The organism is Gammaproteobacteria bacterium (assembly GCA_028819075.1).
Lineage (GTDB): Bacteria > Gemmatimonadota > Gemmatimonadetes > Longimicrobiales > Gaopeijiaceae > BD2-11.
On sequence record JAPPMM010000014.1, the window covers coordinates 173,015 to 215,485 of the forward strand.

Genomic DNA, 42,471 nt, shown 5'->3' on the forward strand with positions numbered 1-42,471 from the left:
TCCTCCACGGGCGTCGTGGTCTGCATGAATCACGCGCTTTCCTGCCTTGGGCTTCCCCCTGCCCCGGAGGATGCTATCCGCCGGACCATCGGCCTCGACCTCATCACGGTGCTCGGTATCCTCGCGGGCGAGGAATGGAAACCCCGGGGACCGGAGTTCCTCCGGCACTTCACGAGGAAGGCCGACGAGGTCATGGTCGCCAGCACCGTCTTTCTGCCCGGCGCGGGACGCGTGCTCAGGACGCTTCACGGCGCGGGATACCGCCTCGGCGTGGTATCGACCAAGTACCGGCACCGGGTGGAGGAGGCTCTGGAGCGGGACGAGCTGCTCGGGTTTGTGGATGTGGTCGTGGGCAGCGACGACGTGCCCCGGCCCAAGCCGGCCCCGGATGGGCTGTTGCGAGCGGCGGGCGCGTTGGGCCTCGCGACCGGTGACTGCGTCTTCGTGGGCGATTCGGAGGTGGACGCGAAGGCAGCGCGGGACGCGGACATGGGGTTCGTCGCGGTTCTGACCGGGACGACGGCCGCGGAGACGTTTGCCGGGTATGCGCCGCGAGCCGTGTTCGCAGGGGTCGGGGAGATCGTTCCGGGATAACCGTCAGGCCGGCGTCGTCGGTATGGCTCGCGGCCGGCTCCGTCTGGCGGTCGCGCGGCCGGCTCCCGTGCAAAGCGTTGGCACAGTCTGGCTCTTCGCGTCCCACGCGGGCTATCGTGTCCTTCAACGCCGACCCGCCGCCCCGGAGGACGCCATGACCCGTCTGCTGAGCCGCCACGCCCGCATTTGCGCCGTCCTCTCGCCGAGAATGGCTCTCCTTACCCTCTTGTCGGCCGGCCTTCTGGCGGCGGGAGCGCTCCCGCCGGCCCTGGCCGCCCAGGAGATCCTCATCAGCGGCGGCACCGTGGTCACCTCGGAGGGGCGATTCGCCGCCGACGTGCGGGTGCGAGACGGGACCATAGTGGAGATCGGGACCGGGCTGGCCGCGGGGGCCGGCGCGCGCACCATTGACGCCACCGGGCTCCTGGTCATGCCGGGCGGAGTGGATCCGCACGTCCACCTGGGGGGCAGCCGCCGGGACGACTACCGCACCGGGTCGCAGGCGGCGCTGGCGGGGGGCATCACCACCATCTCGAACTTCGCTTTCCCGGCCGGGGGACGGACGCTCGCCCAGGCCATCGAGCGCGAGGCGGCGCTCATCCGCGAGCAGTCGATCGCGGACGTCATCCTGCACGCGGGCATCAACGACCCCGAAACCCAGGAAGGCCAGATGACCACCCTGGCCGCCGAGACCGGCCAGACCAGCACCAAGATCTTCATGGTGCGCGCCGCGTTCGACGCCGAGGTGCCGGACTACATGGCGACCATGGACGCGGCGGGGCGTGCCGGCGTCCTGACCATGGTGCACTGCGAGGACGGACCCATCCTCGCCCGCGCAGTCGCCGAGCTCACCGCCGCGGGACGCACCTCGCTCGAGTACTTCCCGGACAGCCGGCCCGTGGTCGGCGAGGTGGTCGCCACCCAGCGGGCGGTCGCCATGGCCGAAGCCACGGGGGCACCCATCTATGCGGTCCACGTCTCCTCGGAAGGGGCACTACGCGTGCTGCAGGATGCCCGGGAGCGGGGGCTCAGCGTCTTTGTCGAGACCCGCCCCATCTACCTCCACTTCACCCGGCAGCGCTTCGAGGGACCCGACCGCGGGCTGTATGTGGGGCAGCCGCCGCTTCGCGAACAGCGCGACCAGGACGCCCTGTGGGCCGGAATCGCGAGCGGATCGGTGCATGTGCTCGGCACCGACCACGTCGCCTATCGGCGCGACGAGAAGATGGACCCGTCGCAAACCATCTCCCGGCACCGGGCCGGCCTGAACAACCTCCAGGTGGTGCGGCCGATGCTCTATTCCGAGGGCGTCGTCCAGGGGCGCATCTCCGAGGAGCGCTTCGTGGCGGTGACCTCGACCAACGCCGCCAAGCTCTTCGGACTCTATCCCCGCAAGGGCACGGTCGCGGTGGGCTCGGACGCCGACATCGTCCTCTGGGATCCGGACGAGACGCGCACCATCCGCGACGAGGACATGTTCTCCGGCACCGGCTTCTCGGTCTATTCCGGGTGGGAGGTCACAGGCTGGCCCGTGATGACGCTCCGCCGAGGCGAGGTCGTCTACGAAGACGGAGAGGTTCTCGCCGGGGCGGGCAGTGGGGAACTGCTGCGCCGCGGGAGATGGCAGGCGCCGTAGGGCACGGAGATGGGAGGTGCCGTCAACCTTCCAGACCCGGCCTGCGGCACGGCGTTAGTCCAAGTCCCATGCGGGATTGGCTCCAGAACCGCGTCGGGGTGGCCAAGCAGGTATCGTGGGGAGGATCACGTCGCGGTAGTTGGTGGACGTGGGCGGACGTAACCATCGCCTACACGGCACACGTTCGGACGGCCATCTTGATGTGTCGGCGCAACTCCACCAGGATCTTCACTGTCTTTCTGAGGCTCGCGACGTCGTCCCATTTCATCGCGTAGGAACTGGCGTGGGCCAAGGGGTTTCTAAGGCCCTCGATCCTCTTGACCTTGTCCTCAAACTTCCCCTTGGACATCGGCACGGCACCGGCACTATTGGCTAGGGAATCGAACGGGAGACACTTCGTTAGGATCGTCCTCTTGTCACAGAACTCGGTGCATAGCAGCAGCTCAACGTCGCTCTCGTTGCCACCCCGCTTCTCGTACACCTTCTCCGCGCCTTCCAGCCGTTTGTTACTGATATGCTTCCGCCAACCGTCTCCCTCTGGGAAAACCGCTTTGATCGCTTCGTACATCGTTAGCTCGAACCCGGTGACCAAGGCGAACACGGCAGCACGAACAGGCAGCTTCTGAAGGTCAGACCACGCTACCAAGCCGTTGATTCTCCCGCCGGAGACCACGAGCAAGGGCTTTGGTCGAACGCGGGAAACGTAGTCGAGAATCGTCGCGTCCGCGCCGATCAGGTCCGCTTCCGAGAGCGGACGCAAGCGATCCCTGACGGGTGCTTCATCGTCCACGCCAGATGAGTTGATGGACCCTCTTGGCAGAGAACAGACCGACGATATTGCCATCGGCCGCCTCGACGGGAAGATAGTCGAAGATCGGGTTGAGGTTGGCGGCCCGGACTTCAGCAAGGGAGTCGTCCAAGCGGCACACTCGCACGCTGGGGCCAATGCCCTCACCTTCGCGACTGGTGGCGATGAGCGATACCGTCAGGCTCCTTTGCATCCGTTCAAAGCCCTCACTCTGACGGAGCAGGTCCGGTTGTTCGCGGTTCATCACGACTCCGTTGGGAGGTCCGGGCCGTTGTCGCTCCAGATCGAGGCCAAGGGGGAGCGGAGATGCTCAACCTGCATCCGATAGATCCCTGTTCATGATAGCCAGCAGGACCAGCGCAAGCGGTATCTTCCACACCGCCGCCGCTTGGGCGGCGAATCGGATGGCAGAAGCGCCCGGTGCGGGAGATGCTGGTGCGCTAAGGTGCGTGCCCGACGCGACGTTGAACATCGCGGTCTGGCCAAGGGGCGGCTGCGCCCTTTAGAACCCTCCGAGGTCTGCGCTCCCCGGAACGTGCGTGCAAGGGTCATGGTTTCCCCTATGGCTTGCCGACGCCTCTTTATCAGATGGTGCTTCCAGATTCTCCAACAGGTAGACGCCTCGTTCAACCATGGCGCGTTTGATCATCTGCAGTTTCATTCTCGAAAACTCGTCTGCGGCTTCCACCTCCAGTTCACGCACTGCCTCGTTGAGGGCTTGACCGAAGATCCTTGCCGTGTTCTCCAAACCCTCCCATCCACCTGCCGCCAAAAGGGCCGGAATCATCTCAAGGAGCTTCTCGACCTCTTGTAATTCGGTCCCGGGTTCTGCCGCCAAAGCTGCTGAGATATTCTGGCTCAATACCGGCTGAAGGATGGCAACCGCCTCTCTCCGGTTCCTGCGCCGTCGGAGGACTGTCACTACTTGGATGGCACCGATAAAGGCGATCACCGCGAGTATCGACAAGAACATATCCACGTGTTGGCTTACCCCTCTGAGAGACACGCAGGTGGGATGGAACAAGATGCGAAACCGATGCCTGCGGGGCGAGTCCCGCTGGTTCCGCTCGCCCCCGTGTAGCGTCCTGCCCTGCGCGTGGGGGTTGCGGCAAACAACTACTAGCGATCCGTCCCCGTTCGCTCCGGTATCATAGATACTCGCCCGCTTCTACTCGACCACCCGCTCGGCGGCCTCGGCGAAGGTCGGGATGCCGATCAGCCGCCGTTTCTCAGCCAAGGGAACGCCCGCTCGCGCGGGTGAGCTTGCGGTTGGCGAGCGCCCGTTGACGGGCCGCGGCGAGCGAGACCGATTCGGCGACGCCGACCCGAGTTTGCGCTTGCGTCCTCGGCAACATGTAGGGGAGACATAACATAATGTGAGGTTGATATTACAGCTAAGCGCCAAACCCGATAGCTTTCGCTGGTTGAACGCTCAGGGGATTCCGCTCACGGGCTCTCCTATGGACTGTCGCCAACGCCTGCTGCTCCAGGCTAGGCAGGCCATCCTCCCGCATCCCTTCCAAGTGGAACTCGATGGCATCTCGGATGTTGCGGGCAACTTCGTCCCTAGTTCCGCCAGTCGCCACGCATCCCGGTAGATCCGGCACGTACGCTGCGTAGTTGCTCGGTCCTTTTTCCGATCACCACTGGGAACTTCATCGGATTCCTCCCTTCCTGGGTCAAGCCTGCCCTTGGACATCCTCCCCATCCACCGCCGCCAGTACTTCCCGCCCTGCCGCAGTAGTCCGGTACCTCTGGTTCCTGCTCCTGGGCTTGTCGGGCACGGTCATCTCGATCCATCCAGCCCCCAGCAGCGGCCGGAGAACCTGGTTCCGGAACTTGGTGCGGTCCTTTCTGCCCGCCATCGCCATGAGCTCCGTGATAGGCTGCGCGGTCAACGACTTACGGAGAATCCTGACTTGGTGCCGACTTGGTGCCGACTTGGTGCCGACTTGGTACCGACCTGGTTCCTTGACGGCTGCGATCGAACCATCGCCTCCCAGCGCCGGGCGTCGGAAGGTCACCGTCACCCAGTGTTCCGACACATCGATCACCGGAGCGGGCACTCTCCACTCGCGGCAGAGATCGCGAATGCGCCGGATGCCCGATCCGATGTGCTCCACGGCATCCATGCGGTGCAGCATCCCGAAAAGCAGGGGATTGCGCGGAACGCTCTTCACGCCCAGTTCGGCCTCGGTCATCCCCGCCGGAAGGCCACCCGGGCTCACAACCTCGAGCCGATCATGATACAGGCAGACCTGAACGTTGGCCGCGGAACGGTAGTCGCGGTGCGCGACCGCGTTGACCACCGCCTCGCGGATCGCGTCCAGCGGGAGTTCGGGACGCTCTTCCCGGTTCACCGAACCCGTGATGACGTAGCGAACGTTGATCTTCGAGCGGACCCACGTCATGGCGCCGTCGATGATCGAGAACGCGTCGTCGGCGAAGTCGCGCCGATCCAGAATCTCCGTCTTCGTGGTGCCGAAGAACAGCGCGCAGGACAGGTGGGCGCTCACATGGAATCTCCGGATGTCCTTCGCGAGCAGCCACGCCCCCGCGTTGGTGACTCCACCATCGGTGGTCAGGAGATCCAGGTTGGCCAGAGCGGTCTCGGGCTCCATGTGAGCCGGAATCCTCGCCCTCCGGCGGAACGTCGTCCAGGTCTCGTCGTCGAGGTCGTCGTCCAGCGAGAATCGGCGACACGGGCTCTCATCGAAGCGGATTGCGCCGACCGCGAAAAAGAACTCCCGGATCTCGTCGCGCGACATCTGCTGCGACGACGCCCCGTGGCGCACGAAGAACTTGCCTCCGAACGAGTAGGGCTTGCCACGCTGCGCGGGCACCCTGACGGCGAGCACATCCCCCATGCTCTCCATGTCCACGCTGATCGAGGGATCGGCGGACCGCGCGACCGATTGGACCTGGGACTTCAACCGGTTGTGTCCTTCGACGCCGCGAACCGCGCCGTCGTCGTCCACGCCGAGCAGGATCACGCCGCCGGTCGCGTTGGCGAACGCGCAGATCTCGCGCCCCAGGTCGGACCTCAGCGACCGCTTGAACTCCACCTCGGACCCTTCGCCGAGCGCGACCAGGTCGGACAGGGCCTTCAACTCACCTCTCACACATCCCCCCAAAGCTCCCGCGGATTACGCGCTCATTGTCTCGTCCGCCAGGGATGCGCTCCCAGGCTGCCCGGTGACACCCAACGCTACCGCGTGCGATTAACCGGGGTCAATGGAAGAATGGGTCGCCAACCGGTGGATCTGGGATGCACGTACATGTCGCGCCGCTGGCTCGCCTGCGCTCCGCGCCGTATCATCGTGGTTCCTGCAACGACCCGATCCACAGGAGGTTCGTCCCATGCGCAAGGGAATACTCGCGTCGACCATCGCCATCCTTCTGATCGCCGCCGGCGCCTGCGCCGAGTCCGCCGAAGAGGCTCCGCAGGAAGCGGAGGGGAGCGCCCAGGAGACGGGAATGGTGCGGGTGATCATCTCCACCGACTTCGGCGACATCGAGGTGGACATCGACACCGAGAACGCGCCGGGCACCTCCGCCAACTTCCTGCGCTACGTGGACGCGGGCCACTACGACGGCGGCCAGTTCCATCGCACGGTCACGATGGACAACCAGCCCAACGACACCGTCCGCATCGAGGTGATTCAGGCGAGCGTGAACGAGGAGTTCGCCGAGCAGGGATTCGATGCCATCCCCATGGAGCGCACCTCGGTCACCGGGCTGCGCCACGTAGACGGGGCTATCTCGATGGCGCGTGGACAGCCCGACAGCGCCACCTCCAGCTTCTTCTTCTGCATCAACGACCAGCCGTCGCTGGACTTCGGCGGCAACCGCAACCCCGACCTCCAGGGATTCGCGGCCTTCGGGCAGGTGGTGAGCGGGATGGACGTGGTGCGCGCGATCCAGGGGCAGCCCTACGAGGCACAGGCTCTGACGCCGCCGGTGCGGATCACGTCCGTGCGGCGGGCCGACTGACGGGAGCTACTCCTCTACGGTCAGGCGTGTCGTGACGTCGATCGGGCTCCGGCCGGGTAGCTGCACGGTCAGGATCAGGTCGTACTCACCCGCCTCGACCTCCGGCAGCGTGAGTGCGATGGCGCGGAAGACCGTGCCCAGCTCGTCGGGTCCGGCTTCCTCCCAGCTCAGCTCCAGGGGCGCCTCCGGGGTGGTGAGGCGCAGGAACTGCGTCGCGCGCGCGAGCAAGCCGGGATTTGCGTCCTGCATGGTGATGCCGACGATGGCACTCTCCCCGGTCTGGAGCCCGTAGACCTCCCAGCCCGCCACGAAGGGCTCGCCGGAACGGACGCGGGTTGAACCCAGCACCCTGGGCAGGGCCTCGTCCAGGCTCTCGGGCAGATCGCCGGCGGGGTCCAGCAGCACGACGTCGGATATGGCCGCAAGCCCGAAGGGGAGGTTCTCCTGCCGTACTCCGCCGCGCACCCTCCAGCCCCGGTCGTCGGCGTCTTCCAGGACTTCCATGCCGAAGATGTAGTCGCCGTTGGGCACCCGCGCGGTGACGACGCCCTCGCGCGCGCTGCCGCGCTGGTCGACCAGCCGCTCGCCCTCCGGGGTCAGCACGAACACCCCCGACTCGACGGCGCCGGCCGCCGCGGGGGGCGAAGGCGGGGGGGCGGCGAAGGCCGCGAAGGGATCGGCGCCCGGGGCGGTCTCGCGCACCGTGGGGCGGGCGGGCTCCTCCGGCGGCGGCGCGGGCTGGTAGCCCGCGACGACCAGGAGCGAGTCGCCGCGCCGGAAGCGCGCCACCTGCGCGTCCATGGTGGTGATGATGGGGGCGTACCAGGCGGCGTAGCCGGTCCACGGCGCCCGGTCCTCGATCTCCCACGCGCGCACGGGGACGCCGGCCGGATCCTCCAAGAACGCCCCCGCGGGCATGAACTCGCGCCCGTGGGGCCGGTGGCGCCCGATAATGAAGCGGTTGTCCTGGAGCATGCCCGAAGCGGGCCGCGCCGGCCGGCCGCGCTCCCAGCCCACCTCGCCCCCGTAGCGGGCGACCAGCTCCTCCAGGTCCTCCTCCCAGGGAATGTCGTAGGGGTTCTCCGCCGACTCGCGGATGCGGATCAGCGTGCGGCGGGCGTACTGTTCCGCCTCGCGGTCGTTGCCTTCGACCAGGTAGAGCGGATCGGCAAGCAGCCAGAGTCGCTGGCGCAGCGCCGCCTGCTGTGCGGGATCGGCATCCTCGAAGAGCTCGCGGGCCTCCTCGTCCAGGAGGTAGTCGAGCGCCAGCCATCTCTCCCGCTCCTCCTCGGGCATTCGCGGGATGGTTTCGCGGAAGATGGCTTCCGCCTCGATGCTCTCTCCCAGCGACTGCAGCAGGTATCCCTTGAGCGCCATGCACCACCACTCGTCGTCGGGATGACAGCGGTCGGTGAGGGCTTCCGCCCGGAGCAGCTCCCCCTGCTCCCTCAGGTAGTAGACCCGCTGTCCCAGCACCCACCTGTCGCGCGGGATGCGGGAGTGGATGCGTCCCAGCGTGCGCAGCATGTCCATGCGCGCCATCTCGACCTCGAGCGGAGCGGGCTCCACGGGGGGCGCTTCCCCGTCTCCGTGCCGGAGGCACATCCGGCCCACGAGAGCATCGCACTGGCCTCCGAAACCGCTCCACTCCGGCGGAAGCCGCTGTTCCCGAAAGCGCTCGAACTCCTTCTGCACCTGCTGCGCCTCCTCGAGCAGCGCGATCGAATCGGCTTCGGGGCTCGCCGCTTCTTCCTGGGCGGCGCCGGCAGGCAGCGGCAAGGCGAGGCAGACGAGGACGGCTGCAAGACCGATGCGTCTGGCGAGACTGGTTGGGCTGTTCGGCATTGGCGATGGCTCCCCTGAGGGCGTGGCTGTCCCTTTTAGGATGCGCGGCCGGGACGAAGGGTTGACGGCGCTCCGGTGTGAGGCGCTCCGGAAAGATCCTGCTACCCGGCGTCCGGGTTGCGGGTTCGGACACAGGGAGGCGTATACTCAGGATGTCGGTTCGCCCACCGCTCCGTCCCGAGCCTCTCATGACTTCGATGGCCTCCATTCCGCTGCTTCTGTTGCTTGCTGCGGCCCAGCAGCTGCCCGAGCCTTTCGAGACCCCATGGAACCGCGCCATCCCGAGCATCGTGGAGCGGCCGGAAGGGGCGACCCTCTCGGTTCCATCCGGTTTCGCCGTGAACGTCTTCGCCGACGACCTGGCGGCTCCCCGCCGGCTTGCGCTCGCGCCGGGCGGCGACGTGTTCGTGGCAGAGAGCCGGAGCGGTGCGATCACGCTGCTGCGGGACGCCGACGGCGACGGAGTGGCGGAGCACAGGGCAACCTTCGCCGAGGGCCTGACCCGGCCGTACGGCATCGCTTTCCGCGGCGGATACGTGTACGTAGGCAACAACGACGCGGTGGTGCGCTTTCGCTATGCGCCCGGTCAGACGCGCGCGGACGGTCCGCCGGAACACGTGGTGGACCTGCCCGTCAGCAGCGATGCCCTCGATCACGATACCGCCGAACGCCTGGGCATCGACGTCAGCCGGACCCGCGGGTTCAACCACTGGACGCGCAATCTCGTCTTCGATCCCGATGGCGAACGGATGTACGTGGCAGTCGGTTCCGCCACCAATGCAATGCCGGGCACGGACCCGCGCCGCGCCGCCATCAACGAGTACCGGCCCGACGGCTCGGGACATCGGGTGTTCGCGGGCGGGCTGCGTAACCCCGTCGCGCTCGCCTTCCACCCGGTGACGGGCGCGCTCTGGACGGCGGTGCACGAGCGCGACCATCTCGGCGACGACCTGGCCCCCGACTACGTCACCTCGGTGCGGGAGGGCGGCTTCTACGGGTGGCCCTACGCGTACATCGGGCCCAACCCGGAACCGATCCTGAACGGGGCGCGGCCGGACCTGGTGGAGCGCACTCTCGTACCCGATGTCCTGCTGCCGGCCCATGCGGCTCCCATGGGCATGGCGTTCCACACGGGCGAGGGATTCCCCGCGGAATACCGCAACCACGCCTTCGTCGCACTGCACGGATCCATCAACCGGCTCGATCTGAAGGGCTATTCGGTGGTGCGCATCCCGTTCGAGGGCGGACGCCCTTCCGGCCCGCCGGAGGACTTCCTGACGGGGTTCATCGTCCGCGACGACGACGAGAAGGAGGTCTGGGGCCGCCCCGTGGACGTGCTTCAGGCGCCGGACGGCGCGCTGCTCGTCTCCGACGACGCGGGCAACCGCATCTTCCGCATCCATTTCGCGGGATAGGGGCCCCCAAGGGACCCGAGGAGCGTCAGCGACGCGCCACGAAGGGCTCTGAGGGGAGCTTGTCGCTCGCCTGTCAGGGCAGGCGCAAAGCGCGTGCCAGGGCCCGGCCGGCGCTGCCCGCCGGTTCCCGAGTCCCCGTCGTCGCCCTGGGGCCGGCCGCCGCGACGGCTTCCCGCAGGCCCGCCCCGTCGACTCCCTTTTCGAGCACCCCCCGGCTCGCCACGGAAATCCGGCCCGTCTCCTCGCTGACCACGACCACGACCGCGTCGGTCTCCTCGCTCAGCCCGATCGCGGCGCGGTGCCGGGTGCCCAGCGTGCGGTCGGGAACCGGCGCCCGGTTGAGCGGCAGAATCGCCCCCGCCGCCTTGATGGTGTCGCCCGAGACGATCACGGCGCCATCGTGGAGCGGGGAATTGGGGGTGAAGATGGCGCCCAGGAGCACGCGTGAGACGCGCGCTCGCAGACGGCTGCCGGTCTGCGCGTACTCGTCCAGTCCGACTTCCCCCTCCAGGGCGATCAGAGCGCCGATCTTCATGCTCGCAAGGCGCTCGGCCGCGCCCGCGATCTCCTCCACCACCTGGGTTTCCCCGAGCCGGTTGAACAGTTGCAGCATGCGCGCCTGGCCCAGCCGGGCGAGGGTGGACCGAATCTCGGGCTGAAAGACGACCAGCGCGGCGATGGCCCCATACTGGAAGACCGCGTCCATGATCGAGCGCATGAGGTCAAGGCCCAGCAGGCGCGCGATGGCGTAGACGCCCGCGATCAGCAGCCCGCCCAGCAGGATCTGCATGGCCCGGGTGCGCTGGATGAACAGCAGGATGCGGTAAACCAGCGCCGCGACGATGAGGATCTCGAGGATATCGAGCCAGCCGGGCGCGAAAAGCGCGAACAGATCCCCGGCGCTCATGAGTTCTCAGCCGCGTTGGAAGACCGCGGTTGCATTCGGGCGGACCGGTGTTTCCGACGGGCGGTCAAGGGTCGTCTGCGTGCGAGCCCCTCGTTCGGGCAGCGGGTCCGTCGACGGGCGCGGAAGAGACGGGAACCGCCTCCTCCGGCTCGCGGAGGGAGTCGGGCGTGCTCCCGGCTATCGGCTGCGTTGCGCCGTCGAGCGGTTCCCCGGTCTCGGGCGGCTCGCTTCCGTTTTCCTCACCGGGAATCGGCGGCTCCTCGAGCGAAATGGGCGGCAACGGTTCCCCCTGCTCGATCAGCTCGATCTCGTGGCGGCCCAGCGTCTCGCGTTCGAGCAGCGCGTCGGCGATGGTCTCGAGCAGCTCCTTGTGCTCCTCCAGCAGCACGCGCGCACGATCGTGTGCGCTGTCCAGGAGCCGCTTGACCTCGCTGTCCACCAGCTCCGCGGTGTGTTCCGAGATTTCGCGCCGCTGGACCAGCTCGCGGCCGAGAAAGATCTCCTGCTCCGAATCGCCGACCGCCATCAGGCCCACCCGCTCGGACATGCCGAAACGGGTCACCATCCGGCGCGCCATGCTGGTGGCGCGCTCGATGTCGTTCCCTGCCCCGGTGGTCACCTTGGTCGGGCCGAAGCGCATCTCCTCGGCGACGCGTCCCCCGAACAACATCACCAACTGCCCTTCCAGCCAATCCTTGGTGTAGGAGTGCCGGTCCTCCTCGGGGAGGCTCGCGGTGAGCCCCAGGGCGCGCCCGCGCGGGACGATCGTGACCTTGTGCACGGGGTCGAGGCCGGGGATGCGCAGCCCCAGCACGGCATGGCCCGCCTCGTGATACGCGGTCAGCTCGCGCTCCGATTCGGTGAGCACCAGGCTCTTGCGCTCGGCCCCCAGCATGACCTTGTCCTTCGCCTTCTCGAAGTGGGCCATGGCGACCCGGTCGGCGCCCTCGCGCGCGGCGATGAGCGCGGCCTCGTTGCAGACGTTGGCCAGATCCGCGCCCGACAGGCCGGGGGTGCCCCGGGCGATGACGGAGAGATCGACATCTTCGGCCAGCGGAAGTTTGCGCGCGTGCACGCCCAGGATGCCCTCCCGGCCCTTGATGTCCGGGGAGTCCACCACGACCTGGCGGTCGAAGCGGCCGGGACGAAGCAGCGCCGGGTCGAGCACGTCCGGCCGGTTGGTGGCCGCCAGCAGGATCACGCCGTCGTTGGACTCGAAGCCGTCCATCTCCACCAGCAGCGCGTTCAGCGTCTGCTCGCGCTCGTCGTGTCCCCCGCCCAGGCCCGCGCCCCGGTGGCGGCCCACTGCATCGATCTCGTCCACGAAGATGATGCAGGGCGCATGCGATTTCCCCTGCTCGAAGAGATCGCGCACGCGCGAGGCGCCCACGCCCACGAACATCTCGACGAAGTCGGAGCCCGACATCTGGAAGAAGGGACGCGCGGCCTCGCCCGCCACCGCCCGCGCCAGCAGGGTCTTGCCGGTGCCCGGGGGACCCACCAGGAGCACGCCCTTGGGCAGGCGGCCACCCAGGCGCACGAAGCGCTGCGGATCCTTCAGAAACTCGATGACCTCCTGGAGCTCCTCCTTGGCCTCGTCCGCGCCCGCGACATCCTCGAACGTCACCTTGGGCGTGTCGGGCGAGATGAGCTTGGCCTTGGAACGGCCGAACTGGAAGGCCCGGTTGCCCCCGCTCTGGAGGCTGCGCACGAACCAGATCCAGATCCCTGCCATGAGGATCCAGGGAAGAAACGCGAACACCCTCTCCATGACCGGGACCCTCGCGGGCCTTGCCCTGATGACGACGTTGCGCGCCTGAAGCTCGTCGAGCAGCCCGTCGGTGATCTCCCCGGGAAGCATGGAGACGAAGCGGCTCATGTCTTCGCCGTCGCGGTTCACGGGGGTGCGCAGTTCGCCCTCCACGCTGCGCGAATCGACGATCGTCACCTCGCGAATGTTGCCGGACGCCAACTGCTCGCGAAACTCGGTGTACGTGAGCTCGACGCCCGCGTTGCCGCCCGGACTGAAGATCTGGAAGAAGAGGAGCGGCACGAGCGCCAGCAGAATCCAGAATGAGGCGGTGCGCGAGAGCCGGGAGAACCTGCTGCCGGAATCGGGTCGGTTCTGTTCGGAATCAGACATTATTCAGAGTACTCCGGGACCACCGGCCCGTGCTCTCAGATGCTTGCGACGTAGGGAAGATGCCGGAAGTTCTCGCTATAATCGAGCCCGTAGCCCACCACGAACTCCGGGGGGGCGTCGAAGCCGACCCATCTGGGCTCGTGCGCGATGCCCTCCCGGCGCTTGTGAAGAAAGGTACACAATTCGAGGCTGGCCGGTCCGCGCGCCTGGATGATGGGCACCAGGGATGCCATGGTCCTGCCGCTGTCGATGATGTCGTCCACGAGGATGACGTGGCGCCCCCCGAGCGACACTTCGGGGTCGTAGAGGAGCTGCACGTTTCCCGATGATACCATACCCGACCCGTAGCTCGAAGTCACGATGAAGTCGACCTGGACCGGGTGATGGATGCAGCGCACCAGGTCGGCCAGGAACATGAACGAGCCCTTCAGCAGGCCCAGCACCAGCAGTTCCTCGCGCGCCTCGTAGCAAGCCGAGATCTCGTCGCCCAGCTCCCGTACCCTGAGGGCGATCTGTTCGCGCGTGAAGATTATGCGTCGCACGCGGCCCCTGCCGGTGCGGCGAGCAACGTCAGTCGGTGGCGTCATCGAGATCCACTCCCACGTATAGGATTGCGTCTTGAGGTGCGGGCCGCGCCTCGACCGACCGCGCCACCCCCGGCACCCAGAGGATACGCCCTCCGGCATCGGCCAGCACCGGCCGGCGCGCGCGCGCCGGCCGCGGCACGCGAGCGTCCCCGAACACCTTCTTGAGCTTGCGCGTGCCGGCGGTCAGGCGAATGCGGTCTCCGGGCCGCCAACTGCGGAAGAGGATGGGGAAGCGCAGAGCCGGGATGGAGAGCCCCTCTCCTCCCACCGGGCCGCGCGTCGACCAGCGGGCAAGGAAGGCGGCGCCTCCCGAACGGCCCTCGGCCGCGCCTTCGCCGGGAGCCGGAACGGCCACGAAGCGGGAGTCGTGAGGGGGATGCCCCCCGGCGATCCTCGCGCCGCGCGCGATGATCAGGCGCTCATAGGCGCGGGACAGAACGGCTCCGCCGGGGAGGTCGATCGACCGGCCGCTCCCGGCGGAGCAGGCGAACTCCGACGCCAGAGCGGTGCCGCGGGCATCGAGGCGGGCGCCGGACTCCGCCGCCAGCTCCCGGATGAGCCTGGCGCGCACCAGGGGATCGCACTGCAGGTAGCCGTCGCGGCTGAACGAGACGCCCTCTTCGGTGCGCCGCACCCCAAGACCCGCGAGCAGCGTCGGAACCACGGCGTGCCAGAGGCGGATCTCTTCTCCCGCCAGGCGGGCCAGACGGTGGAGGGCCCGGCGGGCGCCCGGTGCGACCCGCTCCTCGGCGAGCGGCAGCAGCTCGCGGCGGACCACGTTGCGCGGGATGTCGGCCGACCGATTGGTGGGGTCGGTCCGGTGACGGAGGCGGGAGGCAGAGGCGTAGGCGGCGAGTTCGCGCTTCCAGAAGGGCAGCAGCGGCCGGTACAGCCCCGGTTCGCGAGTGCGGGGGATCCCGGCCAGGCCGGCGAGGCCGGTGCCCCGCAACATCCGGTAGGCGACCGTTTCGGCCTGGTCGTCCGCGTGATGGGCGGTCACCACCCACCGGCAGCCGGTCCCGGTACGCGCCTCCTCCAGAAAGCGATAGCGGGCCCGGCGCGCCTCGGTTTCGTTGGCGGGGGGACGGGCGACCGCGCGCGACACCAGCGGCACCCCCCAGGCGCGCGCAATGCCCTTCACCCAGTGGGCGTCTTCGGCGCTCCCGGGACGCATGCGGTGATCGAGGTGCGCGGCGTGCACTTCGAGCGACGGGAGGCCCGGCGTGAAGCGCAGGAGGTGAAGCAGGACGGTGGAGTCGAGGCCGCCCGAGAGCGACACCAGAACCCGCCCGCCGCCGGCTACGACCCCGTCCTCGGCCAACGCCGCGCGGAAGCGGGCGGCCAGCGACCGGTCGGGCCTGCTCATGGCGCCAGCTCGCCGCTCGCCGCGCCGGCGGCGGAGAGCGCGGGCGGCGGAGGCCTCCCGGTTTCCTCCATCAGGACGCGCGCCAGCCGGTCGAGACGGTCGGACTGGATGCCGTCCACCCCCCACGAGAGCAGTCGGCGCATGTCGGCCGGCTCATCGATGGTCCAGACGTGGACCGGAATGTTGCGCCGGTGCGCCTCGCGGACGAAGCGCGGCGTGACGACCCGCGTGCCCATCCAGGCGTCCGGCACCTGGAGGGCGTCGGCACGGGGCGTATACAGGAACCCGAGCGGCCGGTGGTGCAGCAGATGGAACAGCCGGATCTGGCGGCGGGACGCACCGTGAGGGCCGGGATAGCCGTGCCGCGAGGGCCGCGCGCCCTCCAGCTCCGCGGCCATCAGCACCCGATGCCGCGCTCCGTGGCGGAGGACGGTCTCGACCAGCAGCGGCGCGACCTCGGGGGTCTTGGCCTCCACGTTGATGCGCGTGTCGGGGAAAGTCTCGAGCACCTCGTCCAGCAGCGGGATGCCCACGCCCCGGCCCCGGAAGGCCGGTTCGCCGGCCGGATCGCGGAAACGATAGCCGGCGTCGAGCATGCGCACCTCGCTCCAGGGAAGCTCGCGCACAGCGCCGCTGCCGTCGCAGGTGCGATCCACGGTGGCGTCGTGAATCACGACCACCTTGCCGTCCGCGGTCCGGTGCACGTCCATCTCCAGCACGTCGGCGTCCCATTGCTCCACCGCGGCGGTGAAGGCCGCCATGGTGTTCTCGGGCGCCAGCGCGGCTCCGCCCCGATGGGCGATGAAGAGGGGAGCGCCCGCCAGGTAGGGATGACCTGGCCGGCGGACGGGCCAGCCGGCCCATCCCCACTGGGCCGCACGCATGGAACGCCGCCGGGCCGGCGTCGTCAATCCGCCGCGGCCTGTTCCAGGCGCACCCGCTCGGGCGGGGTGACCTCGTACAACAGCGCAAGCACCAGATCGATGAGCGGTTCGGTCATGGACAATTCCCTTTCGCTCTGTTCGACGTCCCACTCGGGATCCTGCTCGCGCAGTTCGGCGCGGAGGGTCACCACCCTTTCCGCCAGGAAGTTCAGGATCTCTTCGACGATGGCGGGATGCGGGTCTGCGGGCGTGCCGCGCTCGTCGATGGATTCGCGCAACAGCAGTCCGCGCACGAACGCGAGGAAGCCGGGGAAGGCCAGTTCGGTGAACGGACCGTCGTCGAGGCGCTCCTCGCCCGTGATGTTCTCCCACTCCAGCTCGTTCCAGTACAGCTCCCGAGCTTCATCCAGGTAGTAGGCGCGGCGGTCCGGCGACAGGGGCGCGGCGGCCCCTTCCCGGATCCGCAGCGGGCGCTCCAGCACGCGGGCCATCCTCGCCTTGCGCCGACTCAGCTCACGTTCGATCAGATCAGCCATGGTCCTGCTCGTCGCTTTCGGGTGTCTCCCGCTTGTGCCACCAGGCTCGCCCGGGGCACGGACAGATATGAAACCCCGCCGGGACGGTCAGGTCCCTGCGGGGCGGGGCAGGAAAGCGATGCCGGAGGAGGGACTCGAACCCCCGACACGCGGATTATGATTCCGCTGCTCTGACCAGCTGAGCTACTCCGGCGGGGACATCGCGAAAACGCTAGTTTTGAGAAGATAGCGTGTCAAGCGGCACCGTCAGGGGCCGCGGATTTTCCCGAACCTGTCAGAGGACCCCCGGCGCCAGCGGGCATGGACCGGCGTTGGCGGAGTTCCGAGGGAGAGCGATCCGAATGGATATCCCGATGATCGTGGGCATCGTCGTCGCCGCCACCGGCCTCCTCACCAGCTTTCGCGTCCTCTGGGAATACGAGCGAGGCGTGGTCTTTCGGCTCGGCAAGCTTACCCGCGCCAAGGGGCCCGGGCTGATTTTTCTCGTGCCCTACGGGCTGGAACGCATGAAGCGGATGGACCTGCGCATCGTGGCGCTGGACATCGCGCCCCAGGACACCATCACCAAGGACAACGTCAGCGTCACGGTCAACGCCGTGGTGTATTTCCGCGTGACCAACCCGGCGAAGGCCGTGGTCGAGATCGAGGACTACTACTTCGCCACCTCCCAGCTGGCACAGACGACGCTCCGCAGCGTCATCGGCCAGTCGGAGCTGGATGAACTGCTCGCCGAGCGCGAACGCATCAACGAAATCGTGCGCGACATCATCGACGAGGGAACCGATCCCTGGGGCATCGAGGTTACGGGCGTCGAGATCAAGGACATCGATCTGCCCAAGGAGATGAAGCGGGCGATGGCGAAGCAGGCCGAGGCCGAGCGCGAGCGCCGCGGCAAGGTGATCGCGGCGGAAGGTGAGTTCCAGGCATCCCGCAAGCTCGCCGACGCGGCGGCGGTCATTCAGGAGTACCCCATGGCCCTGCAGCTTCGCTATCTGCAGACGGCCGTCGAGATCGCCGCGGAGAACAACTCCACCACCGTCTTCCCGATTCCGATGGAGCTCATGTCGGCGGGCACGACCAGCACGGGGCTGGCGGCCGCCAAGGCCGTGGCCGAAGGGACGCCCGCGCTCCTCCCGGAAGGAACCTCGGGGCAGTTGCTCGCGGACGCGGTTCGCAGAATCGCCGATTCCGCGACCGAGGCGAAGGAGACGGCCGCGGCGGAGGAAGACCCGGCCTGAGGGCCTGACGCGCGGAGGAGCTGGAGGGCCGGAGCCGACTACCGGCTTCCCGTGGAATCGTCCGGCTCCTCGGCGCCGACATCGTCCGCGAAGCGGTACAGGATCTCACCCTCGCGAATCATCCCGTGACGCTCGCGCACGAGGCGCTCCAGCGTCAGCGGATCGTTTCTCAGCGAGTCGGCGCGGGCCGTGAGCGAATCCACCTCCGCCCGCAGCAGATCGAGGGCACGCTGTTCCTGCCTCACCTGCGAGCGCGCGGATCCCAGCTCGATCATGGAGTGTTCGCCGCCGAAGACCGCGTAGTAGACGGCGGCTCCCGCGATGACCGGCAGGACCAGCTTCCTCAGGATGCCCAGAGCGCCCTCCCCGGATAGGATCCCGCGGCTCCCAGTTCCTCCTCGATGCGCAGCAGGCGGTTGTACTTGGCCACCCGGTCGCTTCGGCTGGCGCTTCCCGTCTTGATCTGTCCGGTTGCGCGCGCGACGGCCAGGTCGGCGATGAACGTGTCCTCCGTCTCGCCCGAGCGATGTGAGATCACGCACCGGTAGCCCGAGGCGCGAGCCAGGTCGATGGCGTCCATGGTTTCCGTCAGCGTGCCGATCTGGTTCACCTTGATGAGGATGGCGTTCGCAACTCCCTCGCGGATCCCCCGCCGCAGCCGCTCGCTGCTGGTGACGAAGAGGTCGTCGCCGACCAGCTGCGCGCGTTCTCCGATGGCCCTGGTCAATACCCCCCATCCCCCCCAGTCGTTCTCACCCAGCGCGTCCTCGAGCGAAGCAATGGGGTAGCGGCGGGTCCAGTCGTCCCAGAACGCCACCATCGCCTCCCGGCCGAGGCGGCCGCCGCCGGAGCCCTGCAGGACGTAGTCGTCACCTCGGAGGAATTCGCTGGCGGCGGCGTCGATGGCGAGGACGACCTCGTCGCCGGGCCGGTAACCGGCGCGCTCGATGGCCGTGAGCACCACCTCGATCGCTTCCTCGTTTCCGCCCAGATCGGGAGCAAAACCGCCCTCGTCGCCCACGGCGGTGTTGCGGCCGGCTTCGGAGAGCACGTCGCGGAGGGCGTGGAAGATCTCCGTGCCCACGCGCAGCCCCTCGGAGAAGGTGTCGGCGCCCACCGGCATGACCATGAATTCCTGGATGTCGACGTTGTTGGGCGCATGGGCGCCGCCGTTCAGGATGTTCATCATGGGGACCGGAAGGACGGTGGCCGCCTCGCCGCCCAGGTAGCGGTAGAGGGGCTGCCCGGCCTCGAGGGCGGCCGCGCGCGCCGTCGCCAGCGACACGCTCAGGATCGCGTTCGCCCCGAGCCGGCCCTTGTTGGGGGTGCCGTCGAGCTCCACGAGCGCGCGGTCCAGGGAGCGCTGCTCGCGGGCCTCCCTCCCGACCACGGCGCCGCGGATTTCGCCGTTGACGTGAGCCACCGCGCGGCGCACGCCCTTGCCGCGGTAGCGGATCGGGTCTCCGTCCCGCAGTTCCACCGCCTCGTGCTCGCCGGTGGAGGCCCCGCTGGGGACCGCCGCGGTCGCGCGCGCGCCGGTCGCCAGGGTCACCTCGGCTTCCACCGTCGGGGTTCCGCGGGAGTCGAGGATCTCCCTCCCCTTCACTTCCGTGATCGCGGACACGGCTGCTCCTCCTTGACGTCGGGCCCGGTTGCCGGGGCGGCGGGGGCGAGTGGCAACGCGAGCGCCCCGTTGGCCTGCCCTGGTGACGGTCCGGACATGAGATCTGCGACCGCCTGGCGCGCGCGGTCGCGCAGCGCGTTTCGATCCGACGCCGTCAGATCGCCCACCTCGATGGGTTCGCCGACCCGCACCTCGATCTCACCCGATCGAATCGCGTAGCTGTGTTTGGGCATCACGGCGCGGCTCCCCACGACCGCAACCGGCAGAACCGGCGTCCGCGTCTCGAGGGCCAGCACGAAGGCGCCCTTCTTGAAGGGCTGGAGCTCCCCGGTGGGCGACCGCGTGCCTTCCGCGAACATGACGACGTGAAGGGTGCGCTCGCGCAGCCGCCGGGCCGCCCGTTGCAGCGACTCGATCGCGCTGTGGCGGTTGCGGCGGTCGATGGCGATATGGCCGCAGCGCAGAATCGCCTTGCCGAAGACCGGGACCGAGCGCAGCTCCTCTTTGGCCACGAAGCGCAGGGAGGTGGGGAAGGTGGCGAAGAGCGCGAGGACGTCGAACCAGGATTGGTGGTTGGAAACCACGATCTGCGAGCGCCGGGGATCGACCCGGTCGAGCCCGGTCGAGGTGACGGTCACACCCGCGGCACGCAACAGGACGGCGGACCAGCCCTGCGCCCAGTGTCCGCACCGCCGGTGGCGCCAGGCGGGGACCACGGAGGTGAACAGAATGATCGCGGCGTAGTAGCCCGTCGTCGCGATCGCCGCCAGCGCCACCCATCCCGTCCGAAGCATCCGCACTCCCGATCCGCCTTACCGGTTCTCCGGGCGCCCGACGTCGGCCGCGCCGGATGGCGGCGCGCGAAAGTGGTCGAAGCCCACGGATCCGGGGTCGAACTCGTCCGCGCCGTCGCCCTCAAGTCTAACGCCCGCGCCGTCGGCGACAATTCCGACGCGCGTGAGGGATATCCCGAACCTGTGATGGAAGTCGGCCGCGACCGATGCCGCGGACCCTTGCCGCGCGGTGAAGGCGAGTTCGTAGTCCTCGCCTCCCGCAAGCGCGAGAGGCAGCGCGCTGCGGCGCGACCCGGCGGCGGCGACGGCTCCGGGGGCGACGGGGACGAGGGCCGCGTCCAGGACGATGGCAACTCCGCTCGCCGCGGCGACGTGGCCCATGTCTCCCAAAAGGCCATCCGAGAGGTCGATGAGGGCGGTCACCCGGATGCGCTCGGCGAGCCAGCGAGCCTCTTCGAGGCGCGCGGCGGGTGCGGCGAAAGCCTCCCGCGCCGATGGACCGGGCTCGCGTCCGCCCTGCCAGTCGCGCACGGCGGCGGCGCTCGCGCCCAGCACGCCCGTCACCCAGACCTCGTCGCCCGCGCCGGCCCCGCTCCGCAGGATCGGGCGATGCGCGCGTCCCAGTGCGACCACGTTGACGACCAGCCGACCCGGAGAGCGGGTGAGGTCGCCCCCCACAAGCGCGCAACCTGCACGTTCGCACGCTCGCCGGATGCCGGGCCGAAGGCCCGCCGCGATGCGTGAGGCATCCGCGTGGGGCAGGCCGAGGGCGACGAGCACGCCGACGGGCCGCGCGGCCATCGCGGCCACGTCGCTCAGGGCGGCGGTCACGGCGCGGTAGCCCGCCTCGTCGAAGCTGATCCAGGAGCGCCGGAAGTGCACGTCCTCGAGGAAGGCGTCGGTGCTCACCACCCAGCCGGATTCGAGCACCGCACAGTCGTCCCCGGAACCCACCAGCACCTCCGCCCCGGGCGGCGGTCCGGCTGCCTGGAAGGACCGAATCAGGTCGAACTCGCCGCCCGGTCCCAGCGAGCTCAACGAGAGGCCTCCTGGTCGAAGATGACGAAGGGCAGACCGAGACGGCTCTTCGGATCCGGTTGACGCCGGACGGCGGCCGCAAGGCGGGCGATGACGTCGCCCGGCACCAGTCCCGGACCCTCGCTCCCGAGCGCGGCCGCGACCCCGGTCAGGTGCAGCGCCAGCCCGCCTGCCACCGATGGGTCGCACCCCTGCGCCATCAGCGAGCCCGCGACTCCGCTCAGCACGTCCCCCATCCCCGCCGCGGCCAGATCGGAGCTCCCGAGCCCGCCAACCAGGAGCCGCTTTTCGGGGGTGGCTACGACCGACGGGTTGCCCTTCAGCAACACCGTGCACGACCACGCCGCCGCCCGGTCGAGAGCCAGTTCGTGCGGAAGACCGGGGAGGTCGTCGGCGGCGGCCACGAGCCTCCTCATCTCTCCCCGGTGCGGCGTCACCAGCACGGGTCGAGCGCGCCCCAGGTCGCCCAGGGCCGGGCCCGCCCCCGACGCCACCAGGTTCAGGGCGTCGGCGTCGAGCAGCACCGGGGCATCGCCGGATGCCTCCAGAACAGCCTCAAGGGCGCCGGCGGCCTTTGCAGCGACCCCCAGCCCGGGACCGGCCACGACCGCGGTCGATGCCATCGCTGCCCGGGCGAGCGCGCCACGGTCGGCCATGTCCACGAACACCGCTTCCGGGACGGCGCCCTGGAGCACGGGCCTATTGGCCGCGGAGCTCGCGATGCGCACGTATCCCGCCCCGGCCCGCAGTGCCGCCCGCGCGGCCATGATCGCCGCGCCCGCCATCCCCGGCGCGCCCGCCAACAGGAGCAGCGAGCCGACCTGGTGCTTGTGCGTATCGGCAGGACGAACCGGCATCGCGTCCCGCGCCCACCCGGGCGTCACCACGCGCGCCCGGAAGGTTGCGGGAGGCACCGGTGGAAACCCGATCTCCACAGCCACCAGGCGACCGGCATGCGCGCGCCCGGGTTGAAGCAGGGAGCCCAGCTTGGGCCACCCGAAGGCCACCGTCACGTCGGCCCGGGCGGCCTCCCCGGGGACGGCCCCGGTATCGGCGTCCACCCCGGAAGGAATGTCGAGAGACACAAGCGGCCTGGCGGCCCGGTTCATGCCCTCCAGTATGCGCGCCTGGGGAGTTCGGGGGGCGCCCGAAATCCCCGTGCCGAGCACCGCGTCCACAAGCACGCCGGCCGACCCGGCCGCGCGCGCGATCTCACCACGGGCGCCCTCGTCACCTGCGTCCAGCGTGGGTAACCGCCACTCGTGCAGAAGGCGCGCATCCGGGGCTTTCGCCGACGCCCGGACAACCGTGACCGGCCGGCCCCAGCCCGCCAGCGCGCGCGCCAGCGCGAGGCCGTCGCCGCCATTGTTGCCCGACCCCGCGAACACCACCACCGACCCCCGCGCAAAGATGCGCTCGAGCACCAGGGCGGCCGATCGTCCCGCGTTCTCGATGAGGGTCCGGCCGGGAACGCCGAGTCGATCGATGGCGAAGCGATCGAAGGATGCCGCTTCGCTGCCGGTGGGAGCGTGGACATCAGGATCGCCGAAGAGGATCCTCGAACGACCGCGACGGCCTCTGGAGGAAGCGCCGCGGTTGCCGGTCACGCGTGGCGCCATCGGGAAGTGCAGGAGGGACTACTTGTAGCTCTGAGTGATGTTACGCCCGAAGGTGATCTCTCCGTTGTCGATCCTGATGTTGAAGCCACAGTCGGGATTGGAACAGACCCACGCCTTGTATCGGATCGGGGCGCCCTCGCGTCCGTAGTCGGACATCGGGAGCAATAGCCCCGTATTGCATTTGAGACAGGAAGGAAAGCTCTGCTCTTCGGACATTGTCCAGTCCCCTCTCGGATGGTCTCGAAGAGACGAGACCTGTTGAGTTCGTCAGGCTGGAGCGAGGGCTAGGCCCTGCCCCACGGATAGTTGTGCTCGAAAGCGTCCTCGAAATCGTACACGCCCCTGAAATCCTCGGGAGAATCCTCTTCCTGTTTCAGGAGAATCCCGCAGTCGACCAGATCGAAGACGATCTCACCCAGGTCTTCCGTGGCGTGGACGCCCCAGTGTTCCAGAACCGTGCGCGCCATCGGGCCATATTGCTCGAGAGCGAGACGCCTTACTCCCTGCGCGAGTTCCGTGCCGGAGATATGGCGCCGCTTTTCGAGCGAGTCCGAGACCGACTGCAGGGCGGAGAGTACAAACAGGTACGCCTTGACATGGAAACGCGGGTTGCGTCCATCGAGCCGTACCATGACATCGTCGCCAATCTGCGGGTCGTTCATGGGAGAAATCTGGAGCGATTCCACGGAGAGCGCCAGCCCCGGCCATGCGGGGTAACAGGACGTTTCCCGTTGCAGGACATGATATTGCGGCCCTGCCTGCAAACCCGGCCGAAGTCAACCGACCGGAACGGTCTCCTTTCGGAGCGGGAAGGACGCGCTCATTTCGCGCACTCGGCCACGCACTTCTCCAAGCACCTCGTCGTCCTCGGGACGAAGCAGAACCCGAGCCATCCAGCCGGCAATGAGGCGCATCTCGTCGATCCCCATGCCGCGGCTGGTGAGCGCGGACGTCCCGAGCCGAATCCCGGACGTGACCAGCGGCGACCGGTACTCCCCGGGGACCGTGTTCTTGTTGACGGTGATGCCCACGCGCGCAAGCGCCGCCTCGGCCTGCGCTCCCGAGAGGCCGTCCTGTCCGAAGTCGACCAGGATCAGGTGGGTGTCGGTGCCGCCGCTGACCAGGCGGAACCCGTGTTCCATGAGCTCGGCCCCCAGGGCTCGCGCGTTTGCCACCACCTGCCGCGTATAGAGCGAGAATTCCGGCGCCAGCGCCTCCCGGAACGCGACCGCCTTGGCGGCGATCACGTGCATCATTGGGCCCCCCTGGGAGCCCGGAAACACCGCCCGGTCGACGGCGCGCGCGTGTTCGGCGGGCGCCAGAATGAGACCGCCGCGGGGTCCGCGCAGCGTCTTGTGCGTGGTCGTGGTCACCACGTGAGCGTAGGGAATCGGACTGGGATGCACGCCGGTGGCGACGAGCCCCGCGATGTGGGCCATGTCGACCATCAGGAGCGCGTCCACTTCGCGCGCGATTTCCCCGAACGCGGCGAAATCGAGCGTGCGCGGGTAGGCGCTGGCGCCCGCGACGATCAGGCGGGGGCGTTCGGAGCGCGCCTGCTCGCGCACGATGTCATAGTCGATGAGGCCATCCGACTCGCGCACGCCGTAGGACGATACCCGGAACCACTTTCCGCTCACGTTGACCGGGGATCCGTGCGTGAGATGGCCGCCGTGGCTGAGCTGCATGCCCAGAAAACGGTCTCCGGGCCTGAGGAAGGCGAGAAAGGCCGCCAGGTTGGCCTGTGCCCCGGAATGAGGCTGAACGTTCGCATGGTCGGCTCCGAAGAGCGTGCAGGCGCGTGCCCGGGCCAGGCTCTCGACCACGTCGACGTGCTCGCAGCCGCCATAGTAGCGACGTCCCGGGAGTCCTTCCGCGTACTTGTTGGTGAGCGCCGAACCCGTCGCCTCCAGGACCGCCCGCGACGCGAAGTTCTCGCTGGCGATCATCTCCAGCTGATCGCGCTGACGCGCCTCTTCGGCGTGGACGGCCTGATGTATCTCGGGGTCGAAACGACGCAGATGATCGGTGGACAATGTCTCGCTCGGGTCAGGTGCTCATGGAAACCGCCCGCCGGGCACGTGAGCCGTGCTCGGCGCTGCCGGGGCGGCGGGCATCCGTCAGTATCTGCAGGGCGACGCGGTTCGCGGCTTCGGCGGCCGTGATGCCATCCTCGCGGGCCCGCTGGAAGACGTTCAGCACGACGTCGTAGATCCCGGCGGCTTTCCTTCTGGTGCGCTCAACAGACCAGCCGTGCAGCTCGCCGTACACGTTGATGAGCCCTCCGGCGTTGATCACGTAGTCGGGAGCGAACAGGATGCCCCTTTTCTGAAGCGCGTTGCCATGCCTCGGCTCGGCCAACTGATTATTGGCCGAGCCCGCGACGATGTCCACGCGCAGGCGTGCGACCGTCCGGTCGTTGATCACCCCGCCCAGTGCGCATGGGGCGAAGATGTCCGCCGGGACGTCGTAGATTGCCTCTGGAGCGACGGCGGTGGCGCCGAACTCGTGCACCGCGCGCTCAACGCTGCCGGCGTTGATGTCGGCGACCGTGAGCCTGGCACCTTCGGCCGCGAGTTCGGCGCACAATTGATACCCGACGTGCCCCACGCCCTGGACGGTAACGTGCCTGCCCTCCAGGCAGGGATCGCCGTAGCGCTCCTGCGCGCACGCCCTGATGCCCTGGTAGACGCCGTGGGCCGTGGCGGGAGAGGGATCGCCGGAACCTCCGCGCACCCCGGCCACCCATCGGGTTTCCGCGCGCACGAACTCCATGTCGTCCACGGAGGTGCCGACGTCCTCCGCGGTGATGTAGCGCCCGCCCAGAGACTCCACGGCGCGGCCGTGGGCCCGGAACAGCCGCTCCCGGTCGCGCGGGCGTTCATCCGCCAGGATGACGGACTTGCCCCCGCCGAGCTTCAGGCCCGCGATGGCAGCCTTGTAGGTCATGCCGCGCGCGAGGCGAAGGGCGTCGGTCAGGGCGTCCACCTCGCTGGCGTACCTCCACAGGCGGGTGCCGCCCAGAGCCGGACCCAGCGTCGTGTCGTGGATGGCGATGATGCCTCGATAGCCCGCCGCGGGCTCCGACCAGAATGCCAGTTGATCGTGGCGGAAGGCCGCCATCTCCTCGAATATCTGCATGCTCAGTTCCCTTTTTTGTCTTCCGCACCACCCCGCGCCATTCCGTCGCCGGCGCTGCTCACCCCGTGGCGACCGTGGCCTGGAACCCGCGCGCCGCGATAATGCGCAGCACTTCGCCGGTGGCCTCGCAGATGCCCGTGCCGCTGGCGTCGCGCATCAGCTTCTCGACGGGATAGTCGCGCATGTAGCCATACCCGCCGAAGATCTGAACCGCTTCCCGGGCAACCGACACGGCCGCGTGGCTCGCCGCCCATCTCGCCATGTCCGGGGTCGCCGTCAGGCCGGGGCGGTCCGTCCAGGAGGCCAGGCCGACACCTCCCTCCGCGCCCGATGCTTCGAGGGCGACGGCGGTCTCCCGCACCAGGGCGCGGGCCGCCGCAATACGGGTCGCCATTCCGGCGAGCTTGTGCCGGATCGCGCCGAACGCCGTGAGCGCGCGCCCGAACTGTTCGCGCTCGCGCGAGTAGCGGGCGGCGTGCTCGAAGGCGGCCTGCGCGATGCCCAGGGCGACCGCCGCGCCGCCCAGGCGGGACAGGGGCAGCGCCTGAGCCGCATACTCGTCTCCGCGCCGCGGGCTCCCGATCACCCAGTGCGCGGACACCGCTACGCCGTCGAGCTCGACATCGACGATCTCGGCCGCGCACAGGCCAAGGGTCTCGCGGCGGCGTACAACGCGATATCCGGGTGCGGAGGTGTCCACCAGGAACACGCCGGCGCCGCCCGTTCCGCCTTGCGCGGCCGGGCGAGCGAAGACCATGGCCGCTCCGGCTCTGTTGCCGTCCACCACCCAGTGCTTGCCGCCGTCGAGCCGCCAGCCGTCGCCGGCCGGGGTGGCGATGGCATCGCCGGCGTCCTCGGCGCCCGCCGCCCCGAGGTCCCCCAGGGCAAACGCGACCAGGCGCTCCCCGGACGCGATGCCGGGAAGAAGCTCGTGTTGCAGGTCCTCCGACGCATGCGCGAGCAGGAGGCTCGCGACCGGTCCGTTCTGCAGCGACACGGACAGCGCCAGGCTCCCGTCGGCACGGGCGAGTTCCTCCGTCGCCGCCAGGCAGGTGGACAGGTCGAGCCCGAGGCCGCCGAACGCCTCCGGAATGCCCATCCCCAGGAAGCCGAATTCGGCGAGCATCCCGAGGACATCGTCGTCCAGGCGGCGGTGCTCGTCCCAGCCCGCGGAGCGCGGACGAATCTCGCCGTCCGCGAACTCCCGGGTCATCTCCCGAATGGATCGCTCCTCCGGGGTCATGGAGCACCGTGCGTGGCGGAGGCGTCCCGCAGCCCGTCCCCACACGCGGAACTGGCCGAAGCACCGCCGCCGGCCGGCCTTCCCGGGGCGAAAGCGCTACTCATGGGAATGGAATCCACGCCCGGTCTTGCGCCCCAGCCAGCCGGCTGCCACGTACTTGCGAAGCAGCGGGGCGGGACGGTAGCGGTCGTCGCCCAGCTCCCGGTGCAGTACTTCCAGGATGCCGAGACAGGTGTCGAGCCCGATCAGATCGGCCAGCGCAAGCGGTCCCATGGGATGATTCATCCCCATTCGCATGACCGCGTCGATCGCCTCCGCCTCGGCGACGCCCTCCGTGAGGGCGAAGATCGCCTCGTTGATCATCGGCATGAGGATGCGATTGGAGACGAAGCCCGGGAAGTCGTTCACCTCCACCGGGGTCTTGCCCAGGCGGGTCGCCAGTTCCACCACCGTCCGCACGGTCTCGTCGCTGGTCCGGAGTCCGCGCACCACCTCCACGAGGCGCATGACCGGCACGGGGTTCATGAAGTGCATGCCGATGACGCGGTCAGGGCGCGCCGTGCGGGCGCCCATCGTCGTGATGGAGATCGATGACGTGTTGGATGCCAGGATCGCGCCGGGCGGGGCGAGCCGGTCCAGCTCGGCGAAGAGGCGATACTTGAGCGAGGCGTCCTCGGGAGCCGCCTCAACGGCAAGTTCCGCGTCGGAAACGGCCCGGGCGAGGTCGTCGGTCGCCTGGATGCGGGCAAGCGCGGCGGTCTTCTCGTCCGCTTCGAGTCGACCCGACCGGAGTTGGCGGTCCATGTTGCGCGCGATGTTCGCCGTGCCCCGCGCGAGCGCTTCCTCCGCGATGTCGTAGAGGACCACTTCGAGCCCGGAAAGAGCTGCGATGTGGGCGATGCCGTTTCCCATCGTCCCGGACCCGATCACGGCAATGCGTCGCATGGGCTTCGTTTCCGCCATCAGGATGCTCCGGGAGTCAGCGATCGTCGCGAGCCCGGGACCTCAGCCGGAGTGCGATCGCCATGGCCAGCAGCAGTTCGATCGAGTCGCCGAGCGCGAAGGGCAGCACGGCGTTGCGGAATACCGCCGTGGGAGCGGCGCCGGTGAGCAGGGCCAACTGGGTCGCGCCCGCCAGGTAGATGACCAGAAGTCCCGCCACCAGCGCCAACAGGATGCGCGGGGCGCCCGCGTCCCGGGGGCCGGCCAGCCATCCGCAGAGGCCGGAAGCCAGGGGAAAGGCGAGGATGAAGCCGCCCGTTGGGCCGACGAGGGCCGCCGGCCCGGCCGGGATCGCGGCGAACACCGGTGCGCCGCCCACGCCGAGCAGGACGTAGGCGGCCATGCTGGCGGCTCCCGCCGATGGCCCCAGCACGAGGCCCGACAGGAGCACGAAGAGCGGCTGCAGCGTCATCGGGACCGGCGTCCAGGGCACCGGCACCGCCACGTAGGCGCCCGCGGTGGTGAGCAGGACGAAGAGCGCCGCGGTCAGCGTCCGCCGACCGCTGGCGAGCGACGCCATGCGTACCAGAATTCCCTGTCCCTGGCTCAACTCTACAGTCCGCATCCTGACCCTCCCCGTGTTTGTGCTATGTCAGCAGGTTTCGTGCCGCCTCCCGGATCCCCGCGGGTCGGAGGATGGGCGGGGCCGACCTTCCGCACCCGGTGCTCGCGCGGTCACGCACGCTCCACCGCGAGCGCGACTGCGTTGCCGCCCCCGAGGCAGAGGGTGGCGAGACCCGTCGCGGCGTCCCGGTCCTCCATCGCATGCACGAGCGTGACCAGGATGCGGGCCCCGGAAGCGCCGATGGGGTGGCCCAGCGCGACGGCGCCGCCGTTCACGTTTACCCGGTCCGCGTTCAGGCCCAGGGCGTCGATGTCCGCGAGCGCCTGAACCGCAAATGCCTCGTTGATCTCCACGAGATCGTAGTCGTCCGCCGCCTTGCCCGCTGCTTCCATCACCTTGCGCACGGCGAAGATGGGCGCGAAGAAGAGGTCGCGCGGTTCCGTGCCCGCCGAAGCGTAGGCGGTGACGCGGGCGGCCACCGGCAGGCCGTGTGCCCGGGCGAATTCCATGGAGGCGACCACCAGGGCGGCACCGCCGTCGTTCAACCCCGGCGCGTTTCCGGCGGTGACCACCAGCTCATCGACGTCGTCCGGAGCGTCGCGGGCGAAGGCGGGACGCAGCCTGGCAAGCGCCTCCAGTGAAGTGGCGCGCCGGGGTCCCTCGTCGGTGTCGACCACGGTCGCGCCCCGGCGGGCCGGTACCTCCACCGGCACGATCTCGCGCCTAAATCGTCCTCCGTCGATGGCGTCCACCGCCTTGCGGTGCGACCCCAGCGCGAACTCGTCGGCCCTCTCCCGCGTGATGCCCGCCCGCGTCGCCGTGTATTCCGCATGACCACCCATGTGGCGGCCCTCGAAGGAACACCAGAGACCGTCGTGAATGAGGCCGTCGCTGACCTCCTGATCTCCGAACTTCACGCCCCCGCGGTGCCCGCGCAGATAGTAGGGCACGTTGGACATCGACTCGAAGCCGCCCGCCACGACGGCGCGCGCGTCTCCCGCCCGGATCGCCTGGGCCGCCAGCATCACCGCCTTCAGTCCGGAGCCGCACACCTTGTTCACGGTGACGGAGGGGATGGTCGCGGGCAGGCCGGCGTTCACCGCGGCCTGGCGGGCGGGCGCCTGCCCTTCTCCGGCCGAAACCACGTTGCCCATGAGCACCTCGTCGATGGCGGACGGCTCGACGCCGGAGCGTTCCACCGCCGCGCGCACGGCGACGGCTCCGAGCGCGGGTCCGGGCAACGGGGAGAGACCGCCCAGAAAACGGCCGATGGGGGTGCGGGCGGATCCAAGGATGACGGGGATGCGGGATTCGTCGTTCATGTAGGTCCCATGCGGGCTCGGACGGAGAGGCCGATTCCGCGAAGAGTCGACGGCTGGCAATAAAGGCCCGGTGTATCACGGAACTGCGAAGGCAGCTCTTAAATCTAGATCAATCCGTCGACCGGGTCACGCCCTTCCGGACCGACGAGGAGTTCGTGGAGCGCCCGAAGGTCGCGGACTCCCTTCCGCTCCGTCTCCTCCAGAAGATGTTTCAGGATCTCGGCCGCGGCGCGCGCGTCGCCCAGGGCGCGGTGACGCCCGTGCACCTCGATGCCGAAGCGGCCGCACAGGGCGTCGAGATGATGGCGCCGCTGTGATGCCAGCAGCCGGCGCGACAGTTGCTCGGTGCATAGCCGCTGCACGCGCGGAGCGTCCCCGAGCGCCTCGCGCAACTGCCCGCCGACGAAAGCCCAGTCGTGGTCGGCGTTGTGGGCTGCGAAGACGCGGTGCTCGAGCCGCCTCCGGATCTCGCCGGCGATGTCGCGGAACCGGGGCGCCGCAGCCACCCTGGTTGCGCTGATGCCGGTCAGGCGGGTTACCGAAGCGCCGATCGCTCGCTGCGGGTTGACGAGACTCTGGAACTCGCGGGTCACGACGCCTTCGCGCAGTTCAACGATGGCCAGCTCGATGATGCGGTGGCCTTCCTGGTAGGCGCCTCCGGTCGTCTCCACATCCACCACCGCGTAGTCCAGAAAGCCGAGCGACGAACGCACCCCGGCCAGGCCCGGGGTCAACTGCCAGCGGCCCTCCGGATCCAGGCGAAACCTGGGATCGGGCCCCAGCAGCGACGCGATCAGCGCGGGCGACTCCTGCCCGAACGCGCGCAGCCGGCTCGCCCGCCGGGCGAGCTCGTCCGGGTGAAGGGGACCGTCGCCGAGCAGCCCTGCGATCGTCTCGACCCATGATCCCCGCGCCGCGCTCATGTCCGCTCCAACATCTTCGCCAGCCGGACGAAGTCTTCGGGGGCGAAGGTCTCGGGGCGGCGCGTCAGGTCCAGCCCGCTGCGCGTCTCCACTTGCGCCACCTCCCGGCGGCTCAGGCGATAGGCCGGATCGTCCCGGAGAATCCGCTGAAACTGCTTGCGGCGGCGCTGAAAGGCCGCACGGGTGAGGACGCGCACGGCCTTCTCCCGCGCGGCGGAAATCCGGGGTGGGTGAAAGGGCCGAATGCGCACGACCACGGAGTCGACCCGCGGGACGGGGCGAAAGGCCGTCCGCCGCACGCGCAGGACGCGCTCCACGCGCGCCACCACCCGGACCCCCACCGACAGCGCCCCGTAGGTGCGGGAGCCCGGAGCCGCCAGCATGCGCTCACCGACTTCCTTCTGCACCATGACGACGATCTCGGCCGGCCGCGGGCGTTCGAGAAGCCGAAAGACGATCGGTGAAGTGCGGTTGTAGGGAATGTTGCCGATCACCTTGAGCGCGGAGACGTCTTCGGCCAGCGCCGCGATGTCGGTGTCGAGGATGTCCCCCTGCACGAGGGTCACCTGCGGGTGCCCCTCCAGTTCCTGCGCGAGGCGGTCGGCCAGCTCGCGGTCGAGCTCCACGAGCACGAGGCGGCGCGGCAGATCGACGAGATGGCGGGTGAGCGCGCCGGTCCCGGGCCCGATCTCCAGCACCTCGTCGCTCGCCTGCACGTCGAGCGCCCTGACGATGGCCCGCTGCAGGTTGGGGTCCACCAGGAAGTTCTGGCCGAGGGAACGCTTCGGCCGCACGTCTCAGAGCCTCAGGGCGAGGGCGGTGCGGTCGTCGGCGGGTATCGCGCGCGTCGGTTCGGCGGCAAGCCGGAAGAGCGACTCGACGATGGCAGCCGGACCCCGGTCGACCTGCTTCCGCGCCTCCGCAAGCACCGCCTCCTCGCCGCTGCGCGAACCGCTGGTGGCCAGCGAGTCCGAGAGGCCGTCGGTGAACAGAAACAGCAGATCCTCTCCCGCGACCCAGGGCACGCTGGCTTCGGAATAGGAACCGGGCCCGGCGATCCCGACCGGTGGGTCGGTGGCCGCCAGCCGCCGCTCCCTCGTGCCCCGCCGGAAGGCGAAGGCGTGTGGGTGGCCCGCATTGGAATACACCAGTTCGCCCGCGGCGGGATCCAGCACGCCGTAGAACAGGGTGAGGAACATCTCGGTGGTCTCGAGCTCGTCGCGCAGCGCGTCGTCCACGTGGCGGAGCACCTCCGCCGGACTCTCCGTCTCGCCCGCGAAGATGGATGCGGCCGAAAGGGCCAGCGCCATGATGAGGGCCGCGGGGAAGCCGTGGCTCGACACGTCGCCGATCATGACGCCGAGCCGGCCGCCGGAGAGCTTGATGAAGTGGTAGAAGTCGCCCCCCACCTGCTCCGCCGGCTGCACCTCCGCGGCTACCTGGCTCAGCCCCAGCTGATCGACCGGCTGAAGCAGCCGCATCTGAAGGTTGTGGGCCAGCTCCATCTCGTGCGCCATTCGGTCCCGCGCCCGGCTCTCGCGAAAGAGCCGATGATTCTCGAGCGCCGCGCCGATCTGGCTGGCGATGGCGGTCAGCAGCTTGCGGTCCCCGGCCGAGAAGGTGCCGCTTCCCCTGCGCCCGAACAGGTTGATGACACCGACCGTGCGCGCCTGCCCCGCCTGCGGCGCGTACTGGATGGGCACCAGGAGGGCCGATTCGGAGCGCAGGTTGGGGGCGGTCGTTGGATGCCGGCTGTCGTCGCCGGTGCTGATGATCGCCTCCCGCTCCCGGAACACCCGCGCGGTGAGCATTTCCCCCGCGGGATCGAGCGGCCCCTCCAGTCCGGCGATTCCTTCGGCCGCGACCTGGTGCAGCAGTCCGTCCCCGGCATCGTAGACCCACAGCGACCCGCGGCGGGCTCCCAGAACGTCGCATACCTCGTTGAGGATGACTCGTGCGGCCTCTCCGAGCTCCAGGATCGAACCCAGGATCTCGCTGATCGAGTAAAGCAGGTTGATTTCCTCGTAGCGCGCGGACAACTCGCCGCTGAGGAAGCTGATTTCCTGTTCCGAATCCAGGACCCGGATCAGCTGCGAGCAGACGAGATCGGCGGCCGGCGCCAGGGTCGGATCAGCGGGACGGATTTCAAGCTCCAGGCTACGGCCCTCGCGGGTGCTCAGTCGCCGCGTCAGGGCCTCGTCCTGCTCGCTGGCCGGCAGGTCGGTCCCGGATTCCTCCGGATACATGCGGCGACCGGAGACCAGATCGCGCACGCTCAGCCGCCACGGGAAGCTCCCGGCAAACTCGTCCAGCGTTGCGCGGGCCGGCTGAGGCAGCCGCGAAGGTCCGGGCTCGCTCATTCGCGTCGTACCTGATCGCGTCTCAGCAGCAGGGTGACGGAGTTGCCCCGCTCGTTGAAGGAGACCTCGTCCAGCAGTTTGCGCATCAGGAAGATCCCGCGTCCGTCGGGCTTCAGGAGCCTCTCGGGGGTGGTCGGATCCGGGATGTCCTCGTAGTCGAAACCCGGTCCTTCATCCGTTACCCGGGTGATGATGGCCTTGGCCGTGATCGTCAGTTCCACGCGCACGCGCTTCGACCGATCGGCGCCGTTGCCATACAGCATCGCGTTGGAGAGCGCTTCCGCAAGCGCCACGCGAAGATTCATGCGGACGCGGCTGGCCCTTCGCTCGAGCTCGATGATGCGATGGCAGCGCGCGACCACCTTCTCGACGGCGTCCTCGATGCGGAGGACGTCGCTCGGGAGGTGGAAGATCAACTCCGGATCCATGGGCCGCCGCTGGGCATGGAGCCTCTCGAACGAAACTCAGCCGTCCCGGAGGCCCTCTTCGCGGGAATCCACGATGGTGAAAAGGGTGTCGAGCTTGGTGAGCTGGAAGAGGGTGCGCAGGTCATCGTTGAGCGCGGCCAGCCGGAGTTCCCCACCCTGCTCCCGCACCTTCTTGGACAGGGACACCAGCACCCCAAGTCCGGACGAGTCGATGTAGCCGGTTTCGGCAAAGTCGACAAGGAACTCCCGGTCCCCGGTCCGCAGCCGCTCGAGCACGACGTGTTTGAGCTCCTGGCGGTTCGCAACGATGAGGTGTCCGGTTACGCTGATGATGGTGATCGCGCCGGATTGTTCTACGATGAAGGGCATGCCGGGCTCCGCGTTTTTCTGATGGAATCCGCGCTGGATCCGCCGACGGCGTGGAAGGTCGGGCGAAGTGCGGGGCAGTTTACTTGAAGGCGGCGGGGGCGGGCAAGGCGCTCCGCACGGCGGGCCGGCGCCATCACTCCTCCGCCCTCCGCTGGTTCTCGAGTTTCCGGCGGATCCCGCGGGCCACGAGGGGCGAGACGAACCTGGAGATATCCCCGCCCAGGACGGCGACTTCGCGAACCAGAGAAGAGGAAAGGAACGCGTACGACACGTCGGGCATGAGGAAGAGGGTCTCAGCACCGGGCCACAGCTGGCGATTCATCTGGGCCATCTGGAATTCGTACTCGAAGTCCGACACCGCCCGAAGGCCGCGAATCATGAAGCGTGCCCCGCGGGCGCGCGCAAAGTCCACCAGCAGGCCCTCGAAGGAAGTGCATTCCACGCGCGCCTCATCCTGAAACACTTCCTGCAGGAGGCGCACCCGTTCTTCAACGCTGAACAACTGGCGCTTGGACTGGGTCGAGCTGTGCGCCACCGCGACCACGACCCGGTCGGCGACGCACAGCGTGCGCTGGACGATGTCCTCGTGACCGAGCGTGACGGGATCGAACGACCCCGGATAGATGGCGACCAGGTTCCCGGCACCGCTCATGCCTCAGCCTCCGCGATGGTCAGCGTGGTGTCTCCGTACACTCTTTGGCGCAGCCGAAGCCCGGGACAACCGGGCAGCTCTTCCCGGGAACGATGCTCCACCCACAGGACGCCCGCAAACGGACGCTCGCCGTAGAGGTCGAGGAGGCGCCCCGCCAGCCCGCGTCCGTAGGGGGGATCGGCCAGCGCCAGATCGACCTCTTCCCGCTGCATGCGCTTCGTGTACCCCAGGGCGTCGGCGCGCACCACGCGTGTAAGGGTCCCGACGCCCAGCAGCTCGATGTTGGCCCGCAGAACCCGGAGCGCGCGCCGCGAGAGATCCACGAAGGTCACCTGGCTGGCGCCCCGACTCAGCGCCTCGAGCCCGAGCGCGCCCGAGCCCGCGAACAGATCCACTACCACAGCCCCTTCCAGGTCGGCGCCGAGCGCCGCCATCCAGGCCTCGCGCACCCGGTCGGAGGTCGGGCGCACGTTCCGGCCGCGCAGCGGCTTCAACCGGTGGCCGCGCCAGCGTCCGGCGATGATTCTCACGCCGGTGACTCCAGCGGCGCTCTCGCCGGGGTGGTCGGACGCGGAGAGGCCGGGCCGATGCCCTTGAGTTCGGCCTGGATGAGCGGGACCCCGCGGTAGTTGCCGAGTTTGAGGCGAAACACCGCGTCAACCGGTCCCGGAACCAGCGTCCCGGGCTCGACCCGATCCGCCATCCCGAATCCAATCGCGTCCAGCGTCCCCGTGCGATCGCGCAGGCGCATCCTGAGGTGCGCGCCCTTCACCGTCTTCACGGGCCCGTCCAGCCTGATCCCGCGCGCCAGGAACAGGGGGCGGGGATTGCCGATGCCGTGCGGACCCATGTGCCGCAGGTAGCGCACCAGCGGCTCCGTGACCTCCTCGAGGCGGATCTCCGCATCGGCGACCAGATGCGGGCGCAGATCGCGATCGGCGAGTTCCTGTTCGGCGGCCTCGTTGAACGACGCGCGGAAGTCATCGATGCGCTCGGGGGCGAGGCTCATTCCCGCCGCCTGCCGGTGTCCGCCGAAGCGGTCCAGATGGCGCCGGCCTCTCGTGATGGCGGCCAGGACGTCGAAGCCGGGAATGGAGCGGGCGCTGCCGCGCGCGGTGTCGCCGTCCACCGAGACGAGGATGGTCGGCCGGTGGAGGCGGTCCACGAGCCGGGAGGCCACGATGCCGATCACGCCCGGGTGCCAGTCGCGCGATGCCAGCACCAGCCCGAAGTCGCGCCCCGGATCGTAGGACGGGACCAGGCGCGCCAGCGCTTCCTGAAGGACGCGCGCCTCGGTCTGCTTGCGCTCGGCGTTGTACGACTCCAGCGCGCGCGCGAGACGTGCCGCCTCGCGCTGGTCGTCCGTGAGCAGGAGGTCGAGCGCCCGCCGCGATTCCCCCACCCGTCCCGCCGCGTTGATGCGGGGGGCCAGGGTGAAGCCGACATGGCCGGGGGTGACCGGGCCGCGCACCCGCCCCACCTGCATGAGGGCGCACAGCCCGGCGTTGCCGGTATCGCGCAGGGCGTTCAGGCCGTGACGCACCAGGACGCGGTTGTGGTGCGAGAGGGTCACCAGATCGGCGATGGTGGCGAGCGCGACCAGCTCCACGTGCGGCAGCGGCCCGATGGCCTCCGACCCGGCCATGCGGCCCAGCAGGCGCGCGAGTTCGAACGCCACGCCGGTCCCCGAAAGGTCCTGGTTGGGGTAGGTGCAGTCGTCCCTGCGCGGGTTCACCAGCGCGAACGAGCGCGGCAGGGTCCGGTCCGGGGTGTGGTGATCGGTGATGATGACGTCCACAGAGGCCCGCCGGGCTTCTTCCACCGCGCCGTGGGCGCGCGTGCCCGAATCGGCGGTCACCAGGAGGGTAGCTCGGGCGGAGCGCGCGGCCGCGAGCCCCGCAGCGCCGAAGTCGTAGCCATCGCGAAGGCGATGGGGCACGAAAGGTACCACCCGTCCCCCGAGCGCCCGTAGACAGCGCGTCAGGAGCGCCGCGGCCGCGATGCCGTCGACGTCGTAGTCGCCGTGCACCAGGATGGTCTCGCCGCGCTCGACCGCCCTCAGCATGCGCTCGCACGCGGGCACGGCATCGGCGAGCGACGCCGGATCGGGCATTCCCTCCAGCGACGGGCGCAGGAAGGAGCGGGCTGCGGGCGGTTGCCCGAATCCACGCACGGCCAGCACCACGCACATCGCCCGGGGAAGGTTGAGCTGCCTGCGCAGTTCCGCGACCTGGCGCGCGGGGGGCGCGGGGGCGACGCTCCAGCGGGGCGCGGGAGCCGGCGGGAGCATCCCGGGGGCGGCTACTCGCCGTCGGGAGGGGCGAAGATGATCCCGCACGCCTCGCACCGCCGAAGGGTGCTGCCGCCCCTGACCTCCGCCTGCAACTGAAGCGGGACCATGGAAAAACACCGTCCACACGCCCCGTCGGCCGTTATGGACATCACGATGGCTCCTTTCCGGGTTGAGCGCAGGCCCTCGTACACCTCCCGCTCCCGGCGATCGAGCCCGGCGGCGCAGGCATCCCGGCGGATCTGCAGCGAAGCGAGTGAACGCTCGGCGTCTTCCCGCTCCTGCTCGATCTCCCGCCTTCGGGGTCCGGCCTTCTCCCGCTCGTCCGCCAGCTCCCGCTCCAGTTGCTCTGCCTCGTCTTCCCGCTTGCGGATCTGGTCCAGGTAGGTCAGGGCCTCCAGCTCGTCCCCGTCCACGGAGCGGTTCAGAAGGTCCATTTCCGCCCGCACGGCCGCCTCCTGGCGGAGGTTGTGCACCTGCAGAAGCCTGTCCCGCAGCATCCTCAGCCGATTCCGCTTCTCCTCGGCCGTCCGCTCGAGTCGGCGCTCCGCGACGCGCAGTTCCCTCAGCCGGGTGCGGGCGCGTTCGATCCCGGCCTCCAGTTCGCGCCCCCGCGAGTCCAGTTCCTCCAACAAAGGGACGAATCCCTCGATACGGGAGGCAGCACGGTCGATTTCAGCGTCGATCTTCTGTAGCTCCTGCAGCGATGCGTAGGTCGGCACGGCTATGGTCTCTCCTCATTGGATGCGGTTCCTTCGCCGGGACCCGGGCGATGCCGAACAGCCGGGGTCCAGTGGGATGGATCGATTTCGCGCTTCTTCCTTTGCAGTTCCTCCAGTTCGGAGATCAGTTGCCGCTTCCGCTCGTGGTCCAACTCCCTGGCGATCGTCTCTCTCAGCTCCCGCGCCCGCTCGGCCAGCGGTGCGCCACGCATCCTGCGCGCCGAGTCGGCGAGCACGCGAGCCGCATGACCGACTTCTTCGCTGCCGGCGAGCAGGCCCGCGAGCCGACTGGCCGCAACCGCCTCCATTTCCTCGGGAGCCCGCTCCAGCTCCGGGTTCTCGGTCAGCGCCCGGAATATGGCGCGGTTGGCCGGGTGGACAAAGTCCTCCGGGCCCACCGCCTCGCTCGCCCGGTCGATGAGCCGGCGGTCGTTGACAAGCACCTGCAGGAGCTGGCGCTCGGCGCCCATGAGCGGTTTCAGCACGCGCCGCACCCTGGGCTGCGGGGCGGGTACGGTCCCGCCGCCCGGCACGGCGGGCGTCCGCGCGATCTCCTCCTCCAGCGTCTCGCGCCGCACTCCGGTTTCCGCCGCCACTCTGGAGATGTAGATGTCGCGCAGCGCCGGATCGGTGGTCGCGCGCAGGGTTGGGAGGAGGCGGTCCACGGCGTCGCGGATGCCGTCGATCGAGGACAGGCGGTCGCGCCCGGTCAGAATCTGCAGCTTCCGGTCGAGCACGTCGACCGCGTCCTCGACATACCCCATCAGCGCCTCCCGTCCCTCGCGGCGCGCCACCGAATCCGGATCCTCGCCCCCGGGCAGCGTCACCACGGAGGGGTGGATCCCCGCGCCCAGGAGGACGTCGGCGGCGCGGAAGGTGGCCCTCAGGCCTGCCATGTCGCTGTCGTAGAGGAGAAACGCCTTCGACGCGAAGCGGGCCAGCAGACGGGCCTGCACCGAGGTCAGAGCGGTCCCCAGCGAGGCGACGACGTTGGGAATCTCGTGCGCCACCAGGGAGACGACATCGGTGTAGCCCTCCACCAGCAGCACCGCCCCCTCCTTGCGGATCTCGTGCCGCGCCCGACCCAGCCCGTACAGTTCCTCACTCTTGTGATAGACCGGGGTCTCCGGAGAATTCAGGTACTTGGCTCCCTTCCCCGGGCCGAACAGCCTGCCCCCGAAGGCGATGACCTTCCCCGTCAAGCCCTCGATGGGGAAGATGATGCGGCTCCGGAATCGATCGTAGGGCTCCTCGGAGCGCTCGCTGGTGGTCACCAGGCCCGCGTCCAGGAGAATGGCGTCGTCGATGCCGTGGCGGGCGGCGGCGGTGCGCAGGCCGCGCCATTCGTCCGGCGCGAAGCCGATGCCGAAGCTCTCCGCGGTATCCGCGTCGATGCCCCGCTCCTCCAGATAGTCGCGGGCGAGCCGGCCGATTCCCACATCGGCGAGCTGCTCCCGGTAGTACTCGCGCGCGAAGGCGTTGGCCTCGTACAGGGGCCGGTTGGGATCCTGGTATTCCGGGCGCGCCTTCACTTCGCGCACCTCGACCCCCGCCTTGCGGCCCGCATACTTGACCGCCTCCGTGAAGTCGAGCCCAATCCGCTTCATGACGAACGAGAACACGTCGCCCGACTCCCCGCAGCCGAAGCACTTGTAGAAGCCCTTGGAGGGGACCACGTAGAAGCTGGGCGTCTTCTCCTCGTGGAAGGGACAGAGCGCGCGGTAGTCCTTGCCGGCCCTCTTGAGGGGGATGTGTTCCCCGATCACCGCGACGATGTCCGAGCGGGCCCGCACCTCCTCGACCTGGTCGTCGGGGATCACGCGAGGGTCACCACGGTTACGCCCGTGCCCCCCTCGCCCACGCCGCCGGAACGGTACTCCCGCACCCGGGGGTCTTCCTCAAGCAGCTCGGCGACCATGGCGCGCAGGGCGCCGGTGCCCTTCCCGTGGATGAGGCGCAGCTCGGGCACGTCCGCCACAACCGCCCGGTCGAGGATGTTCTGCAGGCGGGCAGCCGCCTCGTCGACCCGCAATCCGCGCAGGTCGGAGTCGAGGGGGGGCGGGTCGGAGGGAAAGAACGAGCGGCCCGCCGGCCGCCTCTCCTCGCGGACCGGGCCCGTGGCGGGCGCGAGTCCGTCGAGCGGCACCTCCAGCCTGAGCCCGCCCCGGGCTTCCACCAGCGCGCGCCCGGGGCGGATCTCGACCACCGTGGCGGTCGCGCCTCCGTTCGCGAGCCGCACCGGGTCGCCGGGGCGGAGGGGGGTGGCGGGGGCAGGGCGGTGGTCGTCGGGGGGGCGGACTCGGTGGCGTTCGGCGGCCGCCTCGACCCGCTGGCGCGCCGCGCGCGCAACCTCCTCTTCCTCGCCCGCCCGGCCGGCGCGCACCTCGGCGATGGCGCTCTCGACTTCGCGCCGGGCCTCCAGCAGGATCCGGCGCGCTTCGGCCCGGGCGCGGCGGCGGGCGGTCCGCTCTTCGCCGGCCATCCTGCGCTCGCGAGCCTCGAGGGTGGCGCCGAGCGAGGCGTTCTCCCTGGCGCGCCCTTCGACCTCGGCCTCCCTGGCGGCGAGGGCGGCCCTGGCCCTGGCAGCGTCCGCCTCCAGGCGCTCCAGGCGCTCCAGCAGCTCATCCATGCGCACCTCGTCCCGTGAAAGACGAGCTTCGGCCCCATCGATCAGCGATCTTTCAAACCCCAGGGAACCCGCGATGGCGAGCCCGTAGCTGCGCCCCGGCCTCCCCTTGCGAAAGCGATATGTGGGCCGGGTGCGCTCCGGGTCGAAGTGCAATGAACCGTTCACGATGCCGCTTCCTGGCGCATCCAGCCTCTTGAGCTGTCCGAGATGCGAGGTCACCACCACCCGTGCCCCCCGGTTCGCCAGCGCTTCCAGCACCGCGGCCGACAGGGCCGCCCCCTCATCCGGGTCCGTGCCGGTACCCATCTCGTCGATGAGCACCAGCGCCGTATCGCTGGCGCGCGCAAGGATGTCCTTCAGGTTGGCGAGATGGGCGGCGAACGTGGAAAGGTCGTCCTCGACCGATTGCTCGTCCCCGATGTCGGCGAAGAAACGGCGAAACACGGGAATTCGCGTCCCGGAACCCACCGGGGGAACGACGCCGCACTGTGCGAGCACGCAGATCAGGCCCACGGACTTGAGAAAGACGCTCTTGCCACCGGTGTTGGGACCCGACACCACCAGAACCCGTTCCTCCGGCTCCAGCAGCAGGTCGAAGGGCACGGTCTCCACGTCCTCCCGCAGCGCCAGCAGCGGATGCCGCCCCTGGACGATGCACAGCCCGTGTTCCGCCTCGGGAAGCAGGGCCGGGACGCTGCCGTTCCATCCGAGAGCCGTGCGCGCGCGCGCGTCGAGCGAATCGAATTCGATCAGCGCCTCCTGGCTGCCGGCCAGGCCGTCGCGGAGCGGGGCGAGCGCGCTGGTGCATTCCGCGAGCACCCGGTCGATCTCGCGCACCTCCGCCGACTCCAGTTCGCGAACCCGGTTCATCAGCTCGATCGCCAGGGGCGGCTCGACGAAGAGCGTGGCCCCGCTGGCCGATGTCCCGTGGACGACTCCGCCGACATCGCTCCGTCCCGCGCGCCGGACGGGGATGACGTAGCGGCCCTCGCGCACGGTCACCGAGGCGTCGGGGATGACCCACGCAGCCGGAAGTGTACGCACGTAGGACTCAAGCCGACCGACGATCACGCCGCGACTGCGCTTCAACCTGGCACGCAGCCGCGACAACTCCGGGCTCGCCGTGTCGAGCACCGCGCCGGTCCGGTCTACGGTACGAAAGATGCGCTCCTCAAGGGCGCGGTCGAACAGCAGGCGCTCACGCAACGGTTCCAGCAGGAGCAGCGGCGGATCCGCTGCCGAAAGGTCATGGGCGAGTTCGCGGCCGGACCGCAGCAGAGTGCCCATCGAATGGAGTTCGGCGGGCGAGAGCACCCCGCCCGCAGCGCGCAGTCGGCGCAGGGCGTCGCGGGCATCCGGGATTCCCGACAGCGATCGAACTGCGCCGGCAAGCCGGGCGGTCTCGCGTACCCGTTCGAGTTCGCGCTGGATGATGGCGGGGCGGGTTGCCGGCCTGAGCGCGAGAACGGCATCGCGACCCGCGTCGCTTGAGGCCGAGGCTGCAACGCGTGCGAGCACGTCCGGCAGCCCGAGAACTTCGAAGGCGTGTTGCATCAGGATGGCGCGTTCATGCACCGCCCTCCCCGACGGCGCGGGCGGGTGGTCGCGGATTGGGGAAGGAAGGTATCCGGCGCTGTCAGAGGGGTCAACGCGGCAGAGGGACCGGTCGCTCCGGTCATGGAAGCCATCTCCGCGGCACAGGAAAGCACCAGGACCGTCGCCATGATCGCGAAACGTCCCATCCGGCCATGGGAGCGGACACCGAAAGTCCAGTATCATCCATAGGCGTCCATAGAGT

Annotated in this window: 39 protein-coding genes, 1 tRNA gene and 2 pseudogenes (1 of these 42 running past the window's edge); 5 read left to right on the top strand and 37 right to left on the bottom strand. The window is 69.3% G+C overall.

Features of this window, described 5'->3' with window-relative positions; translation table 11 throughout:
* Both OXU32_01920 and hydA read left to right on the top strand, forming a co-directional pair.
* Positions 1 to 594, top strand: partial view of an HAD family hydrolase gene (locus tag OXU32_01920; protein MDE0072728.1) — the 3' portion only. Its footprint begins 102 nt before the window's first position; the window shows 594 of its 696 coding nt (coding positions 103-696); its start codon lies beyond the left edge, outside the window; the stop codon is at positions 592 to 594.
* A 154-nt stretch (positions 595 to 748) separates the two neighbouring features.
* Positions 749 to 2,230: a dihydropyrimidinase gene (gene hydA / locus OXU32_01925; GenBank protein MDE0072729.1), complete on the top strand. Its 1,482-nt coding sequence runs from the start codon at positions 749 to 751 to the stop codon at positions 2,228 to 2,230.
* 169 nt (positions 2,231 to 2,399) lie between these two features.
* On the opposite strand, the gene OXU32_01930 is transcribed toward hydA, so the two are convergent.
* The 5 genes and pseudogenes from OXU32_01930 to OXU32_01950 form a co-directional block, all read right to left on the bottom strand.
* The gene (locus OXU32_01930) at positions 2,400 to 2,990 is read right to left on the bottom strand and encodes a hypothetical protein (protein ID MDE0072730.1); all 591 of its coding nucleotides are present in this window, start codon (positions 2,988 to 2,990) and stop codon (positions 2,400 to 2,402) included.
* 19 nt (positions 2,991 to 3,009) lie between these two features.
* Complete coding sequence (locus OXU32_01935) at positions 3,010 to 3,282, bottom strand: hypothetical protein (GenBank protein MDE0072731.1); 273 nt, start codon at positions 3,280 to 3,282, stop codon at positions 3,010 to 3,012.
* A gap of 258 nt (positions 3,283 to 3,540) precedes the next feature.
* Positions 3,541 to 4,005 carry a hypothetical protein gene (locus OXU32_01940; protein ID MDE0072732.1) on the bottom strand — a complete coding sequence of 155 codons (465 nt, stop codon included), beginning with the start codon at positions 4,003 to 4,005 and terminating at the stop codon, positions 3,541 to 3,543.
* 427 nt (positions 4,006 to 4,432) lie between these two features.
* A pseudogene (locus tag OXU32_01945) lies at positions 4,433 to 4,697 on the bottom strand (type II toxin-antitoxin system HicB family antitoxin).
* A gap of 20 nt (positions 4,698 to 4,717) precedes the next feature.
* The gene (locus OXU32_01950) at positions 4,718 to 6,148 is read right to left on the bottom strand and encodes a putative DNA binding domain-containing protein (protein MDE0072733.1); all 1,431 of its coding nucleotides are present in this window, start codon (positions 6,146 to 6,148) and stop codon (positions 4,718 to 4,720) included.
* Between the two features lie 250 nt (positions 6,149 to 6,398).
* On the opposite strand from OXU32_01950, the gene OXU32_01955 reads away from it, so the two are divergent.
* Positions 6,399 to 7,031 carry a peptidylprolyl isomerase gene (locus OXU32_01955; GenBank protein MDE0072734.1) on the top strand — a complete coding sequence of 211 codons (633 nt, stop codon included), beginning with the start codon at positions 6,399 to 6,401 and terminating at the stop codon, positions 7,029 to 7,031.
* Between the two features lie 6 nt (positions 7,032 to 7,037).
* Here OXU32_01955 and OXU32_01960 read toward each other — a convergent pair whose 3' ends face one another.
* On the bottom strand, positions 7,038 to 8,876 hold the full coding sequence (locus OXU32_01960; protein ID MDE0072735.1) for a hypothetical protein: 1,839 nt from the start codon (positions 8,874 to 8,876) through the stop codon (positions 7,038 to 7,040).
* A gap of 188 nt (positions 8,877 to 9,064) precedes the next feature.
* Here OXU32_01960 and OXU32_01965 point away from each other — a divergent pair, with 188 nt between their 5' ends.
* Positions 9,065 to 10,291, top strand: a complete 1,227-nt coding sequence (locus OXU32_01965; GenBank protein MDE0072736.1) for a sorbosone dehydrogenase family protein — start codon at positions 9,065 to 9,067, stop codon at positions 10,289 to 10,291.
* A 73-nt stretch (positions 10,292 to 10,364) separates the two neighbouring features.
* On the opposite strand, the gene cdaA is transcribed toward OXU32_01965, so the two are convergent.
* The 7 genes from cdaA to OXU32_02000 all read right to left on the bottom strand — a co-directional run bounded on the left by cdaA (position 10,365) and on the right by OXU32_02000 (position 16,907).
* Positions 10,365 to 11,198: a diadenylate cyclase CdaA gene (gene cdaA / locus OXU32_01970; GenBank protein ID MDE0072737.1), complete on the bottom strand. Its 834-nt coding sequence runs from the start codon at positions 11,196 to 11,198 to the stop codon at positions 10,365 to 10,367.
* A 64-nt stretch (positions 11,199 to 11,262) separates the two neighbouring features.
* Positions 11,263 to 13,341, bottom strand: coding sequence for an ATP-dependent zinc metalloprotease FtsH (gene ftsH / locus OXU32_01975; protein ID MDE0072738.1), 2,079 nt, complete (start codon positions 13,339 to 13,341; stop codon positions 11,263 to 11,265).
* 35 nt (positions 13,342 to 13,376) lie between these two features.
* Complete coding sequence (gene hpt / locus OXU32_01980) at positions 13,377 to 13,883, bottom strand: hypoxanthine phosphoribosyltransferase (GenBank protein ID MDE0072739.1); 507 nt, start codon at positions 13,881 to 13,883, stop codon at positions 13,377 to 13,379.
* A 28-nt stretch (positions 13,884 to 13,911) separates the two neighbouring features.
* Entirely contained in the window at positions 13,912 to 15,294 is a 1,383-nt protein-coding gene (gene tilS / locus OXU32_01985) for a tRNA lysidine(34) synthetase TilS (protein ID MDE0072740.1), read from the bottom strand.
* A complete protein-coding gene (locus OXU32_01990; protein MDE0072741.1) occupies positions 15,291 to 16,178 on the bottom strand; it encodes a glycerophosphodiester phosphodiesterase in 888 nt (295 codons plus the stop codon). Before OXU32_01990 ends, tilS begins: the two co-directional genes overlap by 4 nt.
* A 23-nt stretch (positions 16,179 to 16,201) precedes the next feature.
* Entirely contained in the window at positions 16,202 to 16,714 is a 513-nt protein-coding gene (locus tag OXU32_01995; protein MDE0072742.1) for a hypothetical protein, read from the bottom strand.
* A 119-nt stretch (positions 16,715 to 16,833) separates the two neighbouring features.
* Positions 16,834 to 16,907 (bottom strand) — tRNA-Met (locus OXU32_02000).
* 148 nt (positions 16,908 to 17,055) lie between these two features.
* On the opposite strand from OXU32_02000, the pseudogene OXU32_02005 reads away from it, so the two are divergent.
* Positions 17,056 to 17,775 (top strand): annotated as a pseudogene (locus OXU32_02005) (slipin family protein).
* Between the two features lie 215 nt (positions 17,776 to 17,990).
* Here the strand turns inward: OXU32_02005 and OXU32_02010 are convergent.
* From OXU32_02010 to OXU32_02125, 24 genes are all read right to left on the bottom strand, one after another.
* Positions 17,991 to 18,329 (bottom strand): septum formation initiator family protein, encoded by a 339-nt coding sequence (locus tag OXU32_02010; GenBank protein ID MDE0072743.1) that lies wholly within the window; start codon positions 18,327 to 18,329, stop codon positions 17,991 to 17,993.
* Complete coding sequence (eno, locus tag OXU32_02015; protein MDE0072744.1) at positions 18,296 to 19,576, bottom strand: phosphopyruvate hydratase; 1,281 nt, start codon at positions 19,574 to 19,576, stop codon at positions 18,296 to 18,298. Before eno ends, OXU32_02010 begins: the two co-directional genes overlap by 34 nt.
* Positions 19,555 to 20,370, bottom strand: coding sequence for a lysophospholipid acyltransferase family protein (locus tag OXU32_02020; GenBank protein ID MDE0072745.1), 816 nt, complete (start codon positions 20,368 to 20,370; stop codon positions 19,555 to 19,557). Before OXU32_02020 ends, eno begins: the two co-directional genes overlap by 22 nt.
* Positions 20,371 to 20,388: 18 nt before the next feature.
* Positions 20,389 to 21,408 carry a thiamine-phosphate kinase gene (gene thiL / locus OXU32_02025; GenBank protein ID MDE0072746.1) on the bottom strand — a complete coding sequence of 340 codons (1,020 nt, stop codon included), beginning with the start codon at positions 21,406 to 21,408 and terminating at the stop codon, positions 20,389 to 20,391.
* Positions 21,405 to 23,015 carry an NAD(P)H-hydrate dehydratase gene (locus tag OXU32_02030; protein ID MDE0072747.1) on the bottom strand — a complete coding sequence of 537 codons (1,611 nt, stop codon included), beginning with the start codon at positions 23,013 to 23,015 and terminating at the stop codon, positions 21,405 to 21,407. Before OXU32_02030 ends, thiL begins: the two co-directional genes overlap by 4 nt.
* 30 nt (positions 23,016 to 23,045) lie before the next feature.
* On the bottom strand, positions 23,046 to 23,183 hold the full coding sequence (locus tag OXU32_02035) for a hypothetical protein (protein ID MDE0072748.1): 138 nt from the start codon (positions 23,181 to 23,183) through the stop codon (positions 23,046 to 23,048).
* A 128-nt stretch (positions 23,184 to 23,311) separates the two neighbouring features.
* Entirely contained in the window at positions 23,312 to 23,689 is a 378-nt protein-coding gene (locus tag OXU32_02040; protein ID MDE0072749.1) for a hypothetical protein, read from the bottom strand.
* A 114-nt stretch (positions 23,690 to 23,803) separates the two neighbouring features.
* A complete protein-coding gene (locus OXU32_02045; GenBank protein MDE0072750.1) occupies positions 23,804 to 25,048 on the bottom strand; it encodes a serine hydroxymethyltransferase in 1,245 nt (414 codons plus the stop codon).
* Positions 25,049 to 25,076: 28 nt separating this feature from the next.
* The gene (locus tag OXU32_02050; protein MDE0072751.1) at positions 25,077 to 26,168 is read right to left on the bottom strand and encodes a Glu/Leu/Phe/Val dehydrogenase; all 1,092 of its coding nucleotides are present in this window, start codon (positions 26,166 to 26,168) and stop codon (positions 25,077 to 25,079) included.
* A 58-nt stretch (positions 26,169 to 26,226) separates the two neighbouring features.
* Positions 26,227 to 27,411 carry an acyl-CoA dehydrogenase family protein gene (locus OXU32_02055; GenBank protein MDE0072752.1) on the bottom strand — a complete coding sequence of 395 codons (1,185 nt, stop codon included), beginning with the start codon at positions 27,409 to 27,411 and terminating at the stop codon, positions 26,227 to 26,229.
* A 96-nt stretch (positions 27,412 to 27,507) separates the two neighbouring features.
* Complete coding sequence (locus OXU32_02060) at positions 27,508 to 28,356, bottom strand: 3-hydroxybutyryl-CoA dehydrogenase (protein ID MDE0072753.1); 849 nt, start codon at positions 28,354 to 28,356, stop codon at positions 27,508 to 27,510.
* Between the two features lie 34 nt (positions 28,357 to 28,390).
* On the bottom strand, positions 28,391 to 28,978 hold the full coding sequence (locus OXU32_02065) for a biotin transporter BioY (protein MDE0072754.1): 588 nt from the start codon (positions 28,976 to 28,978) through the stop codon (positions 28,391 to 28,393).
* A gap of 110 nt (positions 28,979 to 29,088) precedes the next feature.
* Positions 29,089 to 30,300 (bottom strand): acetyl-CoA C-acyltransferase, encoded by a 1,212-nt coding sequence (locus tag OXU32_02070; protein ID MDE0072755.1) that lies wholly within the window; start codon positions 30,298 to 30,300, stop codon positions 29,089 to 29,091.
* Between the two features lie 104 nt (positions 30,301 to 30,404).
* A complete protein-coding gene (locus tag OXU32_02075) occupies positions 30,405 to 31,223 on the bottom strand; it encodes a 3'-5' exonuclease (GenBank protein ID MDE0072756.1) in 819 nt (272 codons plus the stop codon).
* On the bottom strand, positions 31,220 to 32,017 hold the full coding sequence (gene rsmA, locus OXU32_02080) for a 16S rRNA (adenine(1518)-N(6)/adenine(1519)-N(6))-dimethyltransferase RsmA (protein ID MDE0072757.1): 798 nt from the start codon (positions 32,015 to 32,017) through the stop codon (positions 31,220 to 31,222). Before rsmA ends, OXU32_02075 begins: the two co-directional genes overlap by 4 nt.
* Positions 32,018 to 32,020: 3 nt before the next feature.
* On the bottom strand, positions 32,021 to 33,583 hold the full coding sequence (locus OXU32_02085; GenBank protein ID MDE0072758.1) for a SpoIIE family protein phosphatase: 1,563 nt from the start codon (positions 33,581 to 33,583) through the stop codon (positions 32,021 to 32,023).
* On the bottom strand, positions 33,580 to 33,999 hold the full coding sequence (locus OXU32_02090) for an ATP-binding protein (GenBank protein MDE0072759.1): 420 nt from the start codon (positions 33,997 to 33,999) through the stop codon (positions 33,580 to 33,582). The genes OXU32_02085 and OXU32_02090 overlap by 4 nt, the downstream gene beginning before the upstream one ends.
* A gap of 48 nt (positions 34,000 to 34,047) precedes the next feature.
* A complete protein-coding gene (locus OXU32_02095) occupies positions 34,048 to 34,380 on the bottom strand; it encodes an STAS domain-containing protein (protein MDE0072760.1) in 333 nt (110 codons plus the stop codon).
* 133 nt (positions 34,381 to 34,513) lie between these two features.
* Entirely contained in the window at positions 34,514 to 35,032 is a 519-nt protein-coding gene (gene coaD / locus OXU32_02100; protein ID MDE0072761.1) for a pantetheine-phosphate adenylyltransferase, read from the bottom strand.
* Entirely contained in the window at positions 35,029 to 35,562 is a 534-nt protein-coding gene (gene rsmD, locus OXU32_02105) for a 16S rRNA (guanine(966)-N(2))-methyltransferase RsmD (protein MDE0072762.1), read from the bottom strand. Before rsmD ends, coaD begins: the two co-directional genes overlap by 4 nt.
* A complete protein-coding gene (recJ, locus tag OXU32_02110) occupies positions 35,559 to 37,322 on the bottom strand; it encodes a single-stranded-DNA-specific exonuclease RecJ (protein ID MDE0072763.1) in 1,764 nt (587 codons plus the stop codon). Before recJ ends, rsmD begins: the two co-directional genes overlap by 4 nt.
* A gap of 11 nt (positions 37,323 to 37,333) precedes the next feature.
* Positions 37,334 to 38,044 carry a hypothetical protein gene (locus OXU32_02115; GenBank protein ID MDE0072764.1) on the bottom strand — a complete coding sequence of 237 codons (711 nt, stop codon included), beginning with the start codon at positions 38,042 to 38,044 and terminating at the stop codon, positions 37,334 to 37,336.
* A 2-nt stretch (positions 38,045 to 38,046) separates the two neighbouring features.
* Entirely contained in the window at positions 38,047 to 39,864 is a 1,818-nt protein-coding gene (gene dnaG, locus OXU32_02120) for a DNA primase (protein ID MDE0072765.1), read from the bottom strand.
* Positions 39,861 to 42,248 (bottom strand): Smr/MutS family protein, encoded by a 2,388-nt coding sequence (locus OXU32_02125; GenBank protein ID MDE0072766.1) that lies wholly within the window; start codon positions 42,246 to 42,248, stop codon positions 39,861 to 39,863. Before OXU32_02125 ends, dnaG begins: the two co-directional genes overlap by 4 nt.
* Between the last annotated feature and the right edge of the window lie 223 nt (positions 42,249 to 42,471).

Coding starts and splice junctions, on each gene's coding strand:
- hydA (MDE0072729.1), top strand. CDS start 749: ATGACCCGTCTGCTGAGCCGCCACGCCCGCATTTGCGCCGTCCTCTCG.
- OXU32_01935 (MDE0072731.1), bottom strand. CDS start 3,282: ATGAACCGCGAACAACCGGACCTGCTCCGTCAGAGTGAGGGCTTTGAA.
- OXU32_01955 (MDE0072734.1), top strand. CDS start 6,399: ATGCGCAAGGGAATACTCGCGTCGACCATCGCCATCCTTCTGATCGCC.
- OXU32_01960 (MDE0072735.1), bottom strand. CDS start 8,876: ATGCCGAACAGCCCAACCAGTCTCGCCAGACGCATCGGTCTTGCAGCC.
- OXU32_01965 (MDE0072736.1), top strand. CDS start 9,065: ATGACTTCGATGGCCTCCATTCCGCTGCTTCTGTTGCTTGCTGCGGCC.
- cdaA (MDE0072737.1), bottom strand. CDS start 11,198: ATGAGCGCCGGGGATCTGTTCGCGCTTTTCGCGCCCGGCTGGCTCGAT.
- ftsH (MDE0072738.1), bottom strand. CDS start 13,341: ATGTCTGATTCCGAACAGAACCGACCCGATTCCGGCAGCAGGTTCTCC.
- tilS (MDE0072740.1), bottom strand. CDS start 15,294: ATGAGCAGGCCCGACCGGTCGCTGGCCGCCCGCTTCCGCGCGGCGTTG.
- OXU32_01990 (MDE0072741.1), bottom strand. CDS start 16,178: ATGCGTGCGGCCCAGTGGGGATGGGCCGGCTGGCCCGTCCGCCGGCCA.
- OXU32_01995 (MDE0072742.1), bottom strand. CDS start 16,714: ATGGCTGATCTGATCGAACGTGAGCTGAGTCGGCGCAAGGCGAGGATG.
- OXU32_02020 (MDE0072745.1), bottom strand. CDS start 20,370: ATGCTTCGGACGGGATGGGTGGCGCTGGCGGCGATCGCGACGACGGGC.
- OXU32_02035 (MDE0072748.1), bottom strand. CDS start 23,183: ATGTCCGACTACGGACGCGAGGGCGCCCCGATCCGATACAAGGCGTGG.
- OXU32_02040 (MDE0072749.1), bottom strand. CDS start 23,689: ATGAACGACCCGCAGATTGGCGACGATGTCATGGTACGGCTCGATGGA.
- OXU32_02050 (MDE0072751.1), bottom strand. CDS start 26,168: ATGCAGATATTCGAGGAGATGGCGGCCTTCCGCCACGATCAACTGGCA.
- OXU32_02055 (MDE0072752.1), bottom strand. CDS start 27,411: ATGACCCCGGAGGAGCGATCCATTCGGGAGATGACCCGGGAGTTCGCG.
- OXU32_02060 (MDE0072753.1), bottom strand. CDS start 28,356: ATGCGACGCATTGCCGTGATCGGGTCCGGGACGATGGGAAACGGCATC.
- OXU32_02065 (MDE0072754.1), bottom strand. CDS start 28,978: ATGCGGACTGTAGAGTTGAGCCAGGGACAGGGAATTCTGGTACGCATG.
- OXU32_02070 (MDE0072755.1), bottom strand. CDS start 30,300: ATGAACGACGAATCCCGCATCCCCGTCATCCTTGGATCCGCCCGCACC.
- OXU32_02075 (MDE0072756.1), bottom strand. CDS start 31,223: ATGAGCGCGGCGCGGGGATCATGGGTCGAGACGATCGCAGGGCTGCTC.
- OXU32_02085 (MDE0072758.1), bottom strand. CDS start 33,583: ATGAGCGAGCCCGGACCTTCGCGGCTGCCTCAGCCGGCCCGCGCAACG.
- OXU32_02095 (MDE0072760.1), bottom strand. CDS start 34,380: ATGCCCTTCATCGTAGAACAATCCGGCGCGATCACCATCATCAGCGTA.
- coaD (MDE0072761.1), bottom strand. CDS start 35,032: ATGAGCGGTGCCGGGAACCTGGTCGCCATCTATCCGGGGTCGTTCGAT.
- recJ (MDE0072763.1), bottom strand. CDS start 37,322: ATGCTCCCGCCGGCTCCCGCGCCCCGCTGGAGCGTCGCCCCCGCGCCC.